The following is a 47,121-nucleotide window of genomic DNA, read 5'->3' on the forward strand; positions in this document are numbered from 1 at the left end:
CGCGCGGTGGAACGGCCCGTAGCGCAGCGTCTCGGCGAGCTGCGCCGGCAGCCCGGCCGCCGGGTCGACCGGTTCGCCGGGCCCAGTGTCTCCGGCCACCGCGGCACCACCTTCCGCACTACCGGGTGTTCACATCGCGTGAACCCGGAGTGAACGTTCACCGTAGTCACTCGATCCGGTGACGGAAAGACTCCCACTGACCTGCCTGGACGGCACACCACCCGGTTCCGGAACCCGGGTGTTCCACGGAACGGTCCGCCGGGTCGTTCGACCCACTTGTCCGACTGGTCGGGACCTCTCAGCGTTGGGTCCGCTCCGCCTCGCCGACCCCGCCACCCCTGCCTACCGGGCGGTTTCGGCGATCCCTGCTGATCGGAACGGATCCGGAAGGAGGCTGACCGTGCGAAGGAGATTTGCGCTCCTGACCCGCGTGCTGGCCGCCATGTCGGTCGTGCTCGGCACCTGGATGCTCGTCCAGGCCCCGGCGACGGCCGCCCAACAGCCCGGGGCGCTCGCCGCCTCGGTGCCGTCCTCCTACCACGACTACATCACCATGCAGGCCCAGCAGAAGAACCAGTGGTGCTGGGCCGCGTCCGGCAACACCATCGCGGCGTACTGGAACTACTCGGTGTCCCAGAACGACTTCTGCGCCTACGCCAAGAACCGCAGCACCAGCTACGACTGCCCGAACTGGCAGGGCACGCTGGACGACGTCCAGAACGCCTTCTCCCAGCTCGGTTTCAGCTACACCGGGGACTACGTCTGGAACACCGTCAGCTTCGGCACGGTGCAGAACCAGGTCTCCGCCAACCAGCCGCTGGAGACCCGCATCCAGTGGAACTCCGGCGGCGGGCACATGCACGTGCTCTACGGCTACGACGCGAACGCCGGCACGGTCTCCTACGGCGACCCGTGGCCGTCCAACCAGCGCTACAACACCATGTCCTACAACTACTACGTGAGCAACGGGTCGTTCTCGTGGACGCACACGCTCACCGGGATCAGGGGGTGAGCGCGTCATGATCCGTACCGTGCTGCGCGCGGTGGCGATCACCGCGATCGGCCTCGCCGCCGTCCTCGGTGGCGCTGGCGCGGCCTCGGCCGACCCGTCGACGCCGGCGGGACAGCCGACGGCGCAGGAACTTCAGGCCGTGCGGGCGGCGGTCGGCACACCTCAGGTCCAGCAGCAGTTGGCCGGCGTGCACTACCCGGGCGCGGCGGCCAGGGCCAATGCGGCGCAGGGCCAGACCGCGTCGGTCGGCGGCCAGACGCTGCCGGTTTACCAGCTGGGCAAGGACTTCGTGGCGGGGGTGGCCGGCGCGCCGATCGGCGATCTCGCCTACGTCGCGGTGCCGGCGCGCACCGGCGACGGCGCGACGGCGACGCTGTGGACCGCGCGGCAGGCCGGCTCGTGGCAGGTGGTCAACATCGCGTCGGGAGACCGTGAGTTCTCCTTCGCCGGCGCGCTGCCGGCCGGGTCGTTCCTGCTGCACGAGCCGCAGATCGACGCCTGGTACGCGGTGTCTGGCGGTGTGGTTCGGGTGCTGGATGTGCCGGGCGTGGCGACCGGCACGGTGTACGGCCTCGCCGACTACCAGCGGGCCGTTGCCGACCGGTACGCGGACAAGCAGCCGGGTTCGGCCTACGCGCGGCAGGGCAGGGCGGGCGGCTTCGACGTCCTGTCCGGCCGTGACGCGCCGACCTCGCCGGGTCAGCCGGCAGGCGCCCCTGCGTGGCTGCCGTTCCTGCTGCTCGGCGGCGGCCTGCTGGTCGCCGGCGCCGCCACGGCACTGCTCCGCCCGGCTCTGCGCAGGTGAGTCGGGTCGGCCGGGCTCGCGTCGCCGAGGCGCCGTGAGCCCAGCGCGCCCCAGGACCCGGAGCATGCACCGGGCCCTGGGGCGCGTCCGGGTTCTGGTGTGTCGGACCGGGGCAGGGCGGGTCAGGACCGGGGCGGACGCGGCGACCCGTAGGGTTTGCCGGGTGGGAAAACTGCTCGTGATCGAGGGCCTGGACGGTGCCGGCAAGCGCACCCTCGCCGGGGCGCTGACCAAGGAACTCCAGGCGCGCGGCGCGTCGGTGACGAGCCGGGCGTTCCCTCGGTACGAGGAGGACGTGCACGCCGAACTCGTGCGTGACGCCCTGCACGGCCGGCTTGGCGACCTCGGCGACTCGGTGCACGGGATGGCGGTGCTGTACGCGCTGGACCGGCGGGCCGCCGCCGACTCGCTGCGCGCCGACCTCGACCGGCACGACGTCGTGCTGCTCGACCGCTACGTCGCCTCGAACGCCGCCTACGGCGCCGCGCGGCTGCGCCAGGACGCCGACGGCGAGTTCGTGGCCTGGATCCGCGAGCTGGAGATCGTCCGGTTCGGGGTGCCGACGCCGGACGCGCACCTGCTGCTGCGGGTGCCGACCGAGCTGGCCGCCGACCGAGCCGCGCGGCGCGAGCGCGCCGATGCCGAGCGGGTCAGGGACAACTTCGAGTCAGACGCCGACCTGCAACGACGCTGCGGCGAGGTCTACGACGGGCTCGCCGAGCGCGGCTGGCTCGCGCCGTGGCACGTGCTGGACGGATCCACCGTTCTCGATCTTGGCGACCTCGCCGAGACACTGACCGGTCACCGAACGTTGAACGGTAACGCCTCACAGAGTCACTAAAGAGTGAAGATGCTGTCTTAGGGTAGTCGCTGCCCAGGGGGGAGAGTGGACCCGAAGGAGAGCGTCGATGCCTGACGAACGCCGGCCCCCCGCCGGAGTAAGCCGGACCGCAACGCTCATCGCCCAGGCGCGAGCCGGCGAGCACGCGCGCGCGGACCGCCTGTTCACGGACCCGCTGGCCGGGCCGCTGGCCGAGGCGGTCGGCGGGACACCGGACCTGGCCGGCGTGCTCGACCTTGCCGGCGAGCACTTCGTGCTGCGCACCCGCTACTTCGACGACTACCTGCGCAAGGCGTGCGCGGGCGGTTGCGCGCAGGTCGTGCTGCTCGCCTCCGGCCTGGACACCAGGGCGTACCGGATGGACTGGCCGCACGACGTGCGCGTGTTCGAGCTGGACCTGCCCGACCTGCTCGCGTTCAAGGACGAGGTGCTCGCCGACGCGGGCGCGCGGCCGAACTCGCGCCGCATCGTCGTGCCGGTCGACCTCACCGACGACTGGCCCGCCGCGCTGCTCGCCGCGGGCTTCGACCCCGATCGGCCGACGGCCTGGCTGGTCGAGGGCCTGTTGATGTTCCTGTCGAACGAGGCGAACGACCTCCTGCTCGACCGGATCAGCGACCTGTCCTGCGTGGGCAGCACCATCGCCATCGAGCACTTCAACCCGGCGTTCCGCGCGCTGCCGCAGATGCGCCCGGTGCACGACCGCTTCGCCGAGCTGGACGCGCTGGCCGCCTCCTCCGTCGAGGACCCGGTCGCGTGGCTCGGCCGGCGCGGCTGGCAGGCCGAGGTCACCGACCAGGTGGACCTGGCGCGGGAGCACACCCGCCCGGTGCCGAGGGTCGTCGATCCGGCGCTGGTCGGCGACGCGCGGATCTGGCTGGCGAGCGCGGTGTTTACGCCACCAGAGTGAGTCGTCGGATGTTCGGCTATACGCTCGGTAACAAACCGAGGTCGAGCACGGATAATTCGCTGACGACTCCTCGCGACGAGAAGGGTTGGCTGTGTTGGCCGTCACCCGTCGCGTTCGGAGACCTTGACGGGGCGAGGTGGCCAGGTGGAACGACTACGGCGGACGACTACTGACTGGGCTCGGCCGGCGACCAGCAGCGATGATCACCGGGCGGTGCGCGAACGTTCCATGAACAGTGCGACGATGTTCGGCATGAAGGCACGCGTTCTCGTGGTGGACGACGACCCCGCCCTCGCGGAGATGCTGACCATCGTCCTGCGGGGCGAGGGGTTCGACACCGCCGTGGTCGCCGACGGTGCCCGCGCGCTGCCGGCGCTGCGGGAGCTCAAGCCCGACCTGGTGCTGCTCGACCTCATGCTGCCCGGCATGAACGGCATCGACGTGTGCAAGGCGATCCGCTCCGAGTCCGGGGTGCCGATCGTGATGCTCACGGCCAAGAGCGACACCGTGGACATCGTGCTCGGGCTGGAGTCCGGCGCGGACGACTACGTGGTCAAGCCGTTCAAGCCGAAGGAGCTGGTCGCCCGCATCCGGGCGCGGCTGCGGCGCACCGAGGCGGAGCCCGCCGAGATGCTCGCCATCGGCGATCTCACCATCGACGTGCCCGGCCACGAGGTGCTGCGCGAGGGCGGGGCGATCCAGCTGACTCCGCTGGAGTTCGACCTGCTCGTGGCGCTCGCCCGCAAGCCGAGGCAGGTGTTCACCCGCGAGGTCCTGCTCGAGCAGGTCTGGGGCTACCGGCACGCGGCGGACACCCGGCTGGTCAACGTGCACGTGCAGCGGCTGCGCTCGAAGGTCGAGCGCGATCCCGAGCACCCCGAGGTCGTCCTGACCGTCCGAGGCGTCGGGTACAAGGCCGGCCCTCCGTGACGATTGCTCGGCAACCGACACTGGGCAGTACTGTCTCCGTGACGTTGTACGACCAGGATCGGACTGCATGAGAGTCCACACCCGACTGGGGCGCCTCGCGGTGCGCGCGATCTATCGCGCGATCCGTGAGGCGCGTCGTCGTTGGGTCGCCTTCGGCGAGATGTGGCGCCGGTCGCTGCAACTGCGGGTCGTGGTCAGCACGCTCGCGCTGTCCTCGGCCGTGGTGTTCGTGCTCGGCATGGTCCTCCAGACGCAGATCACCGACCGCCTGCTGGAGACCAAGACCACCGAGGCCGTCCGGCAGGCCGAGTCGAGCGCGTCGGTCGTGCAGCGCGAGCTGGTCGGGGTCAACCCGGGCGTGGACAGCCTCAAGAGCCGGTTCTCCAGCGCGCTGAACAAGCTCACCAGCACCGCCAACGGTGCCGACACCAGCGGTTCCGTCGCGGGCGCCTTCGAGTCGGTGCTCGCCGACGGCTTCGCGGTCGGCGCGGACGGCAGGCCGACCTCCGTCGGCCCCTACGACGACGTGCCGCAGGGCCTGCGGCAGCTGGTGCAGAACGGCACGCCGGGCACCCAGATCACCACCCGGCAGCGCGACTCGGGGCCGACCACCTTCCTCATCGCCGGCGTCTCGGTGAGCGGCAGCCCCAGGGCCATGCAGCTCTACCTGCTGTTCCCGCTGACCACCGAGCGCAACACCATCGACGTGGTGCAGAGCACGCTGGTGGTCGGCGGCATCGTGCTGCTGTTGCTGCTCGCCGGCATCGCCAACCTGGTGACCAGGCAGGTCGTCCGGCCGGTCCGGCAGGCCGCCGAGGTCGCCGAGCGGTTCGCCGACGGCAGCCTCGACGAGCGGATGCCCGTGGTCGGCGAGGACGACGTGGCCAGGCTCGCCCAGTCCTACAACGAGATGGCCGAGAGCATCCAGGAGCAGATTCACCAGCTCGAGGAGTTCGGCCAGTTGCAGCGCCGGTTCACCTCCGACGTCTCGCACGAGCTGCGCACCCCGCTGACCACCGTGCGGATGGCCGCCGACGTGCTGCACGCGTCGCGGGAGCAGTTCCCCGGCGGGCTGGCCCGCTCCACCGAGCTGCTGGTCGACGAGCTGGACCGGTTCGAGTCGCTGCTCGGCGACCTGCTGGAGATCAGCAGGCTGGACGCGGGCGTCGAGGAGCTGTCCGCCGACCTGGCCGACGTGCGCATCGTGGCGCGGCGGGCGCACGACTCGGTGCGGGCCATCGCTGGCGGCACCGGCACGGTGATCGAGCTGCACATGCCCGACGAGGAGGTCGCCGCCGAACTCGACGCGCGGCGGGTTGAGCGCATCCTGCGCAATCTGCTGGCCAACGCGGTCGACCACGGCGACGGGCTGCCCGTCGAACTGACCGTGCTTGGCGACGAGGACGCGGTCGCGGTGACCGTGCGCGACCACGGCGTCGGCCTGCGTCCCGGCGAGGCCGACCTGGTCTTCAACCGGTTCTGGCGGGCCGACCCGTCCCGCAATCGCCGCACCGGCGGCACCGGGCTCGGGCTGTCCATCAGCGTGGAGGACGCCAGGCTGCACGGCGGCTGGCTGGAGGCGTGGGGCGCGCCAGGCCAGGGCGCCTGCTTCCGGCTGACGCTGCCGCGCCGGCAGGGCCACGTCCTGGTCGGCAGCCCGCTGCCGCTGGCTCCTGAGGACGCCGTCGAGCCGGACGAGTCGGCGCTGGCCGAGGAGCAGCAGGAGCCCGAGGTCGTCGAGCTGCGCGCCGAGGAGCTGACCTGGCAGCCCGCCGAGCCGGTCACCGGCGCCGAGCCGCCGCGCGCGACCGCGGCCGAGCCGAGCAAGCCGGAGGAAAGCCTGCGATGAGTCGACGATTCTCCCTGCGCGGGGCCAGGCTGCCGCTCGTCCTGCTGTGTGCGCTGCTGCCGCTGGTCGGCTGCGCGGCCATCCCGACCGAGTCGCCCGCCAAGCCGGCAGGCGACGCGCGCGCGTCCGAACAGGCGCAGCCGGCCGCCCCGCCGCCGCGCGACCTCGACCCGCAGAACCTGGTGCGGCAGTTCGTCGAGGCCACGGCCAACCCCGACCGCGGGTACGCCGCCGCCATGCCCTACCTGACCAAGTCCGCGCAGAAGGCGTGGGACACCACGGCCACCGTGACGATCATCGACGACACGTTTCAGACCGTGCCGAACCCGACCGCGAAGGACCAGCCCGACCTGGACAAGCAGCGCGTCGTCACGCTGCGCGGCAAGAACGTCGGCCAGCTCAGCGCCTCCGACAACGCCTTCGTGCCGAGGATTCCCTCCGACGTCGAGGCGACTCTGCACCTGGAGCGGCAGGACGACGGGCAGTGGCGCATCGCCGACGCGCCGCCAGGTGTCTTCGTCACCGAGGCCGGCTTCCGCACCAACTACACGCAGGTCGCCGTCTACTTCTACAACCAGGACCAGACCATCCTGGTGCCCGACCTGCGCTGGGTGGCCTCGGCGGGCTCCAGCGGCGGGGTGCAGGCGCGGGTGATCGACGCGCTGCTCAAGGGCCCGTCCGACGGGATGAAGTCGGCGCTGCGCAACGCCCTCGGCAGCAAGGTGAAGGTCTACACCGCCGTGGCGCCCGCGGACGACGGCTCGCTCCTGGTCGACCTCAGCCAGCTGCCCGACCTCACCGACCAGACCAAGCGGCAGGTCGTCGCCCAGGTCGTCCGGTCGCTGGCCAGCGTCACCACCAGCCGCATCAAGGTGCAGTCCGACGGTGTCGACCTGTTCGCCGACCACAAGTTCTGGCGGCCGGAGGACATCACCACCGACGACCCGCAGACCACGCCCAACGCGGAGCTGCGCGGCATGGTCGTGTCCGGCGGGCAGGTCAGGTCGCTCAAGGACGGCAGCCCGGTAAAGGGGCCTGCCGGCACCACGGAGTACGACGTGCAGACCGCGGCCCAGTCGCTGGACGGCTCGGAGCTCGCCGTGGTCAGCAAGACCGCGCAGGGTGTCAAGCTGCGGGTCGGCAAGGCCGACCAGCAGCTGCGCGAGGTGGACCAGCTGCCGCCGGGCGACCTGACCAGGCCGACCTGGATGCCGAGCGCCACGCCAGGTGGGCCGGGTGCCGAGGTGTGGACCGTGGTCGACCACTCGGACGTCGTGCAGGTGCTCGTCAACGGCGACACCACGTCGACCCGCCCGGTGAATGCTGGCGAGCTGACCAGCTACGTGCAACGCTACGGCCCGATCACCGACCTGCGGCTGTCCAGGGACGGCACCAGGGTGGCCGCGGTGATCGGCGGCAGGCTGGTCGTCGGCTCGGTGGCGCGGGCCCAGGACTCCGCGAGCATCAAGTCGGCGAGGGTGTTGCAGCAGACCAGCCTCGGCAGCACGGTGACGGCGGTGGACTGGCCGTCGCAGGAGGCCGTGGTGGTGGCGACCACCTCGTCCTCGCAGCCGGTGGTCAAGGTGTTCGTCGACGGCTTCCAGGTCGACCGGTTCAACACGTCCAACCTGACGGTGCCGATCACCTCGCTGGCGGCGGCCCCGAGCCGGCCGGTCATCGCCGTTGACCGCACCAGCATGTGGCAGGCCACCGACATCGGCGAGGTCTGGCGGGCGAACCCGACGTTCTCCGGCCCGAACCAGATCGCCTTCTACCCCGGCTAGCGTCGCCTGATCGGGTGACGGTCGGCCGATCCGGTCGATCATGGCGCCGGGCTGTCGGTGCCGTGCGGCAGGGTGCCGGTATGTCCATTGTGGCCGGTGTGCTCGACCTCGTGCTGCCCCGACGCTGTGCCGGCTGCGCCGCGCCGGACGTGACGTGCTGCCTGGCCTGCCGAGCCGAGTTCGGCGGGCCCCTTGACGTGCGGCGGTCGGTCCTGGCCGCCGGGCCGCCGGTGTACGCGCTCGCCGAGTACCGGGGCGCCGCCCGCGAACTGGTGCTGGCCTACAAGGAACGCGGCAGGCGGGAGCTGGCCGGCACGCTCGGCGGCGTCGTCGCCGACATGCTGCCGTGGTTGCCCGGCGCGCGGCCCTCGACCGACGGCACGTGGTGGCTGGTGCCGGCGCCGTCGCGTCGGTCGGCGGCCAGGCAGCGCGGTGGCGAGCACATGCGCAGGCTCGCGGCTGGCGCGGCCGCGCGGCTGGCGGACCGGGGTCGCCCCGCCGCGGTGGCGCCCGCGCTGCGGCTGGCCCTCGGGGCACGGGACTCGGTCGGGCTGGACGCGGCGGGCCGGCGGGCGAACCTGGCGGGCCGGGTCCGGCCGAGGACCGAGGGGCTGCCGGTCGAGGCGACGCCGGTGGTGCTGCTCGACGACGTGATCACGACGGGCGCGACGGCGGCGGCCTGCTGCCGGGTGCTGGCCGCCGCCGGTGTCGAGGTGACCGCGGTGCTGGCGTTGACGGTGGCGGGCGGCTAACACCCGGCCCGCTCGTGGGGCGGGTGAGCGGCCCGTCCCAGTCCGTGAGAGTCGAACGGGATCGCGGCCGCGCCGTCGTCCGCGCAGGTCACGGCCCCATTCTCGGCCGAGGGGCCGAGTGGTCCTTCGTCCGGGGGACGGAAGATCCGAGTGGCCGGTTTGCGCGCGCGCCGGAGTGTCAACCCTCGTACGGGCGAGACGCAGTCACACGTCCGGTTAATTGATCGAGTTGGCCCGCTGGGGCACCGTGTGAGGGCCATGACGGGATGGGAGAGGTTCGCGTGAGCCGTTGGTTGACGTCGTCGCTGCTGGACAGGCTGGTCGGCTTCGGTCCGGCAGTCGGGCTTGGGCTGGCCGGCATCCTGCTGTTCGGGTCGGCGCAGCTGCCGATGTTCTCGACTGGCCCGTCCGAGGCCGCACACGGCGTGGCGCATTCCTCTCATATCACTCAGATGAGTGAACCTATCGACTCGGTCGCGGACCGGCGGTGAACCCCAACCTGCACGGGAACCTCCCGTCCGGCTCGGCCGTTGGCCGGGTATGACGCACGTGTTGAGCCCGTTCGACGTAGCGACGCTACGGCCGGACGCAGGCACGCCGCTGCGTCGAACAGTCCAGCCCTCGATGTGGCGCTCGGACGCGCGTGTCGCGCGGGGTCAGCCGGACGGCGGTTGCCGGTTGCACACCGTCACTACTCGTATCGGGGTGATTTCCCCCGGCTCGGGGTCTGTTGCCGGAGCGAAAGCCGAGCTAGCGTGCACCCCTATCAGCGTTCCCGGCACGCGGGGAGGAGGCGAACAGCCCATGACCCTGGCGCCGGATGTGCGCTGAGGACCACCCTCAGCGACTGTCGCGAGAACCGTTCATGACACCGGCGCCGCAGTGATCCACATCATTACTCGCAGAACGCGAGGGAGGTCGTGTATGGACATCGTGGTGAAGGGCCGTAACGTCGAGGTGCCCGAGCACTACCGGGTGCACGTCGAGGACAAACTTTCCCGGCTTGAGCGATACGACCGCAAGGTCATTCGCTTTGACGTGGAGCTCTTCCACGAGCCGAACCGCAGGCAGTCCAAGAACTGCCAGCGCGTCGAGATCACCGGCAAGGGGCGAGGCCCCGTCGTGCGCGCCGAGGCGTGTGCCGGCGACTTCTATGCAGCACTCGACACTGCGGTCAGCAAGCTCGAGAACAGACTCCGCCGGATGCATGACAGGCGGCGCGTGCACTACGGACGGCGCGGCACGATCTCGGTTGCCGAGGCGACCGCCGTCAACGGGCTTGGCGAGATGGTGGCCGTTTCCGACGACCTCAACGGGCAGGCGCAGGGCCAGCAGTTCGCGCGGACCGCGCTGCTGGAAGCCGCCCCGGAGTCGGCTGACGGCGAATACGACGGCACATCCGAGGTGCCGGAGCAGCGGTGGGACGACGGGCTCGACGACTACCAGCCCGGCCGCATCGTGCGGGAAAAGGAACACCCAGCCAAGCCGATGACCGTCGACCAGGCCCTCTACGAGATGGAACTGGTCGGACACGACTTCTACCTGTTCGCCTGCTCCGACTCGGGGCGGCCGAGCGTGGTCTACCGGCGGAAGGGATTTGACTACGGCGTGATCAGGTTGGCCTGACGCCGAGGCGTGCAGAGCCAACGACGCCACCCGCCGACCCAGCGCACCCTATGCGCTGGGTCGGCGGCGTTCTGCGCCCGGTCGCTCCCAGGTCATGCCCCCGGCGAGGCCAGTCGAAACGTCGTCGAGACGCTCACGTCCCGCCGCCAGAACGCCCATCGGGCGCCGTCGAGGCGTCCGCGAGCACGCTTCCCACCTGTGTCTGTGCGCACACCTGGCGGACTTGCCTACGATGGGATACAGAGTGCGGCCGTGGCACCCCGCTGCGGCCGCCCCGAAAGGCGCCCATCCCGGGCGCGTCGCGATCAGGTAGTGAGGTCGACCGGATGGTGCTGTCCCGACTGCTCCGCGCTGGCGAGGGCAAGATGCTCAAGCGCCTGCGCAACATCGCAGCGCACATCAACACGCTCGAAGACGACCTCCTCGACCTGTCCGACGCCGAACTGCGGGCCAAGACGGACGACTTCCGCAAGCGGTACCAGGACGGCGAGTCGCTCGACGAGCTGTTGCCCGACGCGTTCGCCGTCGCCAGGGAGGGCGCCAAGCGCACCCTCGGCCAGCGGCACTTCGACGTCCAGCTGATGGGCGGCGCGGCCCTGCACCTCGGGCAGATCTCCGAGATGCGGACCGGTGAGGGCAAGACGCTCACCTGTGTGCTGCCCGCCTATCTCAACGCCATCTCCGGCAAGGGCGTCCACGTCATCACGACGAACGACTACCTGGCCAAGCGCGACGCGGAGTGGATGGGCCGCATCCACCGCTTCCTCGGCGTGTCCGTCGGCGTGATCCTCTCCGACATGACGCCCGAGCAGCGGCGGGCCGCCTACAACGCGGACATCACCTACGGCACCAACAACGAGTTCGGGTTCGACTACCTGCGCGACAACATGGCGTGGAACCTGAACGACTGCGTGCAGCGCGGCCACAACTTCGGCATCGTCGACGAGGTCGACTCGATCCTGATCGACGAGGCCAGGACGCCGCTGATCATCTCCGGCCCTGCCGACCAGTCCTCCCGCTGGTACCAGGAGTTCGCCAGGCTCTCGCCGATGATGAAGAAGGACACGCACTACGAGGTCGACGAGCGCAAGCGCACCGTCGGCATCAGCGAGGTCGGCGTTGCCTTCGTCGAGGACCAGCTCGGCATCGACAACCTCTACGAGGCCGCGAACACCCCGCTGGTCGGCTACCTCAACAACGCGTTGAAGGCCAAGGAGCTCTACGCCAAGGACAAGGACTACATCGTCCGCAGCGGCGAGGTCCTGATCGTCGACGAGTTCACCGGCCGCGTGCTGTCCGGTCGGCGGTACAACGAGGGCATGCACCAGGCGATCGAGGCCAAGGAAGGCGTCGAGATCAAGGCCGAGAACCAGACGCTGGCCACGATCACGCTCCAGAACTACTTCCGGCTCTACGGCAAGCTCGGCGGCATGACCGGTACCGCCGAGACCGAGGCGGCGGAGTTCCACCAGACCTACAAGCTGGGCGTGGTGCCCATTCCCACGAACCGGCCGATGCAGCGCAAGGACGAGGCCGACCTGGTCTACAAGACCGAGGAGGCCAAGTTCGAGGCCGTCGCCGAGGACATCCTCGAACGGCACGAGAAGGGCCAGCCGGTGCTGATCGGCACCACCAGCGTCGAGCGGTCCGAGTACCTGTCGAAGCTGTTGGTGCGCAAGGGAGTCCCGCACGAGGTGCTGAACGCCAAGCACCACGAGCGGGAGGCGCTGATCATCGCGAACGCCGGCCGCAAGGGCGCCGTCACGGTGGCCACCAACATGGCCGGCCGAGGCACCGACATCGTGCTGGGTGGCAACCCGGACATCATCGTCGACCACGAGCTGCGCGAGCGCGGGCTCGACCCGGTCGAGGACGCCGACGAGTACAACGCCGCGTGGCAGGAGCTGCTCGAGCAGCTGGAGGCCGAGCTCAAGGCCGAGGCCGAGGAGGTGCGCGAGGCCGGTGGTCTGTACGTGCTCGGCACCGAGCGGCACGAGTCCCGCCGGATCGACAACCAGCTCCGCGGCCGGTCCGGTCGACAGGGTGACCCCGGTGAGTCGCGGTTCTACCTGTCGCTCGGCGACGAGCTGATGCGGCGGTTCAACGCCGCGATGGTCGAGGCCGTGATGAACCGGCTGCGGGTGCCCGAGGACGTGCCGATCGAGCACAAGATGGTGACCAGGGCGATCCGCAGCGCGCAGACCCAGGTCGAGAGCCAGAACTTCGAGATCCGCAAGAACGTCCTCAAGTACGACGAGGTGATGAACCAGCAGCGCAAGGTGATCTACGCCGAGCGCCGCCGGGTGCTCAAGGGCGAGGATCTGTACCCGCAGATCGAGCACATGATCGACAGCGTGGTCGGCGCGTACGTCGATGGTGCGACCGCCGACGGGTACGCGGAGGACTGGGACTTCGACCAGCTGTGGACGGCGTTGAAGACGCTGTACCCGCCGACGCTGCGGTGGCAGAGCCTGGTCGAGGGTGACGAGGACGTCACCAGGGAGTCGCTGAAGGAAGCGGTCGTCGCTGACGCGTTCGAGGCGTACGCGAGGCGCGAGGCCGACATCGACGGCCGGATCGGCGAAGGCGCGATGCGCGAGCTGGAGCGCCGGGTCGTGCTGGAGGTGCTGGACCGCAAGTGGCGCGAGCACCTCTACGAGATGGACTACCTCAAGGAGGGCATCGGGCTGCGGGCGATGGCGCAGCGCGACCCGCTGATCGAGTACCAGCGCGAGGGCTTCGTCATGTTCAACGGCATGCTGGAGGCGTTGAAGGAGGAGTCGATCGGATTCCTGTTCAACCTCCCGGTCGAGCCTGCCGAGCCCGTCGAGCAGGCCCCGCAGCAGCCGCCGGTCCAGATCCCGCCCGCGTTGAGCGGCAACGCAGCGCCGGCCGGCACGAAGAAGCCGGCCAAGGGCGGCAGCAGGTCGCGGGCGCAGCAGGTGGCGGCCGAGGCCGCGGCCAACCAGGCCGACGACGAGCCGCTCGCGTCGCCCGGCCCGGCCATCGCGCAGCTGTCGACCGGCACCGCGATCCCGCCGGCCCTGCGGGGTAAGGGGCTCGACGAGCACCGGCAGCAGAAGCTCACCTACAGCGGCCCGAACGAGGACGGCGGGGTCGCGTCGCGGGACGGCGAGGACGAGGACGGCGGCCAGCAGGGCGGCACCCGCAAGGCACGCCGCGCAGCCGAGCGAGCGCAGGCCAAGGCCGACAAGAAGCGCCCCCGCTAACGTCAAGTTCAAGGTGACGGCCCAGCGCCCAGTGGCGCTGGGCCGTCGCCATATGCAAACCCAACCACCGCCCACACGAACCCGCCCGCCACCCGCGCGTGGCCGACTGCCGTGCGCGCGTGGCCGTCCGCCGCCCGCGCGGACCCGGCCATCGTCCGCGCGCGGGCGACTGCCGTGCGCCTGGCCGACCGCCGTGCCCGCGTAGCCGACCGCCCTCCACTCGTGGCTGGCTGCCGCCTACTCGTGGCCGACCGCCGTGCGCGCATGGCTGGCTGCCAGGTGCGCGGAGCTGACTGCCGCGTGCTCGTGGTCGACCGCATCCACTCGCGGCCGGCTGCCGCCCACTCGCGGCCGACCGCCGTGCCCGCGTGGCTGGCTGCCGTGCGCGCGGAGCTGACTGCCGTGGGCTCGTGGACGACTGCCGTCCGCAATTTGGCGACCGCCGCGCGCACGTGGCTGGCTGCCGTGCCCGCGTAGCCGACTGCCGTCCACTCGTGGCCGACCGCCGCACGCACTCACCCGGCTCACCCGGCTCACCCGGCTCACCCGGCTCACCCGGCTCACCCGGCTCGCCGGCCCCGTCGGGCCCGGCCTACCCATCACCCACGATCGCGAACTCGGTGCAGATCCACCTCGTGCCGCGTTGTTCGGCGCGGGCCGCCAGCGCTCTGATGCGCCTGCCTCGGCCTGCCGTGCCCGCCAGCTCGACCACGCCCGGCGCAGGATGGCAGGCGCGCACTCGGTGCAGCCGCCAGATCTGTCGATCCTCGGTCCGGACACAGTGGCCATGCCCGTGGCCGTGCACCTCGCGGCGGATCGCGTCGTGCACCGAGTCGGCCACCAGGCCCCTCAACTGGGGCATGGTGCGTCGGCCGTCCAGCGTCTCCAGCACGGCCGAGAGCAGGCGCCAGGCGATCGGGCCGGTGAGCGGGGGCGGGGCCTCGGGCTCGTCCGGTGGCAGCACAGTGACGAGGGTTGGGCGCGGGGCGGTGCGCGTGGGCCGGTGGTGGGTGGTCGGCGGCTCGTAGGTCCGCAGTGGTCGCAGCATCGGTGGGCTCCTCGGTACGGCCGACCCGATCGGAGCCGGCTGGATACCGAGCGCGCCGCCCGCCCCACGCGTACCGATCTCACCCCATCTAGTGATGCCTTGGCGGGGCGATGCCGTAGCTTTTTACCGTGCTGCGCGCCCTGATCATGGACTACGGCGGTGTGTTGACCGATCGCGGCGACGAGGTCTCCGACGAGCCGCCGCTGTTCGGCGCGCTGCGGGCGGCCCGGCGGCACGGACTGCGCACGGCGCTGCTGTCCAATGCGGACGGTCGCGGAGCTCCCCGGCCGGCGTGGGCGGACCTGTTCGACGTGATGGTGCTGTCCGGCGAGACCGAGTTCGCCAAGCCGGACCGACAGATCTACCTGCTGACCGCCGATCGCCTCGGGCTTCACCCGGAAGAGTGTGTCTTCGTCGATGATCTGGCCGTGAACGTCCGGGGCGCCGCCGCCGCCGGCATGGTCGGCGTGCACCATCGGTCCGTCGAGATCACCCTCGAAGAGCTGGAAACACTATTCGCGGTACCCCTCAAAGGGTGATGAAGGGCGTTGTGCTGACCCCCTGCAATGACCTTTCACCTGCCCGGTGAATTGCCGGTGAATCGATCACTACGTACGCTCGGTGACGCTGGTATTCGCAATAGAAGGGGTTTCCATGCGAAAGCTTGTCGCCGGTGTCGCGGCTGCGCTGGCCGCTCCATTGTTCCTTTTCGCCAGCGGTACTGAGGCGTCCGCCGATCAGCAGAACTACCCTGTCTACCCGCCCGGCTATCCGCAGTGCGCACCCTCGCAGTACCTGCTGTTCAACGGGGAGGGAGTCTCGATGACCTGCGGGTACGGGCCCACCCCGTACTACCGCGTCGTGGCGCGCTGCGTCTCCGGACTGACCGAGTGGACGGCATATGGGAACCTCGCGTCGACCGGTTTTGGTCCTTCGTCGGCCGAATGCCGTGGAGTGCTGCTGGGCTCCGCGCGAATGATTGACTACCACGTGGACTGGAGCTAATTCCGTCGAATTCTCGGAGGCGGCCAGCGACTCGCGGTCGCTCCCGATGAGATTGGGTCAGGTCGATGCACGGGCCGGGTCCGTCACGCGGGGCGTGGCGTACCCGGCCTGGCTCGTGTCCGTGTTCTTTCGGGTCAGCGGGCGGTTCCCCTGCGCACGAGTTCGAAGCACAGCACGGCCGCGGCGCTGGCCACGTTCAGCGACTCGACGCCGGCCGACATCGGGATCGACACCCAGCCGCTGACGTGCTCGCGGACCGGGTCGGTGACGCCGGCGGTCTCGCTGCCGAGCACGAACGCCGCCCGTTCCGGCAGGTCGGCCTCGAAGAGCGACTCGCGGGCGTTGGCGTCCAGCGCGAAGAGCGGGTAGCCGGCCGCCCTGAGCGTGGCCGCCGCCTCGCCTGCGGTGCCGCAGCGCAGCACTGGCGCGCGGAACGCGACCCCGGCGGACGCCTTCACGACCATGGGGTCGATGCTCGCGACTCCCTTGCGGGGCACCACGATCCCGTCGATGCCGGCCGCCGTGGCGGTGCGCAGGATCATCCCGACGTTCGCCGGCGTGGTGATGCCGTCGAGCAGGAGGACGCCGCGTGGCGGCACGTCCTCGTCGAGGGCGGCCGAGAGCGGGCGCATCCTCGGGGCGACCACGTCGGCGAGCACGCCCTGGTCGTGCCGGCCGTTGCCGGCCAACACCTTCACGCGCTGCGCGGTCGCCCTGCGCACCTCGACCCCGCGCCGATCGGCCGCCTCCAGGATCTCCCTGGCCGCAGGCCCCCTGGCGTTGTCGGCCAACAGAACCTTGTCCACGGCGAGGTCAGGATCGTCCAGCGCCTCCAGCACCGGCTTGCGCCCGTACACGGTGACAAAGCGGTCCTTGGGTGAGATCTCCACCCAAGGAGCCTACTTCGGAGCGGGGCAGGCCAAGCTTTGTGACGGCGCGGTGCGCGAGTTCGCCGTCGACCCCTGCTTCACTTCGTGACGGCGCGGTGCGCGCGAGTTCGCCGTCGGCCCCTGGAGGCGCAGGAGGGCGACGGAGCGAAGCGGAGTCGCCCGAGAAGCCGAAGGGGCCGACTTGAGGCGAACTCGCCGGCCGAGCGGAGCGAGGCCCAAAAACACAGGTAGTCCAGAAACCGGGCAGGGAGCGAAGCGAGTCGCCGGCCAGAGCGTCGTCCTCACCTATCAAACGGCCCGAGCGCCCCACCCAAAAACCGCCAGAGCGTCGCCCCCAAGACACCTCACAAAGCACTCAAGTGACCCATGTCACTCCGCCATGCGGCCCAACTGTGGCGGCCGACACACCCAGCCGGATTGGTTCGCATGGGTGTAGTTCGGCGCCAGGTCTTGCGCAAGAGCTGATCATCATGATGATCGTCACATGGGAATGCGCAGCGTTGCGTGTGATCACCATCTGCTAGCCAGTGGCCAGGACGCGGACGCCTTCATCCGGTCCGACGGGTTGCTGGTGAAGCGCAGTCGGGACGGCGCCTCGCTGGAGCGGGAGGCTGAGCTGCTCCGCTATCTGCGCACGCACGACATTCCCGTGCCGCGCGTCGCGGGCGGCTCCGGTCCCGAGCTGGTCATGGAGTACGTGCCGGGGCCGACCATGGCGGAGGAGCTCGACCGACGGCCGTGGCGCGCCGCCGCGATCGGGCGCGACCTCGCCCGCCTGCACCGCGCCCTAGACGCCGTGTCGCCGCCGGACCAACTTCCCTTGCACGCCAATGCCAACCACAACGCCAACGGCAACAAGAACGGCCTACTGCACCTAGACCTACACCCCGGCAACGTCGTGCTAGGCCCGGAGGGCCCTGTCGTCGTCGACTGGGCCAACGCGGCCCGCGGCGACCGCAGGATCGACGCCGCGCTGAGCTGGCTGGCGATGATGATCGGCAGGCTGCGGCCGCTCGGCACCGCCGTGCGCTGGACGCTGGTGCGGTCGTTCCTGTCCGGGGTGGACCGCGCGGTGCTCCAGGCGATGCCGGCCGCCGCCGAGATCCGGCTGGCCAGCCACCACCGCGACCAGGCCGAGCAGGACGCCGTGCGCAGGCTGCTTGAGCGGTGCCGCCAACACTCCTGACTGTGCCGGATCAAGAGCTGACTGTGTCAGGATCAAGAGCATGTCGGACCGCCTCTCCGCGCTGGACGCGTCGTTCCTGTACTTAGAGGAGTCGACGACGCCGATGCACGTCGGCGGCGTCGCGGTGTTCCGCAGGCCCAAGGCGGGCTTCGACTACGACCGCCTCGTCGACCTGATCGAGCAGCGGCTCTCGCTCGTCCCCAGGTACCGGCAGAAGGTGCTGCACGTCCCCGGCCGGTTAGCCCGCCCGGTCTGGGTGGACGACCCCGACTTCGACGTCACCTATCACGTGCGCCGCTCCGCGCTGCCCAAGCCGGGCACCGACGCCCAGCTGCACGATCTCGTCGCCCGCCTGATGTCCCGCCCACTCGACCACACCCGGCCGTTGTGGGAGACCTACCTCGTCGAGGGCCTCGCCCGCAATCGCACCGCCGTGATCACCAAGACGCACCAGGCGCTCGTGGACGGCGTCGGCGCGATCGAGATCGGCCAGGTGATCCTCGACGTCTCCGCGACGCCCCGCGCCCAGCCGGAGAACCTCTGGATGCCGCGACCGACGCCGAGCCCGGCGCAGCTGGTGCTCGACGCGGTCGCCGAGGTCGTGCAGCGGCCGGGCGAGCTGGTGGAGAACGTCCGCTCGGCCGCCCAAGACGCGGTCGCAACGGTGCGCAAGACCGCCGACGCCATCGGCGGGGTCGCCTCGGCCGTGCGCACCGCCGCCCGCCCCGCGCCGGGCAGCCCGCTGAACGTGCGGATCTCCCCGCAGCGCCGCTTCGCGGTCGCCAGGACGAAGCTGGACGACTACCGCGCGGTGCGCAGGACGCACGGCGGCACCGTGAACGACGTGATCCTGTCCAGCCTGTCCGGCGCGCTGCGCACCTGGCTGCTCTCGCGCGGTGAGGCGGTCACCGCCTCGACCACCATCCGCGCCATGGTGCCGCTGTCGGTGCGCGACGCCGACTCCGCGGGCCTGCCGGTCGGCACGATCAACCGGGTCGCCGCGTACCTGGTCGACCTCCCGGTCGGCGAGCCCAACCCGGTGGTCCGCCTGCACCACGTCAGCCACGCCATGCGCGCGCACAAGGAGTCCGGCCAGTCGGTGGCCGCCGACGCGCTGGTCCGCGTCTCCGGGTTCGCCCCGCCGACCCTGCACGCCCTCGGCGCGCGGGCCGCCAGCTCCTTCTCCAAACGCATCTTCAACCTGGTGGTCACGAACGTGCCGGGCCCCCAGGTGCCGTTGTACGCGGCGGGGGCGAAGATGACCGAGATCTTCCCGGTGGTGCCGCTGGCCAAGAGCCAGGCCCTGGCAATCGGCGTGACCTCGTACGATGGAGGTGTCTTCTACGGCCTGAACGCCGACCGCGACGCGATGTCCGATGTGGACGTCCTCGCCGGGATGGTGGAGGAGTCCGTGGACGAGCTGGTCGGAACGGTGTCCGGGTGAGGTTCACGTTGGGGTTGATCCCCGACAGGGGGTTGGTGATGGCACCGTGAGGGTTTACGTCCCGGTCACTGTGGCGATGCTGCGCGAGCTGGTCGACACGGGTGAGCTGCACGCGGTCGGTCGCACCGCGTTCGCGCTCACTCCGGCGCTGCGCGAGTCCTACGCCGCTGGCGACACCGAGGAGCTGGAGTACGCGGCCATGATGGACGCGGCGCGCGCCTCGCTGCGGCTGCTGGCCGCCGAGCTGGAGAACGACGAGAAGGCCGCGCCGAGGCGGGCGGTGGTCTCGGTGGACGTCGAGGACGCCGCGCTGCGCCCCGACCTGGACTTCTCGGTGGTGAAGCTGTCCGGAGCGGTGCCGATGAAGCTGGTCGCCGCCGTGCACATGGACACCAGCGACGCCGAGGACGCCGTGCGCGCCGCGGCCGAGGTGATCGACGCCGCCGACCTCGGCGACCCGGACGCCGAGTTCGTGCTGGGCAGCGCCGAGGACCACGAGCTCGCCTGGTACGCGGCCCAGGAACTGCCGTTCCTGCTTGAGCTGATGTAGCGGCGCGCCAAGGACCACGAGCTAGCCGGCCTGCCGACCGTCGGCGGTCGCCTGCCGAACGGCAGTGGTCACCTGCCGACCGTCGGCGGTCACATGCCGTCGGCGGGCTCCCACAGCTCCACGCGGTTGCCCTCGGGATCGACACACCAGCCGAACCTGCCGTACTCGGAGTCCTCGGTGTGCGGCAGCACCTCGACGCCCCTGGCGCGCAGCCTGACCAGCAGCTGGATCAGGTCGTCCACGCGCAGGTTCAGCATCGCCTTCTGGCCCGGCTCGCCGAGGTACTCGGTGCCCTGCGGGAACAGCGCCAGCGTGGTGCTGCCCGGCTGGTCGTCGGTGGCGCAGTCGGCCCAGTGGAACGTCACGGTGCCGTGCTCGCTCATGGCCAGCCCGAGATGGTCCCGGTACCAGGACGCCAGCTTGCCCGGATCCCTGGAACGCAGGAAAACCCCGCCGATTCCGGTGACCCGCGCCATCACGACTCCTCACCAGGGCTGTCGCCGTCAGACGGTCGGGAACACAGCCGTCACCGGTCGGTCGACCCAGCCGGCACCGGTCGACGCAGCCGTCACAGGCGGCGACCCTACTACCGGACCCCCAACCGACGGGAGGCTCTTGATCGGCCGGATTTCCCGCACCGTGCCACGATGAGGCTGCCGAGAACTCCACGTCGAGGGAGGCGAGCAGCGCGGTGGATGCCATCACGTCCGTCCCTGATCCGGTCAACGAGCCAATCCGCTCCTACGCGCCGGGCAGCGCGGAACGGGCGTCGCTGGCCAGCAGAATCGCCGAGCTGGAGGGCGTCGAGCACGAGCTCGACATGACCATCGGCGGCGCGCGGCGGATGGCGGGCGGCGACCGTGTCCAGGTGGTCCAGCCGCACGACCGGCACCACGTGCTCGGTGTGACGGCGCAGGCCACCGCCGAGGACGTCGGCGCGGCCGTGCAGGCGGCCAAGACCGCCGCCCCCGCCTGGCGGGAGCTGCCGTTCGACGAGCGGGCCGCCGTGCTGCTGCGCGCGGCCGACCTGCTGGCCGGGCCGTGGCGGGACACCCTCAACGCGGCCACGATCCTCGGCCAGTCGAAGTCGGTGCAGCAGGCGGAGATCGACTCGGCCTGCGAGCTGATCGACTTCCTGCGCTTCAACACGCACTTCGCCAGGCGGCTGCTCGCCGAGCAGCCCGAGTCCAGCCCCGGCATCTGGAACCGGTTCGACCACCGGCCGCTGGACGGCTTCGTCGTGGCGATCACGCCGTTCAACTTCACCGCGATCGCCGGCAACCTGCCGTTGGCGCCCGCGCTGATGGGCAACACGGTGGTGTGGAAGCCGTCGCCGACCCAGCAGCTCGCCGCGCACGTCACCATGCGGCTGCTGGAGGCCGCTGGCCTGCCGCCCGGCGTGGTCAACATGGTCACCGGGGACGGCGCGGCGGTCAGCGAGGTCGCCCTGACCGACCGGGACTTCGCCGGCCTGCACTTCACCGGCTCCACCAGGACCTTCAAACACCTGTGGCGGTCCATCGCCGAGCACCTGGACCACTATCGCGCCTACCCGAGGATCGTCGGCGAGACCGGCGGCAAGGACTTCGTCGTCGCGCACCCGTCCGCGGACCCCGAACCGCTGGTCACCGCGCTGGTGCGCGGGGCGTTCGAGTACCAGGGCCAGAAGTGCTCGGCGGCGTCGCGGGCCTACGTGGCGCGCTCGCTGTGGGAGGGCGGCGTGCGGGACCGGCTCGCCGACGTCACCGGCTCGCTGTCCTACGGCGACGTCACCGACTTCGCGCACTTCGGCGGGGCGGTGATCGACGGGCGGGCCTTCGGCCGGCACAGCGAGCTGTTCGAGCGGGTGCGCAACGAGCGCGAGGTGGACATCCTCGTCGGCGGGGTGGCCGACGACCGGGTCGGCTACTTCGTGCAGCCGACGGTGCTGGTCGGCGACGACCCGCACCACGAGGTGTTCACCACCGAGTTCTTCGGCCCGATCCTCGCCGTGCACGTCTACGACGACGCGGACTACCCGAAGGTGCTCGACCTGGTCGACACCTCGACCCCGTACGCGCTGACCGGCGCGGTGTTCGCCACCGAGCGGCGGGCCGTCGAGCAGGCGCACCGCGCGCTGCGGTTCGCCGCGGGCAACTTCTACGTCAACGACAAGCCGACCGGCGCGGTCGTCGGCCAGCAGCCCTTCGGCGGCAGTCGCGGTTCCGGCACCAACGACAAGGCCGGCTCGATCTTCAACCTGCAACGCTGGATCAGCCCACGCTCGGTCAAGGAGACGTTCGTCCCCCCGACCACCCACACCTATCCGCACATGGGCTGACCATGTCCCGAAGGAACCCTCCAAGACATCACTCGGTCACTTCGTGGGCAGCTCGCCGATCTGGTCGGCAGGCGGGATGGCGACCGTGACGTCCTTGCCCCAGTCGGCAAAGGTGATCTTGGTTGTGGTCTTGGCCTTGCCGGCGATGTCCTGGACCATCGAGAACTGCACCGGCAGGTCGTCCTTGTCCAGCCACATCTCGTAGGGCAGCTCCGTGACGCCGGCCTGCGTGAGCTGCTTGATCCCGGCCTTCATCGTCGCGTCGTCCGTGAGATCGACCAGCTTGGCGAGATCGACGCTGATCGTGTACTTGCGGGTCGCGATCCCGTCGACCTTCTCCTCACTGGTCTGCGTGATCGTGGCCGCGCCGGACTTGAGGTACTTGAGCTGCTCGGCGGGGTCGGCCGACTTCTCGATCTGCTTGGCCATCGGGGCAAGCACCTTGGAGAGGGGATCGGTGCCGTCCTGGCTGATCTTGACCCACGGCTTGTCGGCCGGCACGCCCGCCGAGGGCGGCAGCTTCATGTAGAGGACGCCGGCCTGGTAGGCCATGGCGAACGACTCGTCGCCGCCGGGGCCGCCGGGGCCGCCGGACGTCTTGTAATCCAGGCTCATGGAGATCCCGGAGGAGGAGTGCTTGGCCGCGCCGTCCATCTGGACGTTCTGGCCGCCCTTGCCGGGGACCTCGACGTTGACGGCGCCCTTGAGCCGGTAGCTCCCCTTTGTGCTGAGCATCTCGGTGGTGCGCGTCGAGATCTCGGCGATCGTCCTGGCCGGGATGGCGCCGCCGGCCTGGTTCCCGGCGGAAGCCACCTCGGAACCCGACTGCTTGGACGCGGAGTTGCTCGCGCTGCCGGCCGTGGCGCTGCCGGCGGTGGTGCTCGAACCGCAGCCGGCCAGGCCCGCCACCGCGAACAGCGCGAACCCGGCGATGACTGTCCTACGCATGGAACTGCCCCCAGAAATATGACCCGTGAACTGACAAAACGCCCAAGTCTATGTCAGGTCAGTCGGCATACTCGTCGAGGCCCGCACGCGACGCGAGCAGCCTGCGCAGCGACGCCAGCCGGCCCTCGGTCGCCCCGCCCTCCGTGACCAGCGTGTCCAGGTTGCAGTCCGGGTCCTCCGGCGCGCCGAGGTGCCCGCAGCCCGACGGGCACTCCTCGGCGGCCTCCGCCATTCCGGGAAAGGCCGCGACGATGTCGTCCGGGGTGATGTGCGCGAGGCCGAACGAGCGGATGCCGGGGGTGTCGACCACCCAGCCGCCCTCCGGCAGCGGCAGCGCGATCGCGGCCGTCGAGGTGTGCCGCCCCTTGCCGACGGCGCTCACCGCGCCGATCGCCCGGTGCGCGTTCGGGAGCAGCTTGTTCACCAGTGTCGACTTGCCGACACCGGAGTGCCCGACGAGCGCGGACAGCCGGTTCACCAGGCGCTCGCGCAGCTCGTCGGGCTCGTGGTCGAACCGCGTCACGATCACCTGGAGGTCGAGCTCGGCGTAGGCGGCCAGCAGCTCGTCCGCGCTGGCGAGGTCCGCCTTGGTCAGGCACAGCACGGGCGTGAGCCCGCCGGCGTAGGACGCGACGAGACAGCGGTCGATGAACCCGGTGCGCGGCGGCGGATCCGCCAACGCCGTGACGATGATCAGCTGCTCGGCGTTGGCGACCACTACCCGCTCGAACGGGTCGGTGTCGTCGGCGGTGCGGCGCAGCACGCTGGTGCGCTCGGTCACCCGCACGATCCTGGCCAGCGTGTCCGGCTGCCCCGAGGTGTCGCCGACCAACCCGACCCGGTCGCCGACCACGACCGGCGTGCGGCCCATCTCCCTGGCCCGCATGGCGGTCACCAGCCGCGTCGGGTCCTCGGCCAGCGCGCAGGTCCAGCGGCCCCGATCGACCCCGACGACCATGGCGGCGTCCGCGTCCGCGTGCTCCGGCCTGCGCTTGCTGCGCGGTCGCGAACCGCGCCCCGGCCGCACCCGCACATCGGACTCGTCCAGCTTCCGCCAGTCCCGGGGGCTCATCTCAGGACACCTCCGCCCGGTGTCCACTGTGGACCTCGGGGTCCAGCATCCTCGCCCACATGCCGGGGAAGTCGGGGATCGTCTTGGCGGTGCTGCCGACGTCGTCGACCACCACCCCCGGCACGACGAGGCCGATGATCGCGCCCGCCGTGGCCATTCGGTGGTCGGCGTAGGCCCGCCACGGGCCGCCGCGCAGCGGTCGCGGCCTGATCACCAGGCCGTCCTCGATCTCCTCGGCGTCGCCGCCGAGCCCGTTGATCTCGGCGGCCAGCGCGGCCAGCCGGTCCGTCTCGTGGCCGCGCAGGTGCGCGATGCCGCGCAGCCAGGTCGGCCCGTCGGCCAGCACCGCCAGCGCGGCCACCGTCGGCGTCAGCTCGCCGACGTCGTGCAGGTCGATGTCCACACCGGACAGTCGGTCGGGGCCGGTGACCGTCAGCCCCGCGTCCGTCAGTTCCACGGCGCAGCCAAGCTGGGCCAGGATGCCGCGGATCGCGTCGCCGGCCTGGTCGGTCTCGGTCGGCCAGTGCGGCACGGTCACGCGACCGCCGGTCGCCGCCGCCGCGGCCAGGAACGGCGTGGCGTTGGACAGATCCGGCTCCACCCGCCACCGGGTGGCGCGCACCGGGCCGGGCTCGACACGCCAGGTGTTGGCCGAGGAGTCGTCCACCGAGACCCCGGCGGCGCGCAGCATCTGCACGGTCATCTCGATGTGCGGCAGCGACGGCACCGGCTTGCCGTCGTGGTGCACGGTCACGCCGTTGTCGTAGCGCGCGCCCGACAGCAGCAGCCCGGAGACGAACTGCGAGGACGCCGACGCGTCGATGGTCACCGCGCCGCCGGCGAGCCGCCCCCCGCCGTGCAGGGTGAAGGGCAGCGCGTCGCCGGTGATCTCCGCGCCGAGCGCCCGCAGCGCGTCCAGCACGGTGTTCATGGGGCGCACCCTGGCCTGCGGGTCGCCGTCGAAGCGCAGCTCCCCGTCGGCGAGCGCGGCGGCGGGCGGCAGGAAGCGCATCACCGTGCCGGCCAGCCCGCAGTCCACCTCGGCGGGACCGCGCAGCGGGGCGGGCTCGACCAGCCAGCCGCCGTCGGCCAGGTCCGTGACGCCCGCGCCGAGCGTGCGCAGTGCCGCCGCCATCAGCAGGGTGTCCCTGCTGCGCAGCGGGGCGTGCAACGTCGACGGCCCGTCCGCCAACGCGGCCAACAGCAGAGCCCTGTTGGTGATGGACTTCGAACCGGGGACCGGCACCCTCGCGCGCACCGGGTTGCCGGCGATCGGGGCCGGCCACTGCTGCATCATGGGGTGATGATCCCGCACCCGGCCGGCCGATGAGGGATCGGCCGGTGGGACGACCCGGCGGACAGGCTCGCTCGGGCCGTGCTGACGTGCGACGATGGCATTTACGGAGGTGATCTGGCGTGTGCGGTAGGTACGCCGCTACCAAGGACCCGGCCCTGCTCGCCGCGGAGTTCGACGCGGTGGACGCGACCGAGGGCGCCGGTCCGGGGCCGGACTACAACATCGCCCCGACCAAGCCCGTCTTCGCGGTCGTCGAGCGGCACCCGAGGGACGCCGAGGGCAACGCGGACCCGTCGACCACCGAGCGCAGCGTGCGGGTGATGCGCTGGGGTCTGGTGCCGCACTGGGCGAAGGACCTCTCCGGCGGCGCGAAGATGATCAACGCCAGGTCCGAGAGCGTGCTGGAGAAGCCGGCATACAAGGACTCCGCGACGCGGCGCCGGTGCCTGCTGCCGGCCGACGGCTGGTACGAGTGGCAGCCGGGGGAGGGGCGCAAGCAGCCCTACTTCATCCACCCGGCGGACGGCTCGGGGCTGGCCATGGCCGGCATCTGGTCGGTGTGGTGGCAGCGGGACAAGGACGCCGACGGCGCCGAGGAGACCAAGCCGGTGATCACCTGCGCGGTGCTGACCACCGACGCGATCGGCGAGATGTCCGCCGTGCACCACCGGATGCCGCTGCTGCTGCCGCGCGACCGGTGGACCGCCTGGCTGGACCCCGACAGCGCCGATATCGGCGAGCTGCTCGCGCCGCCCGCGCCCGCACTGGTGTCCGCGCTGGAACTGCGGCCCGTGTCGCTTGCCGTGAACAGCGTCAGGAACAACAGCCCGCAGCTCGTCGAGCCCGTGTCGCTCACGCCGGCCGAAGAGCCGGCGCCGACCCTGTTCGAGCTGTCGTGACCCGGCCATGACGACCACGGAGGTCGACACCCCGCACGGCGCGGCCCGCGCCGAACTGCACTGCGCGCCGGAGGGCCGGGCCGCGCTGCTGTTGGGGCACGGAGCGGGCGGTGGCATCGACGCGCCCGACCTGGTGGCCGCCACGCGCGCGGCCTGCGCGGCCGGCGTGCACGTCGCCCTCGTCGAACAGCCCTACCGAGTGGCCGGCCGGCGCGCGCCAGCCCCGGCCAAGCAGCTGGACGCGGCGTGGCTCGCGGTGGCCGAGGACCTCGGCGAGCGCTGGTTCGCCGACCTGCCACTGGTGTTCGGCGGCCGCTCGTCCGGGGCACGGGTGGCCTGCCGCACGGCGGCCGACGGTCTCGCGGTCGCCGTGCTGTGCCTTGCGTTCCCGGTGCATCCGCCCGGCAAGCCGGAGAAGAGCCGGCAGTCCGAGCTGGACGGCGTCGAGGTGCCGACCCTGGTGGTGCAGGGCGAGAACGACCCGTTCGGCCGGCCCGAGTCCGCGCACCATCGCGAGCTGGTGCTGCTGGCCGGTGACCACAGCCTCAAGGCCGACGCGGACGGCGTCAGCCGGGCCGTTGGCGAGTGGCTCGCCCGGATCCTGCGCCCACTGGACTGACGGGCCCGGGTGACGGGCACGGATGACCGGCCCGGCGAATCGGCCCGGATGACCGGCATGGCGGCCGGTGCGGATGACCGGCCTGGATGGCGGGCCCGGCTGACGGGTACGGCTGACGGATACGGCTGACCGACCTGGATGACGGGCACGGCTGACCGGCCCGGCTGACGGGCACTGATGACCGGCACGGCGGCCGGCACGAATGACCGGCACGGCGGCCAGCCGCTGTCCACGACAGCCCGCTGGAGGCCGGCCGGCCTCCGGGAAACCGGCCGGTCGCGGGAAACCAGTCGGCCTGAAGGAACCAGTCGGCCTGAAGGAACCAGCTGGCCCGCGGGAATCCAGCCGGCTGCGGGAATCCAGCCGATCGCCGACCGCAACTGCTCCCTGCTGACCTGCCGTCGGCGGCCGTCCGGTTATCCACAACCGCTCGGGTTGTCCACAGCCACACCGCTTTCGCCGCCGCCCGCCAATGATCGTCGATACGCTGGCCAAGGGCTCGGCCCCCAAGGGTGGGCGGGGTATGTCCATTGGGTGGGGCTGGCGAAGGCGCGTTGGGTCGGGCGGTGCGGGTCGGCCGCTCGCTCGGAACCAGCTGACGGGCGGTGTCTGCTCGGAACCAGCTGTCGGCGACGTCCGCTCAGAACCAGCTGGCAGCCGGTGTCCGCTCGGACCCAAGCCTCAGCCGGCGTCCGCTCGGAACCAATCGTCACCCGGCGTCCGCTCGGAACCAGTCGTCAGTCGGCGTCCGCTCAGAACCGGCTGGCAGCTGGCATCCGCTCGGAATCAGCTGGCAGCCGGCATCCGTTCAGAACCAATCGTCGGCCGGTGTCCGCTCAGAACCAGTCGTCGGCCGCCGGCCGCTCGGAACCAGTCGTCAGCCGGCGATGGGCGCGACCACTGCTCCCGTGAGGCGCACCAGTTCGGCCGGGGCCAGCTCCACTTCGAGCCCGCGCCGGCCCGCGCTGCAATACACCGTCTCGTGGTCCTGCGCCGAGACGTCCACCACGAGCGGCAGCCGCTTGCGCTGGCCGAGCGGCGAGATGCCGCCCGCGACATAGCCGGTGGCGCGCTCGGCGGCGGTGATCTCGGCCATCTTCGCCTTCTTGCCGCGCAGCGCGGCGGCCAGCGCCTTGAGGTCGAGCTGACCGGTGACGGGCACCACACCGACGGCCAGCTGCCCGTCCACCTCAGCGACCAGGGTCTTGAACACGCGCTCCGGCGCGATACCGAGCGCCTCGGCCGCCTCCAGCCCGTAGGACTCGTGCCTCGGGTCGTGCTCGTAGGAGTGCAGTGCGTGCGCCACCCGCTGCTTGGTCAACAACGCGGTCGCCGGCGTCCCCTGTCCTGCCATACGGCGCACAGTAGTGCGGGGAATGCGGGTCGCCGCGACCGCGTTTGCACCCATGTGGTGATTGAGGTGACGGATCAGGCGAAGATCAATCCGCCCGGCGAGGCGTTCGCGCAGGCCAACAGGCTGCCGGGGGCGCGTCCGCCCCGGGGGTCGGCGCGCAGCCGGCCCGGCACGTCCCGCGTATCCTCGACGGTGATTCATGCGGCCCAGAACATGGGACCGTCGGCAGTAGCCGCCGTCCTGCCCGGTCGGCGGGAAGGGAGCGCGGTGCCCGCCACCAGAACGCAGGTCAACGTGGCCGATGAGAGCCCGGCAGAGCGCGGCGTGCGCTTCGAGCGCGACGCCATGCCCATGCTCGACCAGCTCTACTCCGCGGCCCTGCGGATGACCCGCAACCCCTCCGACGCGGAGGACCTGGTCCAGGAGACGTACCTGAAGGCGTACGCGGCCTTCGCCTCGTTCTCCGAAGGCACGAACCTGAAGGCCTGGCTCTACCGGATCCTCACCAACACCTACATCAACGGCTACCGCAAGAAGCAGCGGCAGCCGTTGCAGCAGCCGACCGAGGAGATCACCGACTGGCAGCTCGCCCAGGCGGAGAGCCACACCTCAAGCGGGCTGCGGTCCGCCGAGGTGGAGGCGATGGACCGGCTGCCGGACAACGACGTCAAGGAAGCGTTGCAGCGGCTGCCGGAGGAGTTCCGGATCGCCGTCTACCTCGCCGATGTCGAGGGTTTCGCCTACAAGGAGATCGCCGAGATCATGGGCACGCCGATCGGGACCGTCATGTCCCGCCTGCACCGCGGCCGTCGCCAGCTCCGCGACCAGCTCGCCGACGTCGCCAGGGACCGAGGGTTCCTCCGCGCCGCCCAGCCGGAGGTGACGGGGTCGTGAGCTGTGGCAAACCGCACGAGACGGACTGCTCAGAGGTGCTCGCCGAGGTCTGGCTGCTGCTGGACCAGGAGTGTGGCAACGGGCGTCGGCAGCTGCTCGAACAGCACCTCGAGGAGTGCCACCCGTGCCTCGAGGAGTACGGCATCGAGGAGCACCTGAAGGCCCTGCTCGCCCGCAAGTGCGGCGGCGAGCACGCCCCCGACGCGCTCAAGCAGCGGCTGCGGGACACGATCCGGCAGACGCTCATCGAGCAGTCCGAGGTCACTCTCCGCCGGCACGCCGACGGCACCACCGTCGAGATCCGCGAGACCAAGGTCGTCGAGCTGCGCGAACAGGCCTGACACCACGGCCAACGCGAACGGGCCTGACACCACGGTCCACGCGAATGGCCTGACGCCATGGCCGAGCAGCCGTTCGGCAACCGCGCGAGACAACCGCACGACCAGCCGTTCGACAGCGAAGGACCCCGGCGAGTGAATCCGCCGGGGTCCTTCGCATGTCAGCCCTTGGAGCTCCAGGGAGCTCCTGATCAGGCGTTGGGGCGCTTCCCGTGGTTGGCGCCGCCCTTCTTGCGGTCGCGGCGCTTGCGGGCACGCTTCGACATGGTGACTCCTCGCATGTGGTGGGCTCGGCGCGCGCGGGCGCAGCAGAGCCGTGAACAAACCCTCCCCAGTGTGACACGGCCGCGCCGCACCGATTTCCACGCCCCGATCCGTGGTTGGATTGAGGTGGAGACGGACCGCAGGGACACACCCTCGCCAGTGCCCGTTTCGGCGCGTCGAGGAGGGCGAAGCGGATGGCGGAGGAGATCCGGGCCGAGATGATGGCCAACGTCTGGAAGGTCGTCGCCCGCGTGGGCGACGCGGTGACCGACCAGTCCACCGTGGTGATCCTCGAGTCGATGAACATGGAGATCCCGGTCCTGTCCGAGGGCAGGGGTGTGATCACCAGGCTCGCCGTGGCCGAGGGCGACGCCGTCCAGGAGGGCGACCTCATCGCGGTCGTCGAGTGAGTTCGTCGCCGACCCGTCCCGCCGCAACGGAACCGAGCGCATGTCCACGCTGACCGACCTGCTCGCCGAGCACACCAGCCTGTCCGGCAAGGCCGTCGACCACCTCCAGATGGTCGTGGCCGAGTGGCAGCTGCTGTCCGACCTGTCCTTCGCCGACTTCCTGCTGTGGGTGCCGCAGGACGCGAACACGAGCTTCCTGTGCGTGGCGCAGGCCCGGCCGACCACCGCCCCGACGGCCCATCCCGAGGACGTCGTCGGCAGCACCGTGACGGCCGTCGAGCACCCGCAGCTGCGCCGCGCGATGGCCGAGGCGAGGATCTGCCGCGAGGAGGACCCGCGCTGGCACCTCGGCGTGCCGGTGCGCAGGGAGACCATCCCGGTGCGGCTGGGCGGCCAGGTCATCGCCGTGTTGAGCCGGGACACCAACCTCGCGGTGCCCAGGGTGCCGAGCCCGCTGGAGATCTCCTACCTCGGCAGCGCGGCCGACCTGTGCCAGATGATCGCGGACGGCACGTTCCCGACCGCGGAGCCGTCCGCCGACGTGCACACCAGCCCGCGCGTGGGCGACGGCCTGATCCGCCTCGACGCGGCGGGCGCCGTGGTGTTCGCGAGCCCCAACGCGCTGTCGGCGTATCACCGGATGGGGCACGCCGCCGACCTGCTCGGCGTGCACCTCGCCCCGCTGACCAGGTCGTTGATAGGGGATCCGTTCGATGCCACCGAGGTGGCGCAGCGGATCAAGTCGGCGCTGGACGGGCAGCCGAGCATGCGCGTGGAGGCGGAGTCCCGGCGCGGGGCCGTCGTGCTGTTCCGCGCGCTGCCGCTGCGGCCACGGGGCAACGCGGCCGGGGCGCTGGTGTTGTGCCGGGACGTGACCGAGGTCAAGCGCCGGGACAGGGCGCTGATGTCCAAGGACGCCACGATCCGCGAGATCCACCATCGGGTGAAGAACAACCTTCAGACGGTGGCCGCGCTGCTGCGGTTGCAGTCGCGGCGCACCAGCAACACCGAGGCGCGGCAGGCGCTCGCGGAGTCCGTGCGCAGGGTCACCTCGATCGCGCTGGTGCACGAGACGCTGTCCATGTCGGTGGACGAGCGGGTGGACCTGGACGACGTGGTCGACCGGGTCATCCCGATGATGAGCGACGTGGCCGCCGCGGAGACCCAGGTGGTGGTGCGCAGGGAGGGCCCGTTCGGGGTCGTGCCGGCCGAGCTGGCCACCCCACTGGTGATGGTGCTGACCGAGCTGGTGCAGAACGCCTTCGAGCACGCCTACCCGCCTGGCCAGCGCGGCGAGGTGGTGGTCACGGCGGAGCGCTCGGTGAAGTGGCTCGACGTGGTCGTCGCCGACGACGGGCGCGGCCTGCCGCCGGGGTTCTCGCTTGAGCGCACGGAACGGCTCGGCCTCCAGATCGTCCGGACGCTGGTGGAGTCGGAGCTGCGCGGCTCGTTGAGCCTGCGGCGGCGGCCGACGGGCGGGACCGAGGCGGTGCTGCGGGTGCCGCTGCGGGTGCGGCGCTAGGCATCGCGACACAAGGCGCTAGGCGCTCGGCGATGTCCTGGAGGACTCCATCGTGGCGCTGGATGTCCGGAAGGACGCCGTCATGACCCGGATGTCGGACTGCGGGGGCGGCAGCCGGGTGGTAAAGGGGCGGTGTGCGCGGAGCGCCTCGGGGCCGGCGTTAGTATTCAGGGGTGCGTACGTGGTGGCGTGCAATCGCCGGCGCGTAGTCATGCGGGAGGGTGTGCAAGAACGAGGGCCCCGACACCGTTGCCTGGTGTCGGGGCCCTCGTCGTCCTGTGGGCAAACTCGCCTGGATCAGCCTCAGGCGTTGCTCCTGGCCCGGGTGCGGGCATTGCGCCGCTTCAGCGCACGTCGCTCGTCTTCGCTCATTCCGCCCCACACACCGGCGTCTTGTCCGCTCTCCAACGCCCAAGCCAGGCAGTCGGAGACGACGGGACAGCGGCGGCAGACGTTTTTCGCCTCGGCAATCTGCAGGAGCGCAGGACCGCTGTTCCCAACGGGGAAGAACAGCTCGGGGTCCTCGTCGCGGCAGATCGCGCGGTGGCGCCAGTCCATTGTTCCGTACTCCTCGCTAGGCGCGCTCGTAGGCACGCCGGTAGTAGTCAGCGGTCGTTTGGGGTGCTTGTGAATGCTTTCACGAACAGCCGTGATGTCAAGGGTTTCGCACTAACCCGGTGAGTGAACTCACCCGAAAGATCGACGGAATTGACCTGCGGTTTCGCTCAGCGACCTGTCACGATCAGCGGAGATCGCGACTCGGTAGCGAGCAGGTCACGCACAGGTCACACTGCGACCTGGAGCGCGTCGGGCACCGCGACGAACGTGACCTCGGTGTGCTCACCGAGGTGGTCACCGTCCATCTGCAGGCGGACCGGCCGTGCTGAGGTCACCCGCACGTACTCAACGTCGTCCCGCCGCAGAAGATTCCCGCCGCGCGGCTCGATGTTCGGGCCGAGGATCTGACCGAGGTGCCGCAGCGCCGTTGGCAGCCGCAGGCTCCGCAGCGCGTACAGGCCGAGGCCGCCGTCGAACGAGCAGGTGGGGTTCAGCCGGATCGGCTTGCCGCCGAGGTACGTCCACGGGTCCGTGTTGGAGACGAACGCCATCTTCACGCCCTCGGCTGGCTCCTCGCCGGGCAGTTCGATGGTCAGCGCGGGCTTCGCCTGCCACTGCTGGAAATAGCTGGCCAGCGCGATCCGCGTGTACAGGGCGGGGCTGGCCTCGCGGCCCCGCGCACGCCGCCGCTCGACGCCGGCGACCACGTCGGCGTCCCAGCCGAGCCCGGCGTTGAAGGTGAACCACCGGTCGGCCGCGCGGCCGAGGCCGACCCAGCGGCTGCGCCTGCCCTCGATCGCCTGCAACAGGTGGTGCGTCGCCTCGACCGGGTCGCGCGGCAGCCCGAGCGCGCGCGCGAAGACGTTCGCGGAGCCGCCGGGCACCACCCCGAGCATCGGCGCCGCCGGGCCGCCACCCTCGGCGAGCAGCCCGTTGACGACCTCGTTGACCGTGCCGTCGCCACCGTGCGCGACCACCAGGTCGAAGCCCTCCGAGGCAGCCTGCCGCGCCGCGTCCGCGGCGTGGCCCCGGTAGCTGGTCTCGATGATGTCCAGCTTCACGTCGCTGGCCAGGGCGTGGGCCAGCACGTCCCGACCCGCCGGCGTCGTTGTCGTCGCCTGCGGGTTGACCACCAGAAGTGCGCGCACCGCTCCACAGTAGGACAGCACGGGCCCCCGTTCGGGGTGTGCGCCCACCGTCAGGCGGTGTTCGTCATCTCGGAAGTGGCTCAAATCTCCCTGCTGCTAGTCGGGCCAGGTCCGCCAGCGCGACGAGTGCACCCAGACGACCGTCTGCTCATTGCGAGGCCCATTGATCATCGCCTGTCCGGCGGTCGAACGGGACCGGCCGACCGGGTGGCCTACGATCGCCGGTGCGCACGCACCGTGACCCGCGCGCCAGGTCGAAATCCCCGGAAGGCTCGCCGACCATGCCGATCGAAGCCGCCGCACCACGTTCGGTGCGCCTCGCCGGACTGCTCGTTGGCCTCCAGGGGCTGGCCGGCGTCGCGTTCGCGGTCGCCGTCGTGGTGAAGGCGATCGGCGCTCCAGCGCAGCGCGGCGCGCTGCTCGGCGAGGCGGGCTACTTCGTCCTGCTCGGCGGCGGCGTGCTGTTCGCCGGGATCTGCCTGGTGCTCGGCAAGCGCGGCGCCAGGACGCCGGCGATCGTCATGCAGCTGCTGCTGCTCGCAGTGGCCTACTACGCGTACTCCTCGCACCAGCGGCTGGCCGGCCTGCTGGTGGCCGCGTTCTGCGTCACGGTGCTCGTGCTGCTGTTCACCGCACCGGCCCGCGCCTGGGTGCTGCGGGTCGGCGAAACGCACGACGGCGACGCACAGGGATAAAACCGAACATCGGAGGGTGTTGGACGACCCTCACAAGGGTGACGCTGAAAGGGCTTCAGTCCCTCGTCCCCTGCCCACGACGGTGACTCCGCCGTGGATTCGAGGAGTTGTTCCCTGTGCGCTTCATCCGATTGATTCTCCCGCTCGCCGCCGTCGCGTTGGCGGTGTTCGGCGCAGCCCCTGCCGCGTCGGCCCAGGTGAGCCCGCACATCATCGACGGACAGCAGGCGTCGAGCGGTCCGTGGGCCGCCCGCCTGTTCGTCAACGGCCAGCAGGAGTGCTCGGCCACGATCATCGCCCCTCAGTGGGTCCTCACCGCGCGGCACTGCGTGCAGAGCTCGGGCACGTACACGTTCCACATCGGCAGCCTCGACCAGACCGCAGGTGAGTCGGCGACCGCGGTCGAGATCGACCAGAGCCCCGACGTCGACCTGGCGTTGGCCAAGCTCGACCACGAGGTGCAGGCGACCTACGCGCCGCTGGGTGACTCCAGCGCCGTCAACGTCGGCGACACCGTGCAGCTCTACGGCTGGGGCGCGACCTGCACCGACCGCCCCGAGATCCAGTGCCAGTCCAGGTACCTCAAGTACGCCAACGTGCAGGTGTCCGACACCGGCTGCGACAGCGGTCTCGGCGGCCTGAGCATCTGCGTCACCCGGATCGACGGCATCGCGGCAGGCGGCGACTCCGGCGGCCCGATGTTCGCCACCAGCCCGGTCGACGGCCAGCAGTACCAGGTCGGGGTGGCCTCCACCAGCGACCGCTCGTCCTACTCGGCGTACGCCAACGTCACGCAGTACCGCGACTGGATCCAGTCCATCGCGGGTGTCTAGCTCGTAGACGGCCCGGCGCGGCGGTGTGAGCCAGCGCGCCGGGCCGGCGTCCGCCACCGGATGATCACTGCGCGTAGTTTGCCTGTCTTGGATAGACACGAACGGAGTAGCCGGATAACGTTCGGCTGCGTTCGCGCCGCTTCCAGGACCCCGTTGAGGTGCGCTGTGCAGGATCGTCCGAACTGGGTGCCGAGCAACGTGGATGTCGAGCGGCCGAACTTCGCCAGACTGTACGACTACTACCTCGGCGGCGCCCACAACTTCGCCGTCGACCGTGCGCTCGCCGAGCAGTCCAACCAGCTCGTCCCCGGCACGCAGCTGGCGCGAAACAGCCGGACCTTCCTCCGCCGCGCCGTCCGGCTCTGCGTCGACCGGGGCGTCACCCAGTTCCTCGACCTCGGCTCCGGCCTGCCGACCGCCGGCAACGTGCACGAGGTGGCGCAGGCGGCCGACCGGGACTGCCGCGTGGTCTACGTCGACAACGAGCCCGTCACCGTCGCGCACGGCCGCGCCATGCTGCGCGGCAACGACCTTGTCGGGATCGTGCTCGCCGACCTCAGGGACGTCCGCGCCGTGCTCGCGGCGCAGGAGACCAGGCGGCTGCTGGACTTCGACCGGCCGGTCGCCGTGCTGATGAGCGGCGTCCTGCACTTCGTGCCCGACAGCGATCGCCCCGCCGAGATCGTCGCCGCGTACCTCGACGCAGCCGCGCCGGACAGCCTGCTCGCGCTTTCCCACGTGACCGGCGACGTGCTGCCCGACGTCGCGGGCCGGCTGGTTGCGCTGGCCGAGCACGCGTCGACGCCGCTGGTGACGCCGCGCACGCGCGAGCAGATCGGCCGCCTGTTCGGCGGGCTGGAACTGCTCGACCCCGGGCTGACCTTCACCGCGCGGTGGCGGTGCGAACAGGACCTGGGCTGGGGACGTCCCCCGGCGGATGGCGTCGAGGCACCTCGCGTCGATGGCGCAGCTGTCGATGGGGCGGGTGTCGATGGGGCAGCTGCCGACGGCCGCGCGGTGGGGTTCGGCGACGCGGCCGTGGTCGTGTCCTATGCGGGGGTCGGCCACAAACCGGCCGCGCCCCGCGTCGGCTGACTCTGACGCGAGGCGCGGATCGTCGTTCGGGTCAGCCGGCTAGCGAGGTCAGCTGGCGAGATAGGTCAGCTGGCGAGGGCCGCGCGCAGCGGGGCCAGGGCCTCGGTGACCTCGGCGAGGCCGCCGCCCTCCTCCCAGAGGTTGAGCCACTCGGAGTCCTCCTGGAACACCCGGTCCAGCGCGCGCAGGGCGAGGTCGGCGTACTCGTCCGGCAGGTCGAGCAGCTCGCCGGAGGCGAGGAAGTCCGGCGCGTACGCGGACTGGACGACGGGGCCGCCCGGCCGGTGCGCCGCCACGATGGCCGCGGCGGCGATCGCCGCGCAGGCCACGTCGATGTCGAGGTCGTCGTCCTCGTTCACGGCCTCGGCCAGCGTGTCGTGGATCAGCGTCGGCCGCTGCTCGGGTTCGGCGTCATCGAGCTCGTTGCTCCAGTCCGCCGCCGAGTCGTTGTCGAACGGCCCGCTGCCCCACGCTCCCATGCCTCATCCTGTCTGCTGTGTGCCACTGGTGATCCCCGGGAACTTCCCAGGGCTGCGGAAAGCCTGCCCGAAGGGAGGTCTCCGACACAAAACCGCCGTCCCCGTCCGGTCATCGCGCGCCGTCTGCTGGCGGCAGTGCGCCCGTCATGCGCCGGCACTGCGCCTCGGCCTCGGCGCCGAGGTAGGGCCGCAGCAGGGAGCACAGCAGCCCTGGCAACAGCTCCGGCAGGCGGGTCGTCTCCTGGCGCGAGATCCGCGCGTAGATCACCTGGTAGATGCCGCCGACGATGGTTTCCGCGGTGAGCGAAGGGGAGTGGCAGTCCGGCAGCAGCTCGCGGATGTTCTCCTCGATCATGCCGGCGAACACGCGCATGGCCGTGTCGTGCCTGGCCAGCGCGGCGGGGCCAGCGGCGAACGGCTCGACGACGCACAGCCTGGCCAGCCCTGGCCGCGCGGCCAGGAAGGTCAGCAGCGCGGCGAGGCCGGCGTGCAGGCGGTCCGCGAAACCGTGCTCGGACTCGTAGGCGGTGCGGATCCGGTCGGTCAGCTCGGCGGTCGCCGCGTCGTAGGCCGCGAGGAACGCGTCCTCGCGGTTGTGGAAGTGCTCGTAGAACGTGCGCCGGGACAGGCCGGCGTGGCCGATGATCGCCTCGACGGTGAGCCCGAGGTAGCCGGCGCGCTCCACCGTGTCCGCCACCGCCGCGAGCGCGCGTTCGCGCTGGTTGTCCGCGACGGCGGTGCGAGACAGGCCGTGCCGGCCCGGCGGCAGCTTGGGCACGGTCGAGTGCGCCTGCGCCGCGGCGTCCGGAACGGGTGTGTGCATGGTGCGTCCTCGGTTTTGTGGCCTCCCGTCCATGATAGGCCGTTCGGTGGCTCTTCTTTGGTGGCAAGGAAAAACGGTGTGCGACTTGTTGACTTGGGGTGTCGGTGGTTTTACCTTCGCTACATAAACGCTCGTGTTTATGATCTTTTTCCCAATGCGGGGGTAACCAGCGGAGGTACCCATGCGACCAGGGATGACTCGCCATGTTTTCGCGATGATCTGCGCCGCCGTGCTGTTCGGGGTCGCGGCCCCGTCCGCCGCGGCCGAGGACGGCGCCGGGCCGGTTCCCGGGGCGTCGTCCGGTGATTTCCAGGACTGCCCGAGCCTGCCCGTCGGTCAGAAACCGGGATCCTGGTTCTGCCTCGTCGCGAAGACCATCGGCGGGAGCATTCAGCTCGGCACGGTGACCGAGCAGATCAGCCAACCGATCACGGTGACGTTCGCGATCGGCCCGACCAACGGATACCTGTACGGCAACGTGCGCGCGGTGCCGCTCCCCGTGCCGGGCGGCCTGCTCGGCATACCAGGCACCGAGAACTGGCCCGGCCTCGACGTGCAGGCCATCGCGCAGGGCACCGGGCTGGTCGGCAAGGGCAGCAAGCCGGGCAACATCCAGCTGGGGTTGAAGCTCAAGCTGGCGCACCCCGTGCTCGGCGACTCCTGCTACATCGGCGACGACCAGCACCCGATCACGCTCGACCTGACCTACGGCAGGACCAACCCACCGCCGCCCAACCAGCCGATCTCCGGCAAGCCGCCGAAGCCGGTGCAGGGCGGCGGGCTCGCGATCACCTACGTGGACAACGCCTTCAGCGTGCCGAAGGCTCGCGGGTGCGGTCTGTTGCTGCCGTGGCTGGCGGGCTGCGGCGAGCTGGACCCGATCCTCAACGGCCGGGTCCAGCTGCCCGCGGCGGCCGGCCGCAACACGGCGATCTTCGACCAGATCGTGCAGTTGAAGAGCTACAAGGACCTGCCGCCTGCGTCCTGACGCGCTTGTGCGGCAGCCTGATCGACGGGCGCCCCGCCGCCGAGGTCGGCGAGGGCGTCGTCGGTCAGCCGGTACACGGTCCACTCGTCGTGCGGGACCGCGCCGAGCGACTTGTAGAAGCCGATCGCCGGCGCGTTCCAGTTGAGCACCGACCACTCCAGGCGCGCGTACCCCTTGGCAACGCACTCCTGCGCGAGCGCGGTCAGCAGCGCCCTGCCGAGGCCGGCGCCGCGCTGGGTCGGGCGCACGAACAGGTCCTCGAGGTAGATGCCGTGCACGCCGCGCCAGGTGGAGAAGTTCAGGAACCACAGGGCGCAGCCGACGACCACGCCGTCGACCTCGGCGACATGACCGAACAGCGCAGGCGACGGGCCGAACAGCGCGGCGCGCAGCTGGTCCGCCGTCAGGTGGCACTCGTCGGCCGCGCGCTCGTACTCGGCGAGCTCGTGCGCCAGCCCGACCACGGCGTCCACATCGGACTCGCGGACGCGGCGCACTCCGTTGTCTGGCAAGGAATCCTCCATATGGGTCAGTCTTCGCCCCACGGCGGCACGTTGAGCCGCCTGACCTGGGGGTCGCCCCGCTCGTCGCCGAGCACCGTGATGCCGGCGGGATCGAGTCCGAAGTGGACGCCGTCGCTCGGGGTCATGGCGAGCCAGGCGGCGATGAGCACCCGGCTGAAGTGCCCGTGCCCGACCAGCACGACGTCGCCGCCGGGCAGCGCCGAGCGCACCCGGTCGAGCACCGTGGTCGCCCGCGCGCCGACCTGCTCGGCGCTCTCGCCGCCGGGGATGGCGTGCGTCCACACCGTCCAACCCGGGTCCGACTCGCGGATCTGCGGGGTGGTCAAGCCCTCGTAGTCGCCGTAGTCCCACTCGGCAAGCGACTCGGTCGTCTCGCCGACCGCGAGCCCGGCCAGCTCGGCCGTGCGCAGCGCGCGCTGGCGGGGGCTGGTGAGGACGAGCGCGGGCTGCACGTCGGTCGCGCGCAGCCGGGCCAACACCGCGCCGGCCCGTCGCGCCTGCTGTTCGCCGCGCGCGGTGAGCGGGATGTCGGTGCGCCCGGTGTGCTGGCCGCTTTCCGACCACTCGGTCTGGCCGTGTCGCAGCAGATAGACGGCAGGAGCCCGATCCAAGGACTGGGAGTTGTTGTCCACCAATCGATACTAGGTCGGGGCATGCGCGCGCGCTGAGGCCGCGCGTCACACGTGAGGTTCGTCGCTGCGCGGTGTCGTGCGCAGCAGCCAGCGGAGCCGGCCGGTGCTGAAGACGAGGTGCACGACGTTCAGCGCGATCAGGATCGCGGCGACGACGGGCGCGCCGCCGAGCCAGGCCAACACGCACCCGCCGCCGAGCACGAGCAGCTCGACGAGCAGCCGGACGGCGCCGGGCACCGGCACAGGTGCCTTGCCGTTGCGGCTCGGGTCGCCGGGCACCGCGAAGGTCCCCCACGCCACGGCGGCGACCACCGGAAGGGCGATGCCGAGCGGCCACGAGCCGAGCTGCCAGCCGCCCCAACAGAGCGCGGCGAGCGCGGCCAACTCCAACACCAGGCGCAGGGCCAGGTTCCAGCCGGGGATGCTCGCGTCAGTCTGTGCCATGCGGCGCACGCTAATGCGGTGGAGCGGCAGAGCGGTGGCAGTTGGCCTAATTTTGTCCCGCCCGGTCGGCGGGGTGGGTGAGCTTGGTCATCCGACCGCAGGATGACCAAGCTACGCCTCGCGGACGACCGGCGGTTGCGCACGCGGTGTGATGTGGGAACGGTGCGAATGCCCGTAACGTCTGTTCCCGCAGCGCGAGTCTGAAGAACGGACAGTGAATCTTGATGAGACGTGTCGCCGTGTTGGCGTCGATGGCCGCCGTGGTCGTGGTTGGCGTGAGCGGCTGCCGGGTCGTGAAGCACGACGTGCAGTTCAGCCTGTCGGGCGAGGGCGGTGCGGTGGAGGCGGCCGAGTACGCGACGCCCGACCAGAAGGGCCTGGAGAAGCCGGCGAGCCTGCCGTGGAGCAAGTCGACGTCCATGGACTTCGGGGACCTCAGGGTCGCCGCGAAGGTCACCAAGGGGACGGTCGGCTGCGTGATCACCGTGGAGGGCAAGCAGGTCGCCAGCCAGCAGGCCGAGGCGGGCTCCACCGTCGAGTGCACCTACACCGTGCCCAAGTAGGGCAGCCGGGCGGGACGCCCGGCGCGGAGCCTGGCCGAACAGTGATCAACAACGACAAACGACGCTGACCTGCGACTGAGTCGCGCTGGTCAGCGTCGTTTGTCGTGCATCAACTTCAGTGCTGCTTGGTCTCCCAGAAGATCTTGTCAATCTCCGCGATCAGGTCAAGCAGCTCCTGGCCCTTGGCGGGGTCCATGGAGCCCTTGGTCCCGCTCGCGCCCGCTGCCTTCGTGGCCTTGTTGACCAGCTCGTGCAGCTGCGGGTACTTCTCGAAGTGCGGCGGCTTGAAGTAGTCCGTCCACAGCACCCAGAGGTGGTGCTTGACGAGCTCGCTGCGCTGCTCCTTGATCAGGATCGCACGGTGGCGGAACTCGGGGTCCTCGTTCGCCTGGTACTTCTCCTGAACCGCTTTGATCGACTCGGCTTCGATCCTGGCTTGCGCCGGGTCGTAGACACCGCACGGGAGGTCGCAGTGTGCGGTTGCCTCCAGACGCGGGCCGAGGATGCGCGACAGCAGTCGCATCTTTCCTCCCTGACAGTGGATGCTCCGACGGGCGGAACCCTACTCTGGGCCTTCGGACACAGCAGGTGGAGGTGATCGTTGGCACGGTGGCTGCTCCCATTTCGGGAGGTCGGGGTGAGCGGTCCCTCCATGTACCCGACGTTGACCAACGGCGACATCGTGCTGGCCAGGATGCCCGCGGTGCCTCGGCCGGGTGACGTGGTGCTGGTCCGTTGGGCTTCGCGCCCCGCGCAGCTTTCCGTCAAGCGCGCCGTCCACCAGGTGGACGGCGGCGGGTGGCACGTGCTCGGGGACAACGAGTTCGCCTCGACCGACTCGCGGGAGCTCGGGCCGGCCGAGGTGCTCGGGGTGGTCCGCTGGAGGCTGTGGCCGAAGCCGGGCCGCCTGCGGCGCGCCCCGGGCCGGGACACGAACTAGCTGCGGCCCCTGGCGCGTAGCGACTCGTACAGCGCAAGGCAGTCGGCGTAGGCGGGCAGGGCGCCAGCGGCGAGCGCCTCGGCCAGCGTCGGGGCCTCGGCGTCCTTGGGGGACAGGATCGGCTCGACGTCGAGGTCCCAGGGCAGGCCGAGGTCGGGGTCAAGGGGGTTGATGCCGTGCTCGCCAGCCGGGTTGTACGGCTCGGAGCACAGGTAGGTCGCGACGGTGTCGTCCGCAAGGGCCATCAGGGCGTGGCCGAGGCCCTCCGGCAGGTACACGGCACGCAGGTTCCGCTCGTCCAGCCTTACGGCGTCCCACTGGCCGAAGGTGGGCGAGCCGACGCGGATGTCGACCACGACGTCCAGCAGCGCGCCGCTGGGACAGCTGACGTACTTGGCCTGGCTCGGCGGAACGTCGGCGTAGTGCACGCCCCGAATGGTGCCCCTGCGGGACACGCTGTGGTTGGTCTGGGCCAATCGCAGTGGATGACCGACGGCCGCGACGAATTCCGCTTCTTGGAACGGTGCGGTGAAAAAGCCTCGTTCGTCCGGGAATGACCTCGGGGTGAACTCGAACGCCCCGGAAATCTTCAACTCACGCGCCTCCATGCCCGTAAGCCTAGTTCGGGCCCGATCTTGACCGATCGCAAGTCGCCTGCCTGCGGATACTGACCGGCCAGTGCAAAAAACCGAACGGACGTCTTGGGAAACACCCTCTGACCTGCGGAAAAAGTGTGATCCCTGCCGCAGACACGATCGGGTGAGACTGGCACACTGAGTCGACCGCATCGCCGGTCGCCGTCCAGCCGTACCCAGGCTGTCGCCGCCGACCGGCGGGACGAGGCCCCGTTGTTCCGGCGCGAACCCGCCGGGCTCGGTGCGCCGCCAGGTGAAGTGCCAATCTGCGCACCAAGCCGCTCCGCACCGCAGGAGGGACGCCGTGACCGCTGTGAACGAAGCCGCCACAGAACTGACCGACGACGAGATATTCGCCGCGCACGAAGGTGGCAAACTCGGTATTGGCGTGACCGCGCCGCTGGACAATGCGCGCGCACTGTCGATCGCCTACACCCCCGGTGTGGCCAGGGTCAGCCGCGCCATCGCCGAGGACGCCGGTCTCGCCGCGAAGTACACCTGGGCGCACCGCCTGGTCGCCGTCGTCAGCGACGGAACGGCCGTGCTGGGGCTCGGCGACATCGGCGCGAGCGCGTCGCTGCCGGTCATGGAGGGCAAGGCCGCGCTGTTCAAGACCTTCGGCGGGCTGGACTCCATCCCGCTGGTGCTCAACACCACCGACGTCGACGAGATCGTGGAGACGCTGGTGCGCCTCCGCCCGTCCTTCGGCGCGGTCAACCTGGAGGACGTCGCCGCCCCGCGCTGCTTCGAACTCGAGGCCCGCCTCATCGAGGCGCTGGACTGCCCGGTCATGCACGACGACCAGCACGGCACCGCCGTGGTGGTGCTCGCCGCGCTGCGCGGCGCGACGACCGTGCTGAACCGCAAGATCGCCGACCTGCGGGTGGTGATCTCCGGCGCGGGCGCCGCTGGCATCGCCTGCGCCAAGATCCTGCTCGCCGCGGGCGCTGGCGACGTGACGATCGTCGACTCGCGCGGCATCGTGCACGCCGGACGGGACGGCCTCAACCCGGTCAAGGCCGGCATGGCCGAGCTGACCAACTCCGCCGGCCTGCGCGGCGGAATCGCCGAGGCGCTGCGCGGCGCTGACGTCTTCGTCGGGGTGTCCTCCTCGAAGGTCCCCGAGGAGCTGATCGCCACCATGGCGCCGAACGCCATCGTGTTCGCGCTCTCGAACCCGGACCCTGAGGTGCACCCCGAGGTGGCCGCGCGGCACGCCGCGATCGTCGCCACCGGGCGCAGCGACTTCCCCAACCAGATCAACAACGTGCTCGCGTTTCCCGGCATCTTCCGTGGCGCGCTGGACGCGGGCGCGCGGCGGATCACCGAGGGCATGAAGCTCGCCGCGGCCGACGCCATCGCGGCGGTGGCGGGCGACGACCTCGCGGCCGACCGGATCGTGCCGAGCGCCCTCGACCCGAGGGTCGGGCCCGAGGTCGCGGCGGCGGTGGCCAAGGCAGCGCTGCGTGACGGAGTAGCCTGAACCCAACCGGGTTGGGGAGACCTTCGGCAGCGGTGGGTATCCGATGGTCCGCCTTGGGTAGTGATCGGATCCGGTCAGGAACCTGATCAGCATCTGCCCAGGGTCTGGGCTGACGCTGGCTTAAGCGCTACCGTCCTCTCCTCGGGTGTTGTTCTCCCCGGGGAGAGGACGCGTTTGCGCCGCCAATCCGGGTGCATCGTTGAGGCCGCCGCCGGTCCCCTGCGCCCAACCGGCGGTCGACGCGGGAAGGGTGGGACGGTGGCCGAGCGGGTTGGACGCGCTCCGGTTGTACTTGGCCCTACGCACCAGAAGGTCGGCCGCCCCAAGGACGGCGCCGTCACCCTGGACGGACTCACCATGCCGGAGTCCCCGACGCTGCTGTGCGATCCCAAGGGAATCGTCATGCAGGCCAACGCCGCGGCCGCCGCGCTGGCCGGCGCGGCGACCCAGGACGACCTGGTCGGCAGGCCGTTGCGGTCGCTGCTCGTCGGCGACGAGTCCGACCTGCGGCTGGACAGGAAGGACGACAGCGAGCTGCCGGTTCGCGTGGTGCGCTGGCCGGTGCCCGGCACCGGTCTCCAGGCCGTGCTGCTGGTCGATGTGTCCGATCTGGCCGCCTCGGCGACGGCCCTGCGCAACGAGCAGCGGACGCTGCGCGAGGTGCAGCGCGTCGCCGGCATCGGCTCCTGGGCCTACGACCCGGCGACCGGCGTGACCGAGTGGTCCGCGACCCACTACCAGCTGATGGGCATCGAACCCGGCACCGTGGTGCCCGGCGCCCAGGCGGTGCTGGACATCGTGCATCCGGACGATCGGGACCGGGTCGCCGCGTACTGGGAGAACCGGGAGGACTCGGGCGATCCGATCGACATCGAGTACCGGATCATCCTGCCGGACGGGGAGACCCGCCGGATTCGCGGTGTCGCGCGGGCGAAGCTCGGCGAGGACGGCAGGGCGGAGCGGTTCACCGGCTACATCAGGGACGTCACCGCCCAGTGGGAGACCGACGCGCAGCTCGCGCTTGAGCGGGCCAGGCTGCTTGAGGCACAGCGGATAGCCAGGATCGGCAGCTGGAGCTACGACGTCGCGACCGGAGCCATCCACCGCAGCGAGGTGCTGTTGGAGCTCTACGCGGAGATCGGCGTCCTGCCAGACGACAACATGCTCTGCGGGGTGCACCCCAAGGATCTCCCGCTGCTGGAGGAGATGCGCGACAAGCTGCTGCACGCCGAGCACGGCGACCCGATCGAGGCCGAGGTGCGCAGCGAGTTCGGCGAGCGGGTCTTCGTGTGCCGGGCGCGGGCGCAGCTGTCCGAGTCCGGCGACAGCAAGCGCCTGCACGGCACCATCCAGGACGTCACCGAGGCGCGGGCGTTGGAACGGCAGCTGCGGGACGACCGGCGACGGCTCGCCGACGCGCAGCGCGCGGCCAAGCTGGGCACCTGGGAGTGGGATCCGAACACGGGCGACACGGTCTGGTCGGACATGCTCTGCGAGCTGTTCGGCGTGCCGAGGGAGGAACGCACCAGCTACCAGACGTACCTGGACCTGGTGCACCCCGAGGACCGGGCCTGGGTCGACGACATCTGGCAGCAGCTGATCACCGACCGCAGGCCGGTCGAGTGCGAGCACCGCCTGGTGCGCAGGGACGGCTCGGTGCGGGTGTTCCGCTCGCACGGCGTCGCGGTGACCGGCGCGGACGGCCAGCTGCTCGCGGTCGGCACCGCGCAGGACATCACCGAGCAGCGCGGCGTCGAGACGAGAATGGAGCGCTCCAGCCAGCGGTTCACCGACCTCGTCGCGGTGACCCCGGTCGGCATCGGGCTGTTCGACGAGAGCGAGCGTCTCGTCGACGCCAACGACGCCCTGTGCGACCTGTTCGGGATGGAGCTGGACCAGCTGCGCGGCATGACCGCCGAGCAGCTCACCCACCCCGACGACAAGGCCGACCGGCTCAAGTCGGTGGCCAGGATGATCGGCCCGGACCGGACATTCAAGGTGCCGCAACGGATCCTGCTTCGCCCGGACGGCGAGGTGGTCTACTGCGAGCTGCACATCTCGATCTCCGTGCAGGACGACGGCCAGCGGTTCTGGCTGGTGGTGTTCCAGGACATCACCGAGCGCCGCCGCACCGCCGAGGCGCTGCGCCACCAGGCGACGCACGACGAGCTGACCGGGCTGCCCAACCGGGCCGCGGTCAAGGAACTGCTCAGCGGACTGCTGATCGCCGAGGGCGCGGACAAGGTCGCGGTCCTGTTCTGCGATATCGACAACTTCAAGCGGGTCAACGACTCCCTCGGCCACGACGCCGGCGACGAGCTGCTCGTCGCGTTGGCGCGCAGGCTGGAGGGCGGCCTGCCGGACGGCTGCACCGCGGCCAGGCTGTCCGGCGACGAGTACGTGATCATCTGCGAGGACATCGACACCGTCGGCGGCGTGGACGCGTTGGCCACCAAGGTCGCCGGCCTGCTGCGCACGGCGGTGCCGGTGCACGGCCAGCTCGTGCGGGTGTCCGCGTCGATCGGCGCTGCCGTGCCGAACGGCTCGCGGGCGACCGGGGCCGACCTGCTCCGGTTCGCCGACGCGGCGATGTTCGAGGCCAAGCGCGGCGGCGCTGGCCGGGTCTCGCTGGCCAGCGCGGCGCTGATCGCCTCGGCAGACCGCCAGGTGCACCTGGAAGGACAGCTGCGCGACGCGCTCGCCCACGACGGCCTGGTGCTGCACTACCAGCCGGTGGTCGGCGTGGACGGCTCGGTGCTGACCGCCGAGGCGCTGGTGCGCTGGCCGCACCCCGACCGCGGCCTGCTGCCGCCCGACGTGTTCCTGCCCGTCGCCGAGCAGGGCGACCTGCTGCGCGAGCTGGACCGCTGGGTGCTGCGCACCGCGCTGAAGGAGGCGGCCACCTGGCCGTCCCCGAACGGCAAGCCCGTCGCGGTCGCGGTGAACCTGTCCGGGCTGGTGCCTGGCGATCCCGACTTCGTCGACTCGGTCGCCAACGCGGTGGCCGAGGCCGGCATCGAGTGGGACCGCGTGGTGCTGGAGCTGGTGGAGACGGCCCTGGTGGATCTGCCGTCGCGGACCAGGCAGGCGATGGGTGTGCTGGTGGAGCGTGGGGTGCGGTTCGCCGTGGACGACTTCGGCACCGGCTACTCCTCGCTGGCCAGGCTCAAGGACCTGCCGGCGCAGATCATCAAGGTGGACCGGCGGTTCGTCTCCGGCGTCGGCAACGACTCCTCCGACTTCGCCGTCGCCAAGGCCGTGGTGGACATGGCTCGGGCGATGGGCCGCAGCTGTGTCGCCGAGGGCGTGGAGACCGCGACCCAGTTCCACGTCCTGCGCGGGGTCGGCGTCGACGCGTATCAGGGCTGGCTGTTCTCGCGTCCGGTGCCGCCGAGGGAGTTCCGCGCGGTGCTCGCACTCGGCCCGCTGCACGTGCCCCGCGCCGGCTGAGGCCCGGCCCTAGAGCTCCTAACACAATGACT

Annotated in this window: 50 protein-coding genes (1 of these 50 cut by a window edge); 32 read left to right on the plus strand and 18 right to left on the minus strand. The window is 71.0% G+C overall.

Annotated elements, in window-relative coordinates; translation table 11 throughout:
* On the minus strand, window positions 1-99 hold the beginning of the coding sequence (locus F0L68_RS19275) for a helix-turn-helix domain-containing protein (RefSeq protein ID WP_223198938.1). Its footprint begins 879 nt before the window's first position; the window shows 99 of its 978 coding nt (coding positions 1-99); it begins with the start codon at window positions 97-99; its stop codon lies off the left edge, out of view.
* 367 nt (window positions 100-466) lie between these two features.
* Here F0L68_RS19275 and F0L68_RS19280 point away from each other — a divergent pair, with 367 nt between their 5' ends.
* The 12 genes from F0L68_RS19280 (at window position 467) to F0L68_RS19335 (ending at window position 14,216) form a co-directional block, all read left to right on the plus strand.
* Window positions 467-1,012 (plus strand): papain-like cysteine protease family protein, encoded by a 546-nt coding sequence (locus tag F0L68_RS19280; RefSeq protein WP_438672297.1) that lies wholly within the window; start codon window positions 467-469, stop codon window positions 1,010-1,012.
* A 7-nt stretch (window positions 1,013-1,019) separates the two neighbouring features.
* Complete coding sequence (locus F0L68_RS19285) at window positions 1,020-1,817, plus strand: hypothetical protein (RefSeq protein ID WP_149850994.1); 798 nt, start codon at window positions 1,020-1,022, stop codon at window positions 1,815-1,817.
* Window positions 1,818-1,980: 163 nt separating this feature from the next.
* Window positions 1,981-2,658 (plus strand): dTMP kinase, encoded by a 678-nt coding sequence (locus F0L68_RS19290; protein ID WP_223198939.1) that lies wholly within the window; start codon window positions 1,981-1,983, stop codon window positions 2,656-2,658.
* 67 nt (window positions 2,659-2,725) lie between these two features.
* Complete coding sequence (locus tag F0L68_RS19295; protein WP_149850996.1) at window positions 2,726-3,568, plus strand: SAM-dependent methyltransferase; 843 nt, start codon at window positions 2,726-2,728, stop codon at window positions 3,566-3,568.
* A gap of 252 nt (window positions 3,569-3,820) precedes the next feature.
* Window positions 3,821-4,498 (plus strand): MtrAB system response regulator MtrA, encoded by a 678-nt coding sequence (mtrA, locus tag F0L68_RS19300; protein WP_149850997.1) that lies wholly within the window; start codon window positions 3,821-3,823, stop codon window positions 4,496-4,498.
* A 67-nt stretch (window positions 4,499-4,565) separates the two neighbouring features.
* Complete coding sequence (mtrB, locus tag F0L68_RS19305) at window positions 4,566-6,347, plus strand: MtrAB system histidine kinase MtrB (protein ID WP_149850998.1); 1,782 nt, start codon at window positions 4,566-4,568, stop codon at window positions 6,345-6,347.
* A complete protein-coding gene (locus F0L68_RS19310; RefSeq protein WP_149850999.1) occupies window positions 6,344-8,131 on the plus strand; it encodes an LpqB family beta-propeller domain-containing protein in 1,788 nt (595 codons plus the stop codon). Before mtrB ends, F0L68_RS19310 begins: the two co-directional genes overlap by 4 nt.
* Window positions 8,132-8,211: 80 nt before the next feature.
* Complete coding sequence (locus F0L68_RS19315; protein WP_188316677.1) at window positions 8,212-8,883, plus strand: ComF family protein; 672 nt, start codon at window positions 8,212-8,214, stop codon at window positions 8,881-8,883.
* Window positions 8,884-9,164: 281 nt separating this feature from the next.
* A complete protein-coding gene (locus tag F0L68_RS19320) occupies window positions 9,165-9,374 on the plus strand; it encodes a hypothetical protein (protein ID WP_149851000.1) in 210 nt (69 codons plus the stop codon).
* A gap of 433 nt (window positions 9,375-9,807) precedes the next feature.
* Window positions 9,808-10,509 carry a ribosome hibernation-promoting factor, HPF/YfiA family gene (gene hpf, locus F0L68_RS19325; RefSeq protein ID WP_149851001.1) on the plus strand — a complete coding sequence of 234 codons (702 nt, stop codon included), beginning with the start codon at window positions 9,808-9,810 and terminating at the stop codon, window positions 10,507-10,509.
* A gap of 326 nt (window positions 10,510-10,835) precedes the next feature.
* Window positions 10,836-13,739 carry a preprotein translocase subunit SecA gene (gene secA / locus F0L68_RS19330; RefSeq protein ID WP_149851002.1) on the plus strand — a complete coding sequence of 968 codons (2,904 nt, stop codon included), beginning with the start codon at window positions 10,836-10,838 and terminating at the stop codon, window positions 13,737-13,739.
* A 264-nt stretch (window positions 13,740-14,003) separates the two neighbouring features.
* Window positions 14,004-14,216 carry a hypothetical protein gene (locus F0L68_RS19335; protein ID WP_149851003.1) on the plus strand — a complete coding sequence of 71 codons (213 nt, stop codon included), beginning with the start codon at window positions 14,004-14,006 and terminating at the stop codon, window positions 14,214-14,216.
* A 115-nt stretch (window positions 14,217-14,331) separates the two neighbouring features.
* Here the strand turns inward: F0L68_RS19335 and F0L68_RS42480 are convergent, their stop codons facing one another.
* Complete coding sequence (locus F0L68_RS42480) at window positions 14,332-14,787, minus strand: Rv3235 family protein (RefSeq protein WP_188316678.1); 456 nt, start codon at window positions 14,785-14,787, stop codon at window positions 14,332-14,334.
* 128 nt (window positions 14,788-14,915) lie between these two features.
* Here F0L68_RS42480 and F0L68_RS19345 point away from each other — a divergent pair, with 128 nt between their 5' ends.
* Window positions 14,916-15,326, plus strand: coding sequence for an HAD-IA family hydrolase (locus F0L68_RS19345; protein ID WP_223198940.1), 411 nt, complete (start codon window positions 14,916-14,918; stop codon window positions 15,324-15,326).
* Window positions 15,327-15,441: 115 nt separating this feature from the next.
* A complete protein-coding gene (locus F0L68_RS19350; RefSeq protein ID WP_149851005.1) occupies window positions 15,442-15,792 on the plus strand; it encodes a hypothetical protein in 351 nt (116 codons plus the stop codon).
* Between the two features lie 134 nt (window positions 15,793-15,926).
* Here F0L68_RS19350 and F0L68_RS19355 read toward each other — a convergent pair whose 3' ends face one another.
* Entirely contained in the window at window positions 15,927-16,682 is a 756-nt protein-coding gene (locus tag F0L68_RS19355; RefSeq protein WP_149851006.1) for a TrmH family RNA methyltransferase, read from the minus strand.
* A gap of 490 nt (window positions 16,683-17,172) precedes the next feature.
* Between F0L68_RS19355 and F0L68_RS19360 the strand changes: the two genes are divergently transcribed.
* Genes F0L68_RS19360 through F0L68_RS19370 form a run of 3 tightly spaced genes read left to right on the plus strand, consistent with a single transcriptional unit; the run spans window position 17,173 to window position 19,862 of the window.
* Window positions 17,173-17,868, plus strand: a complete 696-nt coding sequence (locus F0L68_RS19360) for a phosphotransferase (protein ID WP_223198950.1) — start codon at window positions 17,173-17,175, stop codon at window positions 17,866-17,868.
* Window positions 17,869-17,908: 40 nt separating this feature from the next.
* Window positions 17,909-19,312: a WS/DGAT/MGAT family O-acyltransferase gene (locus tag F0L68_RS19365; protein WP_149851008.1), complete on the plus strand. Its 1,404-nt coding sequence runs from the start codon at window positions 17,909-17,911 to the stop codon at window positions 19,310-19,312.
* A 46-nt stretch (window positions 19,313-19,358) separates the two neighbouring features.
* Window positions 19,359-19,862 (plus strand): DUF6912 family protein, encoded by a 504-nt coding sequence (locus F0L68_RS19370; protein WP_149851009.1) that lies wholly within the window; start codon window positions 19,359-19,361, stop codon window positions 19,860-19,862.
* An 89-nt stretch (window positions 19,863-19,951) separates the two neighbouring features.
* On the opposite strand, the gene F0L68_RS19375 is transcribed toward F0L68_RS19370, so the two are convergent.
* The gene (locus F0L68_RS19375) at window positions 19,952-20,338 is read right to left on the minus strand and encodes a VOC family protein (protein WP_149851010.1); all 387 of its coding nucleotides are present in this window, start codon (window positions 20,336-20,338) and stop codon (window positions 19,952-19,954) included.
* 215 nt (window positions 20,339-20,553) lie between these two features.
* Here F0L68_RS19375 and pruA point away from each other — a divergent pair, with 215 nt between their 5' ends.
* Complete coding sequence (gene pruA / locus F0L68_RS19380) at window positions 20,554-22,182, plus strand: L-glutamate gamma-semialdehyde dehydrogenase (protein ID WP_149851011.1); 1,629 nt, start codon at window positions 20,554-20,556, stop codon at window positions 22,180-22,182.
* A gap of 36 nt (window positions 22,183-22,218) precedes the next feature.
* Here pruA and F0L68_RS19385 read toward each other — a convergent pair whose 3' ends face one another.
* Genes F0L68_RS19385 through aroA form a run of 3 tightly spaced genes read right to left on the minus strand, consistent with a single transcriptional unit; the run spans window position 22,219 to window position 25,499 of the window.
* On the minus strand, window positions 22,219-23,130 hold the full coding sequence (locus F0L68_RS19385) for an SCO4651 family lipoprotein (protein ID WP_149851012.1): 912 nt from the start codon (window positions 23,128-23,130) through the stop codon (window positions 22,219-22,221).
* Between the two features lie 58 nt (window positions 23,131-23,188).
* Window positions 23,189-24,202, minus strand: a complete 1,014-nt coding sequence (rsgA, locus tag F0L68_RS19390) for a ribosome small subunit-dependent GTPase A (RefSeq protein WP_149851013.1) — start codon at window positions 24,200-24,202, stop codon at window positions 23,189-23,191.
* Window position 24,203: 1 nt separating this feature from the next.
* A complete protein-coding gene (gene aroA, locus F0L68_RS19395) occupies window positions 24,204-25,499 on the minus strand; it encodes a 3-phosphoshikimate 1-carboxyvinyltransferase (protein ID WP_149851014.1) in 1,296 nt (431 codons plus the stop codon).
* 119 nt (window positions 25,500-25,618) lie between these two features.
* Between aroA and F0L68_RS19400 the strand changes: the two genes are divergently transcribed.
* Window positions 25,619-26,398: an SOS response-associated peptidase gene (locus F0L68_RS19400; protein ID WP_149851015.1), complete on the plus strand. Its 780-nt coding sequence runs from the start codon at window positions 25,619-25,621 to the stop codon at window positions 26,396-26,398.
* A gap of 7 nt (window positions 26,399-26,405) precedes the next feature.
* Window positions 26,406-27,017, plus strand: coding sequence for an alpha/beta hydrolase family protein (locus F0L68_RS19405; RefSeq protein ID WP_149851016.1), 612 nt, complete (start codon window positions 26,406-26,408; stop codon window positions 27,015-27,017).
* 877 nt (window positions 27,018-27,894) lie between these two features.
* Here the strand turns inward: F0L68_RS19405 and ybaK are convergent.
* Window positions 27,895-28,371: a Cys-tRNA(Pro) deacylase gene (gene ybaK, locus F0L68_RS19410; protein ID WP_149851017.1), complete on the minus strand. Its 477-nt coding sequence runs from the start codon at window positions 28,369-28,371 to the stop codon at window positions 27,895-27,897.
* 213 nt (window positions 28,372-28,584) lie between these two features.
* Here ybaK and F0L68_RS19415 point away from each other — a divergent pair, with 213 nt between their 5' ends.
* Both F0L68_RS19415 and rsrA read left to right on the plus strand, forming a co-directional pair.
* Window positions 28,585-29,265, plus strand: coding sequence for a sigma-70 family RNA polymerase sigma factor (locus F0L68_RS19415; RefSeq protein WP_438672298.1), 681 nt, complete (start codon window positions 28,585-28,587; stop codon window positions 29,263-29,265).
* Window positions 29,262-29,606, plus strand: a complete 345-nt coding sequence (rsrA, locus tag F0L68_RS19420; protein WP_149851018.1) for a mycothiol system anti-sigma-R factor — start codon at window positions 29,262-29,264, stop codon at window positions 29,604-29,606. Before F0L68_RS19415 ends, rsrA begins: the two co-directional genes overlap by 4 nt.
* 188 nt (window positions 29,607-29,794) lie before the next feature.
* Here rsrA and F0L68_RS45520 read toward each other — a convergent pair whose 3' ends face one another.
* A complete protein-coding gene (locus tag F0L68_RS45520) occupies window positions 29,795-29,869 on the minus strand; it encodes a 50S ribosomal protein bL37 (RefSeq protein ID WP_096498094.1) in 75 nt (24 codons plus the stop codon).
* Between the two features lie 192 nt (window positions 29,870-30,061).
* On the opposite strand from F0L68_RS45520, the gene F0L68_RS19430 reads away from it, so the two are divergent.
* Entirely contained in the window at window positions 30,062-30,277 is a 216-nt protein-coding gene (locus tag F0L68_RS19430) for a biotin/lipoyl-binding carrier protein (RefSeq protein WP_149851019.1), read from the plus strand.
* Between the two features lie 40 nt (window positions 30,278-30,317).
* Window positions 30,318-31,799 (plus strand): PAS domain-containing sensor histidine kinase, encoded by a 1,482-nt coding sequence (locus tag F0L68_RS19435; RefSeq protein WP_149851020.1) that lies wholly within the window; start codon window positions 30,318-30,320, stop codon window positions 31,797-31,799.
* Window positions 31,800-32,102: 303 nt separating this feature from the next.
* On the opposite strand, the gene F0L68_RS19440 is transcribed toward F0L68_RS19435, so the two are convergent.
* Both F0L68_RS19440 and F0L68_RS19445 read right to left on the minus strand, forming a co-directional pair.
* Window positions 32,103-32,357, minus strand: a complete 255-nt coding sequence (locus F0L68_RS19440; protein ID WP_149851021.1) for a WhiB family transcriptional regulator — start codon at window positions 32,355-32,357, stop codon at window positions 32,103-32,105.
* Window positions 32,358-32,584: 227 nt separating this feature from the next.
* Window positions 32,585-33,505 carry a diacylglycerol/lipid kinase family protein gene (locus F0L68_RS19445; RefSeq protein WP_149851022.1) on the minus strand — a complete coding sequence of 307 codons (921 nt, stop codon included), beginning with the start codon at window positions 33,503-33,505 and terminating at the stop codon, window positions 32,585-32,587.
* 281 nt (window positions 33,506-33,786) lie between these two features.
* Here F0L68_RS19445 and F0L68_RS19450 point away from each other — a divergent pair, with 281 nt between their 5' ends.
* The 3 genes from F0L68_RS19450 (at window position 33,787) to F0L68_RS19460 (ending at window position 36,128) form a co-directional block, all read left to right on the plus strand.
* On the plus strand, window positions 33,787-34,200 hold the full coding sequence (locus F0L68_RS19450) for a hypothetical protein (protein WP_149851023.1): 414 nt from the start codon (window positions 33,787-33,789) through the stop codon (window positions 34,198-34,200).
* Window positions 34,201-34,316: 116 nt separating this feature from the next.
* A complete protein-coding gene (locus F0L68_RS19455; RefSeq protein WP_149851024.1) occupies window positions 34,317-35,033 on the plus strand; it encodes a S1 family peptidase in 717 nt (238 codons plus the stop codon).
* Window positions 35,034-35,198: 165 nt separating this feature from the next.
* Window positions 35,199-36,128 carry an SAM-dependent methyltransferase gene (locus F0L68_RS19460; RefSeq protein ID WP_223198941.1) on the plus strand — a complete coding sequence of 310 codons (930 nt, stop codon included), beginning with the start codon at window positions 35,199-35,201 and terminating at the stop codon, window positions 36,126-36,128.
* Between the two features lie 65 nt (window positions 36,129-36,193).
* Here F0L68_RS19460 and F0L68_RS19465 read toward each other — a convergent pair whose 3' ends face one another.
* Both F0L68_RS19465 and F0L68_RS19470 read right to left on the minus strand, forming a co-directional pair.
* Window positions 36,194-36,607: a DUF4259 domain-containing protein gene (locus F0L68_RS19465; protein ID WP_149851026.1), complete on the minus strand. Its 414-nt coding sequence runs from the start codon at window positions 36,605-36,607 to the stop codon at window positions 36,194-36,196.
* A 109-nt stretch (window positions 36,608-36,716) separates the two neighbouring features.
* Window positions 36,717-37,430 (minus strand): TetR/AcrR family transcriptional regulator, encoded by a 714-nt coding sequence (locus F0L68_RS19470; RefSeq protein WP_149851027.1) that lies wholly within the window; start codon window positions 37,428-37,430, stop codon window positions 36,717-36,719.
* A gap of 193 nt (window positions 37,431-37,623) precedes the next feature.
* Between F0L68_RS19470 and F0L68_RS19475 the strand changes: the two genes are divergently transcribed.
* Window positions 37,624-38,418 carry a hypothetical protein gene (locus tag F0L68_RS19475; RefSeq protein WP_149851028.1) on the plus strand — a complete coding sequence of 265 codons (795 nt, stop codon included), beginning with the start codon at window positions 37,624-37,626 and terminating at the stop codon, window positions 38,416-38,418.
* Here F0L68_RS19475 and F0L68_RS19480 read toward each other — a convergent pair.
* The 3 genes from F0L68_RS19480 to F0L68_RS19490 are packed head-to-tail and all read right to left on the minus strand — an operon-like array spanning window position 38,391 to window position 40,018.
* On the minus strand, window positions 38,391-38,930 hold the full coding sequence (locus tag F0L68_RS19480) for a GNAT family N-acetyltransferase (RefSeq protein WP_223198942.1): 540 nt from the start codon (window positions 38,928-38,930) through the stop codon (window positions 38,391-38,393). The two genes, F0L68_RS19475 and F0L68_RS19480, sit on opposite strands and share 28 nt — an antisense overlap.
* A gap of 17 nt (window positions 38,931-38,947) precedes the next feature.
* The gene (locus F0L68_RS19485) at window positions 38,948-39,574 is read right to left on the minus strand and encodes an acid phosphatase (RefSeq protein ID WP_223198943.1); all 627 of its coding nucleotides are present in this window, start codon (window positions 39,572-39,574) and stop codon (window positions 38,948-38,950) included.
* 45 nt (window positions 39,575-39,619) lie between these two features.
* Window positions 39,620-40,018, minus strand: a complete 399-nt coding sequence (locus F0L68_RS19490) for a DUF2568 domain-containing protein (protein ID WP_149851030.1) — start codon at window positions 40,016-40,018, stop codon at window positions 39,620-39,622.
* 224 nt (window positions 40,019-40,242) lie between these two features.
* Between F0L68_RS19490 and F0L68_RS19495 the strand changes: the two genes are divergently transcribed.
* On the plus strand, window positions 40,243-40,581 hold the full coding sequence (locus tag F0L68_RS19495; RefSeq protein ID WP_149851031.1) for a hypothetical protein: 339 nt from the start codon (window positions 40,243-40,245) through the stop codon (window positions 40,579-40,581).
* 115 nt (window positions 40,582-40,696) lie between these two features.
* Here the strand turns inward: F0L68_RS19495 and sodN are convergent, their stop codons facing one another.
* The gene (sodN, locus tag F0L68_RS19500; protein ID WP_149851032.1) at window positions 40,697-41,104 is read right to left on the minus strand and encodes a superoxide dismutase, Ni; all 408 of its coding nucleotides are present in this window, start codon (window positions 41,102-41,104) and stop codon (window positions 40,697-40,699) included.
* A gap of 78 nt (window positions 41,105-41,182) precedes the next feature.
* Here sodN and F0L68_RS19505 point away from each other — a divergent pair, with 78 nt between their 5' ends.
* Window positions 41,183-41,521 (plus strand): S26 family signal peptidase, encoded by a 339-nt coding sequence (locus F0L68_RS19505; protein WP_368732279.1) that lies wholly within the window; start codon window positions 41,183-41,185, stop codon window positions 41,519-41,521.
* Here F0L68_RS19505 and F0L68_RS19510 read toward each other — a convergent pair.
* A complete protein-coding gene (locus F0L68_RS19510; protein WP_149851033.1) occupies window positions 41,518-42,129 on the minus strand; it encodes a dTDP-4-dehydrorhamnose 3,5-epimerase family protein in 612 nt (203 codons plus the stop codon). The two genes, F0L68_RS19505 and F0L68_RS19510, sit on opposite strands and share 4 nt — an antisense overlap.
* Window positions 42,130-42,460: 331 nt before the next feature.
* Here F0L68_RS19510 and F0L68_RS19515 point away from each other — a divergent pair, with 331 nt between their 5' ends.
* Window positions 42,461-43,639, plus strand: a complete 1,179-nt coding sequence (locus F0L68_RS19515; RefSeq protein WP_149851036.1) for an NAD(P)-dependent malic enzyme — start codon at window positions 42,461-42,463, stop codon at window positions 43,637-43,639.
* Between the two features lie 258 nt (window positions 43,640-43,897).
* Window positions 43,898-47,089, plus strand: a complete 3,192-nt coding sequence (locus F0L68_RS19520; protein ID WP_223198944.1) for a sensor domain-containing protein — start codon at window positions 43,898-43,900, stop codon at window positions 47,087-47,089.
* The last annotated feature ends 32 nt before the right edge of the window (window positions 47,090-47,121 follow it).

Source organism: Solihabitans fulvus, assembly GCF_008386585.1.
GTDB classification, from domain to species: domain Bacteria; phylum Actinomycetota; class Actinomycetes; order Mycobacteriales; family Pseudonocardiaceae; genus Solihabitans; species Solihabitans fulvus.

Coding starts and splice junctions, on each gene's coding strand:
- F0L68_RS19430 (WP_149851019.1), top strand. CDS start 30,062: ATGGCGGAGGAGATCCGGGCCGAGATGATGGCCAACGTCTGGAAGGTC.
- F0L68_RS19310 (WP_149850999.1), top strand. CDS start 6,344: ATGAGTCGACGATTCTCCCTGCGCGGGGCCAGGCTGCCGCTCGTCCTG.
- mtrB (WP_149850998.1), top strand. CDS start 4,566: ATGAGAGTCCACACCCGACTGGGGCGCCTCGCGGTGCGCGCGATCTAT.
- ybaK (WP_149851017.1), bottom strand. CDS start 28,371: ATGGCAGGACAGGGGACGCCGGCGACCGCGTTGTTGACCAAGCAGCGG.
- F0L68_RS19280 (WP_438672297.1), top strand. CDS start 467: ATGCTCGTCCAGGCCCCGGCGACGGCCGCCCAACAGCCCGGGGCGCTC.
- sodN (WP_149851032.1), bottom strand. CDS start 41,104: ATGCGACTGCTGTCGCGCATCCTCGGCCCGCGTCTGGAGGCAACCGCA.
- hpf (WP_149851001.1), top strand. CDS start 9,808: ATGGACATCGTGGTGAAGGGCCGTAACGTCGAGGTGCCCGAGCACTAC.
- F0L68_RS19365 (WP_149851008.1), top strand. CDS start 17,909: ATGTCGGACCGCCTCTCCGCGCTGGACGCGTCGTTCCTGTACTTAGAG.
- F0L68_RS19490 (WP_149851030.1), bottom strand. CDS start 40,018: ATGGCACAGACTGACGCGAGCATCCCCGGCTGGAACCTGGCCCTGCGC.
- F0L68_RS19435 (WP_149851020.1), top strand. CDS start 30,318: ATGTCCACGCTGACCGACCTGCTCGCCGAGCACACCAGCCTGTCCGGC.
- F0L68_RS19350 (WP_149851005.1), top strand. CDS start 15,442: ATGCGAAAGCTTGTCGCCGGTGTCGCGGCTGCGCTGGCCGCTCCATTG.
- F0L68_RS19475 (WP_149851028.1), top strand. CDS start 37,624: ATGACTCGCCATGTTTTCGCGATGATCTGCGCCGCCGTGCTGTTCGGG.
- F0L68_RS19450 (WP_149851023.1), top strand. CDS start 33,787: ATGCCGATCGAAGCCGCCGCACCACGTTCGGTGCGCCTCGCCGGACTG.
- F0L68_RS19440 (WP_149851021.1), bottom strand. CDS start 32,357: ATGGACTGGCGCCACCGCGCGATCTGCCGCGACGAGGACCCCGAGCTG.
- F0L68_RS19405 (WP_149851016.1), top strand. CDS start 26,406: ATGACGACCACGGAGGTCGACACCCCGCACGGCGCGGCCCGCGCCGAA.
- F0L68_RS19495 (WP_149851031.1), top strand. CDS start 40,243: ATGAGACGTGTCGCCGTGTTGGCGTCGATGGCCGCCGTGGTCGTGGTT.
- secA (WP_149851002.1), top strand. CDS start 10,836: ATGGTGCTGTCCCGACTGCTCCGCGCTGGCGAGGGCAAGATGCTCAAG.
- F0L68_RS19335 (WP_149851003.1), top strand. CDS start 14,004: ATGGCTGGCTGCCAGGTGCGCGGAGCTGACTGCCGCGTGCTCGTGGTC.
- F0L68_RS19375 (WP_149851010.1), bottom strand. CDS start 20,338: ATGGCGCGGGTCACCGGAATCGGCGGGGTTTTCCTGCGTTCCAGGGAT.
- F0L68_RS19360 (WP_223198950.1), top strand. CDS start 17,173: ATGCGCAGCGTTGCGTGTGATCACCATCTGCTAGCCAGTGGCCAGGAC.
- F0L68_RS42480 (WP_188316678.1), bottom strand. CDS start 14,787: ATGCTGCGACCACTGCGGACCTACGAGCCGCCGACCACCCACCACCGG.
- mtrA (WP_149850997.1), top strand. CDS start 3,821: ATGAAGGCACGCGTTCTCGTGGTGGACGACGACCCCGCCCTCGCGGAG.
- F0L68_RS19415 (WP_438672298.1), top strand. CDS start 28,585: ATGGGACCGTCGGCAGTAGCCGCCGTCCTGCCCGGTCGGCGGGAAGGG.
- F0L68_RS19385 (WP_149851012.1), bottom strand. CDS start 23,130: ATGCGTAGGACAGTCATCGCCGGGTTCGCGCTGTTCGCGGTGGCGGGC.
- F0L68_RS19465 (WP_149851026.1), bottom strand. CDS start 36,607: ATGGGAGCGTGGGGCAGCGGGCCGTTCGACAACGACTCGGCGGCGGAC.
- F0L68_RS19315 (WP_188316677.1), top strand. CDS start 8,212: ATGTCCATTGTGGCCGGTGTGCTCGACCTCGTGCTGCCCCGACGCTGT.
- aroA (WP_149851014.1), bottom strand. CDS start 25,499: ATGATGCAGCAGTGGCCGGCCCCGATCGCCGGCAACCCGGTGCGCGCG.
- F0L68_RS19510 (WP_149851033.1), bottom strand. CDS start 42,129: ATGGAGGCGCGTGAGTTGAAGATTTCCGGGGCGTTCGAGTTCACCCCG.
- F0L68_RS19285 (WP_149850994.1), top strand. CDS start 1,020: ATGATCCGTACCGTGCTGCGCGCGGTGGCGATCACCGCGATCGGCCTC.
- rsgA (WP_149851013.1), bottom strand. CDS start 24,202: ATGAGCCCCCGGGACTGGCGGAAGCTGGACGAGTCCGATGTGCGGGTG.
- F0L68_RS19470 (WP_149851027.1), bottom strand. CDS start 37,430: ATGCACACACCCGTTCCGGACGCCGCGGCGCAGGCGCACTCGACCGTG.
- F0L68_RS19295 (WP_149850996.1), top strand. CDS start 2,726: ATGCCTGACGAACGCCGGCCCCCCGCCGGAGTAAGCCGGACCGCAACG.